This window comes from Stenotrophomonas sp. ZAC14D2_NAIMI4_6 (assembly GCF_003086875.1).
Lineage (GTDB): Bacteria > Pseudomonadota > Gammaproteobacteria > Xanthomonadales > Xanthomonadaceae > Stenotrophomonas.
Genome location: NZ_CP025996.1, coordinates 4,168,984 through 4,224,568 on the forward strand (window position 1 = coordinate 4,168,984; position 55,585 = coordinate 4,224,568).

Consider the following 55,585-nt stretch of genomic DNA (forward strand, 5'->3'; position numbering starts at 1 on the left):
ACTGCAGTCGAGCAACCTCGACTCTACCGGGCACCGCTTTGCTTGGTAGCGGTCGACCTTGGTCGACCATCGCGCGCCGCGCGGGCTTGCCGCGAACTGCAGTCGAGCAAGCTCGACTCTACCGGGCACCGCTTTGCTTGGTAGCGGTCGACCTTGGTCGACCATCGCGCGCCGCGCGGGCTTGCCGCGAACTGCAGTCGAGCAAGCTCGACTCTACCGGGATCCGCTTTGCCTGGTAGCGGTCGACCTTGGTCGACCCTCCAACAGCCGTCGAGCAAGCTCGACGCTACGTCAGCTTGCGCAGCTTCAATGCCACCACGATCTGCAACACCCCATACACCAGGCTGCCAATGCCGATCCACAGTGTGGTGACCGCCAGGCCTGTCACCGGATTGGCGGCCAGCAGCACGCCCAGCACCACGGCCAGCACGCCACTGAGTATCAGCAGCCACTCGCCCTGGATCTGCTTGCGCACACGAATGGCGAACACGATGCGGTACAGCCCGGCCACCAGCAGCCACACGGCCAGCAGCAGCACCAGCACGCTGGCCGTGGCCAGCGGATTGATGATTGCCAGTACGCCAAAACCAAGCGACGCCAGCGCGTAAAGCAGCAGCCAGCCGCGCGGTGCGCCACTGCCGCCAGTGATCAGCGCCAGTAGACTGATCACCCCTTCGGCAATGGCCATCACGCCCAGCACCCAGGCCAGCGCAGTGGCCGCCGACAGCGGCCAGCCCACCGCAGTGATGCCGAACCCCAGCGCAACCACGCCGTACAGCAACAGGATCGGCCAGCTGCGGCCAATGGCCGACACCAGCGACGGGCGGGACGAGTCCGGAGACAGCATGACCACTCCTTCGATCAGGATCCAGCCTGCATCCTAGCGCCAGAACCGATGACGACACCGTCATGGCATCCGCGCACAGACCTGCTGGGTAGAGTCGACCGTTGGTCGACTTCCCGAAAAACCCCGCGCTGCGCGCGATAGTCGACTGACAGTCGACTCTACCGGCATCCATCACTGTGGGCACGCTCACGGCACCCGCGCGCAGACCCACGCGCGCACTTCGCCCACGCCCACCAGCTTCAGCGTTTCGGCAATCTCAAGCATCGTGCTGCCGGTGGTCATCACGTCATCCACCAGCGTCACCCGCGCCGGCACCGGCCCGCGCACGTCGAACGCATCGAACAGGTTGTCCCTGCGCTGTTCGGCACTGCGCTCTGACTGCGGCGCGGTATGGCGGCGGCGGTACAGCCCGCGCCACACTGGCTGCTGCAGAAACCTGCACAGCTCCCCGGCCTGGTTGTAGCCGCGCTGGCGCAGGCGGCGGCGATGCAGCGGCACCGGTGCCAGCGGCGGACAGGTCCACGCCGGTGGATGGCGCAGCATAAGCTGGGCCAGCAGTCGCCCGGCCGCCAGGTCGTGGTGGAACTTGAAGCGCAGCAGCAACTGATCCACCGGCGGCAGGTACAACAGGCTGGCGTGCGTGGCCGTCTGCGGCGGCGGTTCGTCGCGGCAGGTACCGCACACCGGCAGCGCGGTATCGGGCAGCGGCAGCGCGCAGCGGTGGCAGGCGCGGCCTGACCAGGGGATATCGTCAAGGCAGGCGGCGCACAGATCCAAGCCATCGTGGCCGGGCTCGCTGCAGACCAGGCAACGCAGCGGAAGCAGCAGCTGCAGTGTCTGTCGTGCAACGCGGGTAAGGACGTTGTGGAATCGTCGTAGGTGCATGCGCTTGAACATGCTCGCAGCGCCGTCAGGCCGCTATCAGTCGCTGCTGCACCGTTCGGTAAGGATTGACCGCTGCGCCGCACGCAAGCCGACACGTGCACTGCACATACGACGGATTAGCGTGATGGCCATCGCGCAGCCTATGCAATGACATGTCAGCACCAACACAGATGCCGGGCACACCCCCCCATTGGCTTCCTTCCCATTGGAACGTGCTGCCGCGCGATTTCTATCGGCGCCATCCCACCCTGGTTGCGCCGCAGTTGTTGAACAAGCTGCTCGTGCGTGATGACGGGCGCGCCGCGCGCATCGTGGAAGTCGAAGCCTATGCCGGCAGCGAAGACCCGGCCGCACACTCGTATCGAGGGCAGACCGCGCGCAACGCCACGATGTTCGGCGAGGCCGGTCATCTCTATGTGTACTTCACCTATGGCATGCACTGGGGCAGCAACGCGGTGTGTGGGGAAGTCGGCGAAGGCGTCGGCGTACTGCTGAGGGCGGCCGAACCCGTGGCCGGTGTGGCGGCCATGCACGCGGCGCGGCCTGCGGCCAGGCGCGAGCGCGATCTGGCCAGCGGCCCCGGCAAGCTTTCCCAGGCATTCGGCATTACCCGCGATCTGGATGGTGCGGACCTGGTCGGCGCCGACCGCGGCATCGTCATCGCCTCCGACGGCACGCCACCGCCGGCATCGCCCGTGGTGGGACCGCGCATCGGCATCAGCCGCGCCGTGGACTTCCCGTGGCGCTGGCATGTTCCCGACCACCCCCACGTGTCCGTGCGGCCGCGACGCAGCTGACGCTGCGCTGCCGGTATGGCGGGTCGCTAGACCCCCAGCAACGGCGGCATCACCTCCACCAGCCAATCGATGAACACCCGCAGCCGCGGACTGACATGGCGGTTATCGGGGTACACCACATGGAAGGGGTAGGCCGCCGGCCGCCACGGCTGCAGCACCTCCACCAGCGCCTTGCTCTGCAGCGCGGAAGCTGCGGCATAACCGAAGGTCTGCACCAGGCCCAGCCCCGCCACCGCGGCGGCCAGATGGCCATTGCTTTCGTTGATGCCCAGGCGGTGCTCGGCCTTGATCTCGAAGGCACCGTCGGGGCCACGGAACCGGAACGGCACGGCGCGCCCGTTCGACGGCAGCAGATAGCTGATCAAGCGGTGGCCATTGCGCAGTTCTTCCGGATACGCCGGCACCCCATGCGCCTTCAGATAGGCCGGGCTGGCGCAGGTGATCAGGCGCGCGTCGCCCAGATGGCGTGCGACCAGCGATGAGTCATCCAGCGCACCGCCGCGGATCACACAATCCACGTTCTCGCCGATCAGGTTCACCGTGCGGTCGGACACGCCCAGCTCGATGCGGATGTCCGGGTAGCGCGCCATGAACGCCGGCAGCAGCGGAATCAGCACGTCACGCGCGGTGGAACCGCCGATGTCCACGCGCAACATGCCGCGCGGCGTCCCGCGTGCCGCACTGAACGAAGCATCGACATCCTGCAGGTCGCGCAGCAGGCGGCCGGCCTTCTCGTAGTACGTCTGGCCTTCGGCGGTCACCGCCACCCGGCGCGTGGTCCGCTGCAGCAGCCGCACGCCCAGGTGCGCCTCCAGTTCGCGCACCAGTTTGCTCAGCGAGGTGGTGGGCATGTCCAGTGAATCGGCGGCGCGGGTGAAGCTGCCGGTCTCGACCACGCGGGCGAAGGCATGGATGGCGTTGAGCTGGTTCATGCGGCTGATTATGCACGCACATGCACAGTCATTGTCATTGCGCATTATTTATCGCACAACGGGGGCCACCCATCATTCTCCCACCCGCTGCCACATCCCTCCCCGGCGGCCCTTACAGGAGAACACCATGAACACTGATTTCAACGGCAAGATCGCCCTGGTCACCGGCGGCACCACCGGCATCGGCCTGGCCACCGCCCAGCACTTGGCCCGCCTGGGCGCAACGGTCTACATCACCGGCCGCCGCCAGCCGGAACTGGATGCGGCCGTGGCCAGCATCGGTGCGCAGTCCACTGGCATCCGTGCCGACGCCTCGCAGCCGAGTGACCTGGACGCGGTCTACGCGCAGATTGCCCGCCAGGCCGGCCGCCTGGACATCCTGTTCGCCAATGCCGGCGGCGGTGACATGCTGCCGCTGGGGGCAATCACCGAAGAACACTTCGACCGCATCTTCGCCACCAACGTGCGCGGCGTGCTGTTCACCGTGCAGAAGGCGCTGCCACTGCTGGTCGATGGCGCCTCGATCGTACTGACCGGTTCGACCGTGTCGATCCAGGGCACCGCCAACTTCAGCGTGTACAGCGCCAGCAAGGCAGCGGTACGCAACTTTGCCCGCTCGTGGTCGCTGGACCTGAAGGACCGCAGGATCCGCGTGAACGTGGTCAGCCCGGGCCCGATCCGCACCCCTGGCCTGGGTGACCTGGTGCCCGATGAAGCCCGCCAGGGTCTGTTCGACCACCTGGCCGCGCAGGTGCCGCTGGCACGCCTGGGCGAGCCGCAGGAGGTGGCCAATGCCGTGGCCTTCCTGTCTTCGGACGCGGCCAGCTTCATCAACGGTGTCGAGCTGTTCGTCGACGGTGGCATGGCCCAGGTGTAAGCGGGCAATCTGCTGCACGCGCCATACCTAGGTATGGCGCCGCTGCCCGCATGGATGCACGCCACCATGCCAACAGGTGGCTGCCCTGCGCGCAGCGGCAACCGATAGTGGTCACACCCCCCACCACTGCGGAGCCCGCACATGTCCGACATCATCATCAGCGACAAGCAGCTGTCTTCCTCGGCCTACAGCGCCATCATCAACCTGCCGATCGAACAGGTGGACATCGCCGAGTGGCTGTTCAACCTGCCCGAAGCCGAGTACCAGCGCTGCTGCCCGCCCGACCATATTTCCGCCGGCAGCACCACCACCGACGATGGCACGCGCATGTCCATCAACGTGGAAATGATCGGCAAGACCCTGATGGTGCAGCACTACGTGGCCGAAGTGGCCACGCCCAGCCTGTGCCGCATGGTGTCCACGTCCGATGCCTTCACCCCGAACGGGCGCACCCGCGTGCAGGTGATCTGGACGCTGAGCGTGAAGAAGATCGACGAAAACACCTGCGAGTACACCAACAGCGTGGTCGCCCACCCCACCCAGGAATTCCTGGATTTCATCGCCGAGCACGGCACCCCGTTCGAAGAAGCGGCCGAAGCACGCCAGCGCGACGGCGGCAATCACAATGGCCGCGAAACCCCGCTGTTCGCCGCCAGTATCGAGCGCCGCGCACGCGCCCGCCAGCAGGCAAAGGCGGCCTGACGCCACTGCGCTGCACGCCGGGGCTGTAGTGGCTTACAGCCCCAGGCGATTGGGCTGCCCTTCGCACATGTCGGGCTCAGTCCTTGTCCGGCGATTCGGCCATCGCCCTGGCCGCCGTGCGCAGGTTCTCGTTGCTGGCCTGAAACACCTGCACCAAGCGGTCGCAGTCATCCTCGGCAGCGCCGCAGCGCACCTGCATGTCGACACGGACTTCGCCCTGCTGCTCGCGCAGTTGCCGGCGGACGATCGACGGATGCCAGCCATTGCCCGGCAGGGTGACCGACCAGAACACCTGGCCCTGCAGGTCGTGCAGCACCACCCAGTCGTTATCCTGGCGCTCGCGCACCTGCGGCAGCGAACGCAGGGCAATCAAGGCCGCGTCGGGCGTGGCGTAGGGAATGTCGGTGGTCGCCGCTTGCTGCGCCCCACCCTGCAGCGGAAGCAGGCAGGCCAGCGCGCTTGCCACCGCAATGGCACATCTGGAAACACGAGCGTATCGACGTGCCTGCATGTAGGCGTGGCTCCTGTCAGTCGCAGTCCTGGTAGCCGCCCAGTTCGCCGCAGTGCCGGCAGCGGAACAGGTAGGCCGTGGGTGATCCGTCTTTGTCCAGCGCCGCCAGGAAGTGCTGCCACTGCGGGCCATCGTCCAATCCGGTGCTGTCCTGGATCGCGGCCAGCGCGGCCGGGCCCTGCGCTTCCATCTCGGCGCGACCGGCGCGGCCGATGAACTGGGCGGCATCGCCGCAGTGTGTCCACCATTGCTCCTGCTGCCAGCCGTTGAAGCCAGGCGTTCGCTGCGCCACTTCATCGATGATCGTCTCGTCCACCTCGTCCCATTCACCGCCACCGCCCACGCCTTCTTCATCGGTGAAGGTAGCGCCAAGCTGCGCATGCGCCGACCCATCGGCAATGCACCAGGGGCAGATCGCCTGTTCGTATTCGTCTTCGGCGTAGACCGGCCCGGCATAGACGTAACCGCGTACCTGCCCACAGCACACGCAGGGGGTATCGGCGGCGATCACGCTGCCGGTGGCAAGGGGATCGGGATGGTAGGCGAAGTGCGGCAGTTCCATGGCAGGTCCGTTGCTGGGCGGCCCAGTGTAGCGGCGCGGTCGTGCCTGCGGCCGCTACGGGCCGGCAAGCGGCGCATCGCGTTCGGCAGCACTTTCCTCGGCAGGCAGGCAACCGTTGATGGCCAGCAGGCGAACCAGCACGTAATGGCCGAATGCCTGCAGTTCCTCGTTCGACAGCGCCGACGGATCGAGCTGCCCCGCCGGGTAGTCCTTGAAGGTCACCAGCACGTGGTGCTTCCAGTGCCCAGGCGGATCGGTCTGGCGCAGATCATCCAAGACCACGCGCAGGCCGCCGTCCGGCAGTTCGGCCAGGCTGCACAGCACCGCATCGCGGCGGATCGGGTAGGTCTGGGAACTGTCCATGGCAGATGCTCGCGACTCCCTATGCAGCCCTGAACTTACACCGCGGCGGCGGCGTGCTGCACCCTCGACTGTAAACCGCGATACAAAACCTTAAGTTGACAGCCTTCACCGACCCACCCACACTGCCGCCCTCGTTCCACCCCTTCCAAGGTCCCGCCATGGCCTACGCCATCCGCCACGACTGGCAGCACGACGAACTGCAGGCGCTGTTCGACCTGCCCCTGCCGGAACTGCTGTTCCGCGCCGCCTGCGTGCATCGCGCGCATTTCGATCCAGCGCAGGTGCAGGTGTCCACCCTGCTGTCGGTAAAGACCGGCGGCTGCCCGGAAGACTGCGCGTACTGCCCGCAGGCGCAGCGCTACAACACCGGCGTGAACGCGCAGAAGCTGATGGACACCGAAGCGGTGCTGGCCAAGGCGTGCCAGGCCAGGGCCGCCGGTGCATCGCGCTTCTGCATGGGCGCCGCATGGCGTTCGCCGAAGGACCGCGACATTCCGAAGGTGGCCGCGATGATTGCCGGGGTGAAGGCGCTCGGCCTGGAAACCTGCGCCACCCTGGGCATGCTCAGCGGCGAACAGGCACGTGCCCTGAAAGCGGCCGGCCTGGACTACTACAACCACAATCTGGACACCGCGCCGGATTACTACGATTCGATCATCCATACCCGCCAGTACCAGGACCGCCTGGATACCCTGGGCCACGTGCGCGATGCGGGACTGAAAACCTGCTGTGGCGGCATCGTCGGCATGGGCGAAACGCGCGCGCAGCGCATCGGCTTGCTGTTGGCGCTGGCCACGTTGCCGGCCCACCCCGATTCGGTACCCATCAATCAGCTGGTGCAGGTGCCCGGTACACCGCTGCATGGCAGCGCCGAACTGGACCCGTTCGAGTTCGTGCGCATGATTGCCGTAGCCCGCATCGTCATGCCGCGTTCGATGGTGCGGCTGTCGGCCGGCCGCGAAGCCATGAGCGATGAACTGCAGGCGCTGTGTTTCCTGGCCGGCGCCAACTCGATCTTCTACGGGGAAAAACTGCTGACCACCGGCAACCCGGAAAGCGAACGCGACCTGGTCCTGTTCGCGCGCCTGGGCCTGCAGCCGATGCCGGTGCAGGTGGACGCCGCGGGCCACGACCACGGCGGCACCGTGCACGCCGATATCGCCGCCTGTGCCCCTGCCGGCGCCGCGTGATGCGGGGCACAAGCGGCCGCCGCGGCAACGCGCTACCCTAGCCGCCCCGTCGTCGCCCGTAGCCACCATGGCCCGCCCCGACCTGTCCGCCCGCCTTCAAGCCCAGCGCGCGTTGCGCGATGCCCAAGGCCGTCGCCGCCCCCGGCGCACGGTGTCGCGCCGCGATGGCGTGCGCCTGGAAGTTGACGGGCGCTGGCTGACCGGCTTCTGCAGCAACGATTACCTTGGCCTGGCCCAGCAGTTCAGCGTGGTCAACGCCCTGCAGGACGCCGCCGCGCGCGAAGGCGCCGGTGCCGGTGCCTCGCACCTGGTCTGTGGCCACCACGCGCTGCACGACGCACTGGAACGCGAAGTGGCCGACTGGCTGGGTTACCCGCGCGCCCTGCTGTTCGGCAGTGGCTTCGCCGCCAACCTGGCCGTGCAGCAGGCGCTGCTGAGCGAAGAGAACGATGTCTGCGTGCAGGACAAGTTGAACCACGCCAGCCTGCTCGATGCCACCCGGCTGGCCGGCGCACGCCTGCGCCGCTACCCGCACCTGGACCCGGAAGGCGCCATGCGCCAGCTCAAGCACGCGCCCGATGGCGCGGCCATGCTGGCCACCGATGGTGTCTTCAGCATGGATGGCGATATCGCGCCGCTGCGTGCGCTGTCCCTGGTGGCGCGCCTGCAGCAGGCGCTGTTCTACGTGGACGATGCGCACGGCGTGGGCGTGCTGGGCGACGGCCGTGGTGCCGTGGCCAGCGCCGGGCTGGGCGTGGACGATGTGCCGTTGCAGCTGGTCACGTTGGGCAAGGCGCTGGGCGGTGCCGGCGCGCTGGTGCTGGGCCGCGACGACCTGATTGAACACCTGGCCGAAACCGCACGCCCCTACATCTACACCACGGCGCTGCCGCCGGCCCTGGCCGCCGCCGCGCTGGAAGCGGTGCGCCTGGCCCGCCGCGACCACTGGCGGCGTGAGCGCCTGACCGATCTGATTGCCCTGTTCCGCGGCGAAGCACGCCGCCACGGGCTGGACGTGATGGCCTCGGAAACGCCGATCCAGCCGCTGCTGTGCGGCGACGATCACACCGCCGTAGCGATGTCGCAGGCGCTGGAACTGGCCGGCTGGCTGGTCGGCGCCATCCGCCCGCCCACCGTGCCTGAAGGCAAGGCGCGGCTGCGCGTCACCCTGTCGGCGCTGCACACGCCCGAACAGGTGCGCGGTCTGGTGGACGCCATTGCCAGCGCGCGCGACCAGGTCGGCCGCGCCGCCCGCGCCCCCGATCCGCTGCCGCCGTCGCTGCCGTTCGACCGCGCCATCGCCTGAAACACGCAGGGCCCCGCATGCATATCGATGTCACCGGCCGCGGGCCGGACCTGGTGCTGATCCATGGCTGGGCCCTGCAGGGCGGCGTGTTCGCGCCGCTGCTGGAACGCCTGGCCGACCACTTCACCCTGCACGTGGTGGACCTGCCCGGCCACGGCCACAGCCGCGACGACGCCACGCCGCTGCGCCTGCCCTACGTGGTGAACGCGATTGCCGCGGCTACCCCGCCGGCGGTGTGGTGCGGCTGGTCACTGGGCGGGCTGTTCGCCCTGCATGCCGCGGCGACGCTGCCCAAGGTGCGCGGGCTGGCGATGATCGCGGCCACTCCGCGTTTCGTACGCGGCGATCACTGGCCGCATGCCGTGGAACCGGCGGTGTTCGAGCAGTTCGGGCGCGACCTGGCGACCGATTTCGCCGGCACCCTGGAGCGCTTCCTGGCCCTGGACGTGATGGGCTCGGCGCACGCCCGCGAGGAACTGCGCACCCTGCGCCAGCGCCTGGTGGAACGTGGCGCGCCGACCGCGCGCGCCCTGCTGGAAGGCCTGCGCCTGCTGGAAAGCACCGACCTGCGCGGCGCCCTGCCGGCGCTGGGCAGACCCAGCCTCTGGATCGCCGGCCAGCGCGACCGCCTGGTGTCACCGGCCGCCATGCAGGCCGCCGCGGCACTCGCGCCGGGTGCGCAGGCACTGACCATCGCCCACGGCGGCCATGCGCCGTTCCTGGGCCACGCCGATCAGGTGGCCGCTGCCCTGCAACACTTCGTTGCCGGCCTGTCACCGGCCGATGGCGGACAATGAGCGCCTTCCGAACGATGCAGGGCTGACGTATGGATCTGGGTATTTCCGGCCGCTGGGCACTGGTATGTGGCGCAAGCAAGGGGCTGGGCCTGGGCTGCGCCCGTGCGCTGGTGGCCGAGGGCGTGAACGTGGTGATCGTGGCCCGTGGCGAAGCCGCCCTGCAGACCGCCGCCCACGAACTGCGCGCCCTGCCCGGTGCGGGTGAAGTGCGCGCGGTGGCTGCCGATGTGACCACCGACGCCGGCCGTGCCCAGGCGCTGGCCGCCTGCCCACAGGTGGACATTCTGGTGACCAACGCCGGTGGCCCGCCGCCCGGCGATTTCCGCACGTTTGAACGCAACGACTGGATCGCCGCGCTGGACGCCAACATGCTGGCGCCGATCGCGCTGATCCGCGCCACGGTGGACGCGATGATCGCGCGCGGCTTCGGCCGCATCGTCAACATCACCTCTTCATCGGTGAAGGCACCGATCGACACGCTGGCGTTGTCCAACGGCGCGCGCAGTGGCCTGACCGGCTTCGTCGCCGGCCTGGCCCGGCGCACGGTCGGCCACAACGTCACCCTCAACAACCTGCTGCCCGGCCAGTTCGACACCGACCGCCTGCGCGCCAACTTCGCCCATGCAGCGGGCCAGGATGGCGACGCCCAGGCGGTGGCCGAGCGCCGCCGCCAGCAGATCCCCGCCGGCCGCTTCGGCACGCCGGACGAATTCGGCGCGGCCTGCGCCTTCCTGTGCAGCGCACAGGCCGGTTACCTCACCGGGCAGAACCTGCTGATCGACGGCGGCGCCTACCCCGGTACGTTCTAAGAGACTTCCGCAATGCCGTCCCACTTCGATGCCCGCCACGTCCGCCGCGCCTTCGGCCGCGCCGCCAGCAGTTACGACGCCGCCGCTGCCCTGCAGCGCGAAGTGCAGTCGCGGCTGATCGAATCGCTGGATTACCTGGAAGCACGCACGCCGGCGGTGGTGCTGGACATTGGTTCGGGCACCGGCCACGCCAGCGCGCTGATGAAGAAGCGCTGGCCGAAGGCGCAGGTGATCGCTTTGGACGTGGCCCTGCCAATGCTGGGCCAGGCCAAGCGCCAGGCCGGCTGGTGGAAACCGTTCCAGCGCCTGTGCGGTGATGCCGCCGCGCTGCCGCTGGCCGACAACAGCGTCGATGTGATCTTCAGCAACCTTTGCCTGCAGTGGCTGGACGACCTGCCGGCGGTGTTTGCCGGTTTCCGCCGCGTGCTCAAGCCGGGTGGTCTGCTGCTGTGTTCCACCTTCGGCCCGGAAACGCTGATCGAGCTCAACGAAGCGTTCGCCGCCGCCGATGACCGCCCGCACGTGAGTCGCTTCGCGCAGATCGCCCAGTTCGGCGATGCACTGATGATGGCCGGCTTCCGCGACCCGGTGCTGGACCGCGATCTGTTCACCCTGACCTACGACGACCTGCCCGCGCTGATGCGCGAGCTGCGCGCAATGGGCGCCACCAACGCCCGCGTGGACCGTCGCCATACCCTGACCGGGCGCGGCCGCTTCGCCGCCGCTGCGGCGGCCTACGAACCCCTGCGCCGCGACGATGGCAAGCTACCCAGCAGCTGGGAAGTGATCTACGCCCACGCCTGGGCACCGGACCCCGGCGCACCGATCCGCGAAGGCGGCCACGACATCGCCTCGGTACCGGTGTCGGCCATCCCCATCCGCCGCAAGCAGCCCTGATGCCCGCCCGCAGCCTGCTCTGGTAGGTGCCAACCTTGGTTGGCACAACCCATCAGATCGCGCTGCGGCCAACATCGTGCCGACCAAGGTCGGCACCTACCAAATGCAGATAGCGGCCGGCGCGCGCCGCGGCAACCTGCCGCCCGCTCTGGTAGGTGCCAACCTTGGTTGGCACAACCGGTCAGATCGCAGTGCGGCCAACATCGTGCCGACCAAGGTCGGCACCTACCAAATGCAGATATCGGCCGGCGCGCGCCGCGGCAACCCGTAGCCCGCTCTGGTAGGTGCCAACCTTGGTTGGCACAACCCATCAGATCGCGCTGCGGCCAACATCGTGCCGACCAAGGTCGGCACCTACCAGAAGCGGGCGGCAACCGCTCAGGTATTACCCGGCGAACTCAACGGCGGGCGCACCAGGTCGCGGTGGAAGAAGTAGATTTCCTGCAGCAGGAAACGCCAGCTGGTATGGAAGCTGCGGAAGCGCGTACTGGGCGTGGACGAGGCCAGCGCTTCAATCCCCATCGCCTGGCTCAGGCGCAGCGCGCGGGCCATGTGCAGCGGGTCGCTGACAATGATGACCCGCTGCAGGTGCCGCTGCTCCATCAGGCGCTTGGCTTCCACCAGGTTCTGCACGGTATTGCGCGAGGCGGTTTCAATCAGGATCGCGTCATCGGGCACGCCATGCTTCAGTGCATAACGGCGCGCCACCTGTGATTCGGAAAAGCGCGCGCCGCTGCCACCATAGCCACCGGTGAAGATCAGCAACGGCGCATAGCCGGCCTGGTACAGATCCAGGCCATGGCGGATGCGCTCTTCGAACACCGGCGACGGCTTGGCGTCGTACGCCGCAGCACCCAGCACGATGATCGCGTCGGCCTTGGCCGCCTGGTCGCGCTCGCCCACCCAGACGATCCACGCCGTCACGCCCAGCAACCACACCACCACCAGCACGAACAGCCGCCACAGCCAGCCCAGCAGGCCGGTGCGGGCACGGTGCCGACCGCGGCTCACGCCGCCTCCCAGCGCAGTGCCGGCAGATCCACGTTGCCACCGGACAGCACCAGGCCCACGCGCAGGCCGGCAAACCGCTGCGGCTGCGCCAACACCGCGGCCAGCACCGTGGCCGAAGACGGTTCGACCACCTGCTTCAGCACCTCCCACAGCAGGCGCATGGCGGCCAGCGTGGCGGCATCATCCACCACGATCACCTCGGCGCCGGCGGCCTGCAGCAGGGCGAAGTTGGGCACCCCGACCAGGGTGCGCAGGCCGTCGCAGAACGTGTCCGGGGTGAAGGGGCCCTGGCGGGTACCGGCGGCCAGCGAGCGCGCGGTGTCGTCGGCCCCGGCCGGTTCGGCCAGCACCAGGCGGGTGTGCGGGCTGGCGTGCTGCAGGGCCAGCGCGGTGCCGCAGGCCAGGCCACCGCCGCCCACCGGCACCACCAGCACATCGAACGGGCCATCGCTGTGCAGCAGTTCCAGCGTCGCTGTGCCCTGCCCGGCCATCACGGCTGGGTCGGCATACGGGTGCACCAGGGTCGCGCCGGTGTCGGCCTGCACCTGCGCGCAGGTGGCCTCGCGGTCGGCAATGGTGGGCGGGCAGCGCCACAACGTGGCGCCGTGGCGGGCGATGTTGGCCAGCTTGGCCGCCACCGCGCCCTCGGGCACCACCACGTGGCAGGGAATGCCGCGGGTGCGCGCCGCCAGCGCCAGCGCGGCGCCGTGGTTGCCCGACGAATGGGTCACCACCCCCGCCGCCGCCCGGTCTTCCGGCAGCGACCACACCGCATTGCATGCCCCACGGAACTTGAAGGCACCGCCGCGCTGCAGGTGCTCGGCCTTGAACGCCAACGACGCCCCGGCCAGCGCATCCAGCGCGTGCGAACGCAGCACCGGTGTCACATGGGCATGCGGCGCAATGCGCGCTGCGGCGGCCAGTACATCTGCGGGGGTCGGCAACAGTGAATCGCTCATGACGCAAGGTTAACGTAAGCCCCCGCGCTGGCGGCAATGCCGGCTGCCGTGCCAGCATGCAGCCCTTCACCGCCATTCATTCTGGCCGGCGGGATTAAGGGGCGATTCAACGCGCGCGCCCGAAGCTGGCACTACACCCGTCCTTGGGGGGACTCCACATGAAACTGCGCCTGTTGCTTGCCGGTGGCCTGATGTTGGCCCTGACCGGCTGCGCTACCTACGATTACGTTGGCGGTGGCCGCGGTGGCGGCTACTACCACGGTGCGCCCTCGACGGAGTACCGCTACCCCTACGGCTATCCCTACGATTCGGGCTACCCGTACTACGGCGGCTATGGCGGCTATGGCTATTACGGCTATGGCAACCCGTACTACTCGCGGCCGATCTACCGCCCGCCGCACAACCATCGCCCGCCGCCGCGCCCGGGCAATGGCGGTGAGAACCGTCCGCCGCGGCCGCCCCGCGAGAACAACGGCGGCTCGCCCTGGCGCAACCTGGATTCGATGCAGCGCCCGCCGCAGGCGGTCCAGCGTCCGGCACCAGCAGCCCGCCCGGCGCGTCCGGCCGGCCCGCCGCCGCGTCCGGCCGCACCCAGGATGAACGGTTCCCCTTGGCGCAATCTCGATCGTGGGACGCAGCGCACAGTTGAGCCCTGAACCATCTTGCATTTCCCCCGGTTCAAGCCTCACTCTACGCAGGTGGTGACGGCCCGCGTCACAATGTGACAAAAACGTTAGGGCCGTGACCAAACGCTCTACGTCGATATCCGACAGGAACATCTGGATCCCCCCTGTTCCGGCCCTGTCGGATGTCGGCACCTCTGCAAGACAAACGGCCCCGCACTGCGGGGCCGTTCGTTTTTGATGCTGCCGGTAGATCCACGCCTTGCGTGGCTAGCGCCACCCTCGGCCGAAAAAAAACGGGGCCGGCAGTCCCCCGACCACCGGCCCCCTGCTTCCCCATCGTGCGCCTGTACCGGCCCCTGTTCCAATCCGGTCACCAACGCCATGAGCGCCAGCCACGATGGGTGCTATCGGGTTATCTGCAACTTTCCTGCCAACTTTAGGGCTGATTTCACCCAAGCGTGCGGGCGCCCCCCGTCGCCCCCCGCCGAATGGCGCTAAAATCGCCACCCTGGCCGCCTTCGGCGCGCCCGCTCCCTTTGCTGACCTGCCCCCTATGAACCCGTCCTTCCATCGTTACGACGTCATCGTCATTGGCGGCGGCCACGCCGGCACCGAGGCCGCGCTGGCCGCGGCCCGTACCGGCGTGCGCACCCTGCTGCTGACCCACAACATCGAAACGGTGGGCGCGATGAGCTGCAACCCGGCCATCGGCGGCATCGGCAAGGGCCACCTGGTAAAGGAGATCGACGCGCTGGGCGGGGCCATGGCCCACGCCGCCGACCGTGCCGGCATCCAGTGGCGCACCCTGAACGCCTCCAAGGGCCCGGCCGTGCGCGCCACCCGCTGCCAGGCCGACCGCAACCTGTACCGCATGGCGATCCGCGCCATCGTGGAAGGCCAGGCGAACCTGACCGTGTTCCAGGCCGCCGTGGATGACCTGGTCATCGAAGGCGATGCCGTGCGCGGGGTGATCACCCAGACCGGCCTGCGCTTCGACGCCGAGGCCGTGGTGCTGACCGCCGGCACCTTCCTGGCCGGCAAGATCCACGTCGGCCCCACGCAGTACGCCGCCGGCCGCATGGGCGACCCGCCGGCCACCACGCTGGCCGCGCGCCTGCGCGAACGCCCGTTCCAGGTGGACCGCCTGAAGACCGGCACGCCGCCGCGCATCGATGGCCGTTCGCTCGATTACAGCGTGATGGACGAACAGCCCGGCGACACGCCGCGGCCGGTCATGTCCTTCCTCGGCTCGGTGGATGAGCACCCGCAGCAGGTCAGCTGCTGGATCACCCACACCACCGAGCAGACCCACCAGATCATCCGCGACGCGCTGCACCGCTCGCCGCTGTACAGCGGCCAGATCGAAGGCATCGGCCCGCGCTACTGCCCGTCCATCGAAGACAAGGTGGTGCGATTCGCCGAAAAGGCCAGCCACCAGATCTTCGTGGAACCCGAAGGCCTGGGCATCGTCGAGATCTACCCCAACGGCATTTCCACCTCGCTGCCGTTCGACGTGCAGCTGGAGATGGTGCGCAGCATCGTCGGCTTCCAGAACGCGCACATCACCCGCCCCGGCTACGCCATCGAATACGACTTCTTCGACCCGCGCGGCTTGAAGGCCTCGCTGGAAACCAAGCTGGTGAACGGCCTGTTCTTCGCCGGCCAGATCAACGGCACCACCGGTTATGAAGAAGCCGCCGCGCAGGGTCTGCTGGCCGGCCTGAACGCCGCGCGCCAGGTGCGCGGGCTGGAGGGCTGGTGCCCGCGCCGCGACGAGGCCTACCTGGGCGTGCTGGTGGATGACCTGATCACCCACGGCACCAACGAGCCGTACCGCATGTTCACCAGCCGCGCCGAATACCGCCTGCAGCTGCGCGAAGACAACGCCGACCAGCGACTTACCCCGGTCGGCCGCGAGATGGGCCTGGTCGACGACCGCCGCTGGAGCGCGTTTGAAACCAAGCAGGCCGCCGTCACCGCCGAGCGCGCGCGACTGGGCGCGCTGTGGGCCACCCCGGCCAATGCGCTGGGCCGCGAGGTGCAGGAAACGCTGGGCGTGGCGGTCAGCCGCGAAACCAACGTGCTGGACCTGATCAAGCGCCCGGAGCTGGATTACGCGCAGTTGATGCAGGTGCCGTCGCTGGGCCCGGCCGTGGCCGATGGCAAGGTGGCCGAACAGGTGGAGATCGGCGTGAAGTACGCCGGCTACCTGGACCGGCAGCGCGAGGAGATCGAGCGCCAGCAGCGGCATGAAGCCACGCCGATCGCCCAGGATTTCGACTATGCGATCGTGCGCGGCCTGTCGGCCGAAGCACTGCAGAAGCTCGAACGCGTGCGTCCGCAGACCATCGGCCAGGCCCAGCGTATTCCGGGCATGACCCCGGCAGCGATCTCGCTGCTGCTGGTGCACCTGGAACGCGCCCGCCGCGGCCGCGTGGCGTAATCCCCCCTGCCTGCGTGTCGACCAAGGTCGACACCTACCGGAACCGGTTGGTAGGTGTCGACCTTGGTCGACACGCATGCGTGCGCCACGCGTGCGTTACAGTCGAGCAAGCTCGACTCTACGAATCTGCTCTGCATGGACGACATCCACCCCATCGCGCCGGACAAGCGCGTCGCCATCCTTTCCACCCTGGCCGACATCGAACGCACGCATGGCGTGCGCGTGCTGCTGGCCTGCGAATCGGGTAGCCGCGGCTGGGGCTTCTCGTCGCCGGACAGCGACTACGATGCGCGCTTCATCTACGTGCACCGCCAGCCGTGGTACCTCAGCGTCAATGAAGCCACTGGCCCCGGCCAGGCGCAGCGCGATGTGATCGAGCTGCCCATCGACGACGAGCTGGACGTGAGCGGCTGGGACCTGCGCAAGGCATTGCGGCTGGTGTCCAAGTCCAACCCGACCCTGATCGAATGGCTGCGCTCGCCGATCATCTACCAGCAGGACGACGCTGCCGTGGCCCAGCTGTGGCAGGCCGCCGAACGCTTCTACTCGCCGCTGGGCACCTGGTGGCACTACTTCAACATGGCCCGTTCCAACCATCGCGGCTACCTGCGTGGCGACACGGTGCGCACCAAGAAGTACCTGTACGTACTGCGCCCGCTGCTGGCCTGCCAATGGATCGAACACGAGCAGACGCCGCCGCCGATGGCCTTCGAGGACCTGCTGGACCGGCTGCTGCCGCACGGCCCGGTGCGTGAGGCCATCGATGCGCTGCTGGTAGTGAAGCGTGCCAGTGCCGAAGTCGCCGCCGGGCCGCGCATTGCCGCCATCAGTGATTACATCGATACGGAACTGGCTGCGCGCGCCGAAGGCCCACGACTGCCCGCAGGGCATGGGGATGCGGCGTGGCTGGATGATCTGTTCCGGCAGATGCTGGCCTCACACGCGCCGGCATAGGCGGTAGCGCGCGTATCATCGTCGCGAATGCCCCCGAATGCTGGAGACACCGATGAACCCGCTGCGCCCTTTCCGCGACAAGATGCCCGTACTCGGCGAACGCGTGTACATCGACCCGGCATGCACCGTCATCGGTGATGTGGAACTGGCCGACGACGTGTCGATCTGGCCGGGCACGGTGATCCGTGGTGACGTGAACTACGTGCGCATCGGCGCACGCACCAATGTGCAGGACGGCACCATCATCCACGTCAGCCACCACAGCCCCTACAACAAGGCCGGCTACCCCACCCTGGTCGGCGAAGGCGTGACCGTCGGCCACGGCTGCATCATCCACGCCTGCAGCATTGGCGATTACAGCCTGATCGGCATGGGTGCCTGCATCCTGGACGGCGCGCAGATCGCCCGCCACGCCTTCGTCGGCGCCGGCGCGGTGGTCGGCCCGGGCAAGGTGGTGGGCGAAGGCGAACTGTGGGTGGGCAACCCGGCGCGGCCGGCACGCACGCTCAGCGACAAGGAAATCGAATCGCTGCACTACTCGGCCGACCACTACGTACGCCTGAAAAACGAATACTTGGGCTGAGCCTCTCGCCGGCCACCACGCTCTGCTAAAGTCGGGGCCCGACCAGGAACCGTCGAGACCCCGCCCATGCCCGTGGCAGCACGCCGGAGAGGACTCCAGCGCCCACACCCGCGACCGTCGCCCTGATGGCCGCGTCCATGCTCGATACCTACCGCGAGGTGGTCACGCCCGAAGGCGTGCTGCTGCAGTTGCCGGCCGCCGGGCCGATGCCGCGTGCGCTGGCCTGGCTGATCGACCTGGGCATCCGCGTGGGCACCGGCTTCGTGCTGGCCATTCCGCTGGCGCTGCTGGAAGAGTTCGGCCGCGGCATCTATCTGGCCATCATGTTCCTGCTGATGTGGGCCTACCCCATCGTCTGCGAAGCGCTGTGGGGCCGCACCCCCGGCAAGCGTGCGCTGGGCCTGCGCGTGGTGATGCGCGATGGCGCGCCGCTGGGCTGGGCCGGCGCGGTCACCCGCAACCTGCTGCGCACCGTGGACATGCTGCCCTTCGCCTACGCGCTGGGCCTGGTCAGCTGCCTGTTCGATCCGCATGGGCGGCGCTTGGGTGATCTGGTGGCCGGCACCGTGGTGGTGCACGCGCCGCCGTTCTACCTGCCGCCGCCGGTCACCATCGACAGCGTGCTGGCCCCGGCGCAGCCGCTGCGGCCGGAAGAACAGACCGCCGTGATGGCCTTCGCCGAACGCGCGCCGCGGCTGTCGCCGGCACGCCAGCAGGAACTGGCCGGGTTGGCCCAGCCGCTTACCGGCGCCAACGGCCAGGTGGGTGTGCTGCGCCTGTACGCCATGGCCAACTGGCTGCTGGGCCGGCGATGAAGCAGGAACAGTTCGTCGCCCGCCACCAGCAGGAATGGCATGCGCTGGAACAGTGGCTGCAGCAGCGCGCGGGTCTGCTGCGCCGGCGCCGCGCTGCCGTGGGCAGTGCAGACCCCGGCGATACCGCCTTTGCCCAGCGCTACCGGCGGCTGTGCCAGCAACTGGCCCTGGCCCGCGAGCGCGGCTACAGCCCGCAGCTGGTGCAGCGCCTGCAAGGCCTGATGCAACAGGGCCACGACGTGCTGTACCGCACGCCGCCCACGCGCTGGCGGCGTGCGCTGGAATTCCTGGTGGCCGATTTCCCGCTGCTGGTGCGCAGCCAGGCGCGCAGCATGTGGGCGGCGCTGGCCATGTTCGCGGTGCCGGCCATCGCCTGCTTCGTGCTGGTGCAGTGGCACCCGGACAGCGTGTACCTGCTGATGGACAACGCGCAGATTGCCAGCATGGAACGCATGTACGACCCCTCGGCCGACCGCCTGGGCCGCGACAGCGGTACCGACTGGATGATGTTCGGCTACTACATCCTGAACAACATCGGCATTGCCTTGCGCACCTTCGCCAGCGGCCTGCTGGCCGGGCTGGGTACGCTGCTGGTGCTGCTGTTCAACGGGGTCACCATCGGTGCGGTGGCCGGCCACCTGCAGCAGATCGGCCACGGCGATCCGTTCTGGCGCTTCGTGGTCGGGCATGCCGCCTTCGAACTGACTGCCATCGTGATTGCCGGCGGTGCGGGCCTGCAGTTGGGCATGCGCCTGCTCGCACCGGGCCGGCAGCGCCGCGTGGACGCGCTGGTGGAAGGCGGTCGCATCGGCGCACGCCTGTGCCTGGGCGTGGCCTTCATGCTGCTGCTGGCCGCCTTCGTGGAAGCCTTCTGGTCGTCCATTGCCGATATTCCGGCCTGGCTGAAGTTCAGCGTGGCCGGCGTGTTGTGGGCCGGCGTGCTGCTGTGGCTGTGGCGCGGTGGGCGTGGGGGCAGTCGTGCGGATTGAACATCTGAACGTCGCGCTGCGCGCCCGCAGCAGTTGGGAGGCGATGGAGCTGGGCATGGCCTTGGCCCGCCGCCACGCACGCAGCGTGTGGGGCAGCTGGCTGCTGGCCAGCGCACCGCTGTTCGTGCTGTTCAATGCGCTGGCCTGGTGGCTGGATGCGTTCGGCTGGGCCTGGCTGCTGATGTGGTGGTGCAAGCCGCTGTTCGAGCGCGCGCCGCTGTATGTGCTCTCGCGCGGCATCTTCGGCGAACAGGTGGCGCCACGTGCGGCGCTGCGTGCGCAGCGGCAGTGGGGCAACAGCGGCTTCTGGGGTTACCTGGGCTGGCGCCGCTTCAGTGGGCTGCGCAGCCTGTGCCTGCCGGTGAACCTGCTGGAAGGCAATGCACCGGAGCAGCGCGGGCCACGGCGGCGCGCGGTGGTGTCCGGCGCGGGCGGCGCGGCCCTGATCCTGTGCTGCCTGTGCCTGGGCTTCGAACTGGTGCTGGTGCTGGGCGCGATCGCCTCGGCGTTCCTGTTCATTCCGCTGGATCTGCTGCCCGACTCGTGGCGTGCGGCGTGGGACATGCTGCGCGTGGCGCCACCGCCGTGGGCGCTGTTGGTGTTCAACCTGCTGTGCTGGCTGGCGTCGGCGCTGATCGGCCCGCTGTACGTCGGCGCTGGCTTCGGGCTGTATCTGAACCGGCGCACGGAAATGGAAGCCTGGGACGTGGAAATGGCCTTGCGCCGGCTGCGTGAGCGGCTGCTGCCGGCCGCGTCGTCGCTGGTGCTGCTGCTGTGCCTGGCGTTGCCGCTGGCACCGGCGCACGCGCAGGACGGCGATGCCCGCCCGGCCACGGCCGCGACGGAGCAGAGCGACAAGCCCACCCGCAAGCGCCCCAGCGCCGCGCAGGATCCGGCCAACACCCCGGAGGTGATCTTCGGCGATGCGCCGGTGGACACCGCCGGCTTCCGCCAGGCGGTGAACCGTGCCTACGAAGATCCGCTGCAGCGGCCGCTGCGCGAGGTCAGCCAGTGGCAACCGATCGACCGCGACGACGCGGAAAAGAAGGAAAAGAAGGAACTGCAGCCGGACACCGACGCTGAGCGCGCGCGCAAGGCCCGCCAGGATGCACGCCGCTGGGTGGCACGCGTGGCCGAGTGGGGCCTGTGGGGTGGCCTGGGATTGCTGGTGCTGGTGCTGCTGCTGACCGCGCGGCTGTGGCTGCCGTGGCTGCGCGGCAGCGGTCGGCGCAAGGGTGGAACGGCACCGGCCATCCGCGAAGACAGCATCGTGCTGCCTGACATCCTGCCGCCGGACGTGGCCACCCAGGCCGCACGGCTGTGGGACGACGGCCGCCCGCGCCAGGCGCTGGCCCTGCTGTATCGCGCCAGCGTGGGCACCGTGGTGGACCGCAGCGGCGTGGTGCTGCCGCCTGGCGCCACCGAAGCGCAGTGCCTGCGCGCCTCGCGGCGCATGCCCGAAGCCAGTGACCGCGAGCTGTTCGCGCGCATCGTGCGCATGTGGCAGTTCGCCGCCTACGGCGGTCGCCTGCCCGCCCGCAGTGATTTCGACGCACTGTCGGCTGCGCTGCAGCAGCAGTTCCGGTGGCAGGCATGAAGCCGCGCCTGTTCTGGTCGCTGCTGCTCGGCGCGCTGATCGTGCTCGGCGTGCCGCTGACGATCCTGTTCCTGCGCACCCACGAAAAGGTCAGCCAGACCCTGGTGCTGCCGCCGCAGGGCGAGGCCAGCTTCAACCCGCTGTACGTGCTGGGCCAGGCGCTGCGTGCCGACGGCCTGCAGGTGCAGACACGGCAGCAGCTGCAGTTGCGCGACATGGCGCTGGCCCCGCGCGATACCCTGGTGCTGCTGCAGGACACCCGCGATCTGGCGCCGCATACCGCGCAGGCCCTGCTGGACTGGGTGGGCGAAGGTGGTCATCTGCTGCTGCGCACGCCACCACCGGCCACCGCCCGGCGCAAGGACACCACCAGCACCACGCAAGGTCCGCTGCTGGACCGCATCGGCGTGGACAGCCTGTTCCACGACAGCCGATGCCAGCGCTTCCACGTGGCCGATGATCCCGACCACGTGGAGTTCTGCAAAGGCCGCCGTTTCTCGCTGGGCTTCCGCGCCGCCGCCACTGCCGAACGGCGCTGGGGCAACGACGGCGACCTGGTGTTCGCGCGACTGCGCCACGGCAAAGGCCGCATCGATGTGCTGGCCGACATGGAATTCATGCGCGGCACCGGCGCAGGTACCAACACGGAACGTCGCGTGTTGAATGCCGGCGAACGCCTGCGCGATGGCCTGCATGACCTGTCCCATCGCGACCTGACCCGCTACCTGCTGGACCCGAACTATGGCCGTGGCACGGTCTGGCTGGTCTACGGCAAGCGCCCGCCCACGCTGTTCGCGCGTATCGTGCTGCAGGGCTGGCCGGTGTGGCTGCCGCTGCTGCTGGCGATCCTGGGCTGGCTGTGGGCGCGCTCGCAGCGCCTGGGCAGTGCGCAACCTTCGCCGGTGGTGGCACGCCGCTCGCTGCTGGAACACGTGCGCGCCAGCGGCGAACTGCTGCTGCGCTTCGGCCAGGGGCCACATCTGTACCGCGCGGTGCAGGCGCTGTTCCTGCACCGGCTGCGCCTGCGCGCGCCGGTGGCCGCCGCGCTGGACGGCAGCGCGCGCGACCATGCCATTGCCGAACTGCTGCGCTGGCCGGTTACACGCGTGGCCAGCGCGATGACCGTGCCTGCCGCCAACGATTCCTCCGCCCTGCGCGAGCGCATCCGCTTGCTGCTCCAGATGAGATCCCTGCTATGACCGATGCCCCTGAGCTTCCGTCCGCCGCTGCCGCCCGCCTGATTGAACGCGTCGATGCCATCCGCGAAGCGGTAGGCCGTGCCTTCATCGGCCAGAGCGATGTGTTGGACCAGATCCTGGTGGCCCTGCTGGCCGGCGGCCATGTGCTGATCGAAGGCGTGCCCGGGCTGGGCAAGACCCTGCTGGTGCGCGCCTTGGCACAGGCGCTGGAACTGGATTACGGGCGCGTGCAGTTCACCCCGGACCTGATGCCCAGCGATGTGAGCGGCCACGCGGTGTACGACCCGAAGAGCGAAAGCTTCCGGATCCGTCGCGGCCCGGTGTTCACCAACCTGCTGCTGGCCGACGAAATCAATCGTGCGCCGGCCAAGACCCAGTCGGCCCTGCTGGAGGTGATGCAGGAAGGCCAGGTGACCATCGAAGGCAAGGCGTTCACCCTGGCGCCGCCGTTCATGGCGCTGGCCACGCAGAACCCGCTGGAACAGGAAGGCACCTACCCGCTGCCGGAAGCGCAGCTGGACCGTTTCCTGCTGAAGGTGCTGATCGACTACCCGCAGCTGGACGATGAGAAGCGCATGGTGGCGGCGATCACCCACGGCCGTGCCGCCAGCGATTTCGACCTGAGCCAGGTGCCGCGCGTGCTCGGCGCCGGCGAACTGCTGGCGCTGCAGCAGGCCACGGCGGCGATCACCGTGGACGATGAAGTGATTGATTACGCCGTGCGCATCGTCGCCGCCAGCCGGTCCTGGCCGGGTATCGCGGTTGGCGCCGGCCCGCGCGGCAGCATTGCCCTGGTACGTGCCGCACGCGCGCAGGCGGTGCTGGCCGGGCGCGATTTCGTCACCCCCGACGATGTGCGCGACATCGCACGCCCTGCCCTGCGCCATCGCATTGCGCTGGCTCCGGAACTGCAGATTGAAGGCCAGGGCCCGGACGACGTGCTGGGCGCCCTGCTGGCCAAGGTGGAAGCACCGCGCCGATGAGGCCTGCGCCGCTGCTGCTGGCTGTGCTGCTGGCCTGGGCTGCGCTGGGCGGCACGGTGCTGGGCGGCCTGCTGCCGCGCTGGAGCTGGGCGGCGATGGGGCTGGCGGTGTTGCTGCTGGCCCTGCTGGATGCCTGGCGGGTGGCCCGGCAGCCGTCGCCGCAGGTGCAACGGCAGGTGCCCGAAGCGCTGGCCCTGGGCGTGCGCCGCCAGGTGGGCCTGCGCCTGCAGGCCGCGCGCGCGCAGTACGTGCAGGTGTTCGACCTGGCGCCTGGCGGCTGGCCGGTGGAAGACCTGCCGCAGCGGCTGCAGCTTCGCGCTGGGCATGCCAGCACCCTGCACTACCACGTGCAGCCGCCGCAGCGCGGGCGCTACCGCTTCGATGGCGTGCACCTGCGCCTGCGTTCGCCGTGGCGGCTGTGGTGGCAGCAGCGCACGCTGCCGCCGGCGCTGGAGGTGCGGGTCTACCCGAACTTCGTGCCGCTCACCCGCTTCGCCCTGTTCAGTGCCGACCAGGCATCGCGCCTGGTGGGCGCACACGTGAAACGCCGCCGTGGCGAAGGCACCGACTTCCACCAGATGCGCGAGTACCGCACCGGCGACAGCCTGCGCCAGCTGGACTGGAAGGCCACCGCACGCGCGCGCAAGCTGATCTCGCGCGAGTACCAGGACGAGAAGAACCAGCAGCTGCTGCTGATGCTGGACAGTGGCCGGCGCATGCTGGCCAGCGAGGGCGGGCTTTCGCACTTCGACCATGCCTTGAATGCATCGCTGGTGGTGGCCTACCTGGCCCTGCGCCAGGGCGATGCGGTGGGCCTGTTCGCCGCTGGCGGCGAGCGCCGCTGGGTGGCCCCGCAGCGTGGCATGGGCACGGTGCAGCACCTGCTGCGCGCCAGCTACGACCTGCAGCCGCAGCCGGTGGCCACCGACTACCTGGCCGCCGCCACCGAGGTATCGCTGCGCCAGCAGCGGCGCGCACTGGTGATGCTGGTCAGCAACGTGCGCGATGAAGATATCGAAGACCTGCTGGCCGCCGTGCGCCTGCTGCAGCGCCGCCACCTGGTGTGCGTGGCCAGCCTGCGCGAACGCGAGCTGGAAGCGGTGCTGGACGGCGAAGTGAACACGCTGGAAGAAGCCGCCCAGGCCGGCGCCACCGCGCTGTACCTGCAACAGCGCGCGCAGGCCCACGACGCCCTGCGTGCCGAAAAAGTGATGGTGCTGGACGTCACCGCCGACGCCCTGCCCGCCGCCCTGGTGGAACGCTACCTGTCGGTGAAGCGCGAAGGCCTGCTGTGACCGCCACACCGCTCTGGTAGGTGCCAACCTTGGTTGGCACACAACCCACAGCGCCGACCAAGCTTGGCATCACCCCTGCAGCAATCGCCGTTGCAACCGCTTCACCGCACGCTGCAGCAGCACGCGGTTACGGGCCAGCTTCATCCACTGCGGAAGGCGTGAAAACATCGAGGCATTGGCCACGCCCGCGCGCTCGCGCAGCGGCGCCACGGCAAATGCATGCAAGGCCTGCAGGTGGGCTTCGTTGTACGCCCACAGCACCCCGGCAGCCGTCTTTTCCACCAGCCGCAGCGGCAGCCCCAGATGCGGGTCGATAGCCTCGTGCGCACGCACCCGCGACAAGGTCACCGGCACTTCACTGCTGCGCCCACACTGGCCGCAATCCCCCATCAAGGTGCGCACCGGCGCCGCAGCACGGGCGCGATACAACGCGGCGCTCACCCACTTGTGCCCACAGTGGCCGCAGGCGCGATGCCCGCTGTAGCGAACCGGCCCAACCCAATCGCCCGCGCTGCAACGACCACAGGTGCAGGCACCGGCGTTGCCGCTGCCACCGTCCAGCGCCAGGCTGCAGCCCAGACAGCGGAAACGCGCTGCTGCAGACCGCCCCACCACCCAGCCCGGGGTATCGCAACGATGGCAGCGCACGGCCACGCGGTCTGCATACCGCCACAGGCCATGGCCATCGTCCAGGTGGCGACCGGGCAGCGGCGCCGGCCGCAGATCGCGGTTGCGCCGCACCGCCATCAGACGTAGATCCGCGTCGGCGCCTCGTCCACGATCGCGTGCGGCACGAAGCGCGCACTGTCGCGGGTAATCGCGCTGTCATCCTCGCGGATGCCGATGCCGCAGGCGTGGTCGCCGATCACCCAGCTGCCGATCAGCGGGTAACCGCCGTCGAAACGGGTAAGCGGATGCGCGCGCTGGATGATCGCCGGCCCTTCGTACGGACCGTCGCTGCGCTGGGTGCTGCCATCGGCCAGGTGCATTTCGATGTTGGCGCCTTCGCGCGAGAACAGCGGCTTGCGTACCCAGCCCGAGGCCAGCGCGCTGCCGTCGTCGAAATGCGCTTCCAGCAGGTTCGGGTGGCCCACGTTGCGCTGCCACAGCAGCGGCAGGATGCCCTTGTTGCTCAGCACCGCCTTCCACGCCGGTTCCAGCAGCTGGATGCCCGAACCGGGCAGCGCGCGACCGAATTCCTCGGCCATCAGGTCTTCCAGCGGGTACAGCTTGAACAGCGTGCCGATCACCGTGTCATCCAGCGCGGTGAAGCGACCGTCCTCGGACAGGCCGATATCCTCGATGGCGATGGCCTGGCCATGCAGGCCGGCCTGCGACGCGCAATCGCGCAGGTAATCGACCGTGCCGCGGTCTTCTTCGGAACTGCCCACCGCGCTGAAGAACAACGGCGGCGGCAACTGCCCGGCCAGTTCGCCGAAGCGCTCGACCAGTGCCTCGTGCATGCCATTGAATTGGTCGGCGTGCTGCGGCAGGCGGCCGGCATTGCGCTGGTCTTCCAGCCACTGCCACTGGAAGAAGCTGGCCTCGAACAGCGAGGTGGGTGTGTCGTAGTTCAGTTCGTACAGCTTGGCCGGGCCGGTGCCGTCGTAGGCCAGGTCCAGGCGCCCGTACAGGTGCGGCTGGCGCTGGCGCCAGCTCTCGGCAATCCAGTCGCGGTAGTGCGCCGGAATGGCCAACTGGTCCATCAGGCGCTCGCTGGCGATCACATCGCCCACGAGGTCCAGCGCCATCTGGTGCAGCTCGGCGCTGGGGTCTTCGATGTCCTGTTCGATCTGGCGCAGGGTGAAGGCGTAGTACGCGCGCTCGTCCCAGTACGGCTGGCCGTCGATGGTGTGGAAGCGGAAACCGGCTTCCTCCGCGCGCGCCCGCCAATGGGCGCGCTCGGCAATCTGGATACGCTGCATGGATCGATCAGCCGCCGAAGCTGCTGCCGCTGCGGCGCGCGCTGGTGCTGCCAAAGCCACTGCGGCTGGCGGTCACGGCGCGGTTCGGTTCGCTGGTCACCGGGGCCAGGCCGGCCTTGCCGGCGCCGATGCCGCTGGCGGTGTTCATGCCACCGGTGCCGCCCGGTGCCGGGCGCGCCCAGCCCGCGTTCTTGTCCTGGTAGGCCGGTGCCGACGCCGGCGCCTGCGGGGCCAGGCCGCCGCGGTTGCTCAGCATCTGCGACATGAAGAAGCCCATCATCATCGGGCCGATGAACGACGTACCGGCCGAGGTGTGCTGCTGCACGCACTGTTCCGGCTTGTAGTCCTGCTCGCAGGCTTCCTTGCTGGCGTACTTGGGCGCCGCATCGGCCGCCTTCTGCTGCGCTTCGGCAAAGGCGTTGCGGCACGACGACGGGTCACCGGTGGCCTCGGTGCAGGCCTCCACCGAGGTGTACAGGCCTTCCTGCACCTGCACCTGTTCATCCTTCTGGCAAGCGGTGAACAGCAGGGGTGCAGCGCTCATCAACAGCAGCGCGGTGGTGCGGGAACGCTTCATGGCGTCATGCCTCGGAATCGGATCAATGCCCCAATGATGCCAAATTCACACCAACAACCGGAATCGGCAAAGTGCGAAAGATGAACGGGTTTTCATTTTCGCCTTTCCGTCTGACCTCCATTCACGCATGGCGTGGATCTACTGGCCCCCGGCCAACTGTCGAAGGCGGGGTGGGTCCGGTGGCGGGGGTGTCCGCGGCATGGATGCCGCGGCCAAGCCTACAGGGACGTACTTGCGGCGTCCCCCGCCACCGGACCCACCCCGCCCTCCCACGGAATGCACGCTTTTGACGTTGACGTGGACGTTGCCTCTGCGGGTGCCGGGCGCAGCCCGGCCGGACCACCTTCGGTGGTTGCAGCAGCAACCGAAAAACTCCGCCATGATCGGGCAACCCCCACGTTGTACGGCCCGCCCGTTCCGCCAGCCATGCCTGAATACCGCTCCCGCACCTCCACCGCCGGTCGCAACATGGCCGGCGCCCGCGCCCTGTGGCGCGCCACCGGCATGAAGGACGGCGACTTCCACAAGCCGATCATCGCCATCGCCAACTCCTTCACCCAGTTCGTGCCCGGCCACGTGCACCTGAAGGACCTCGGACAGCTGGTCGCGCGCGAGATCGAAAAGGTCGGCGGCGTCGCCAAGGAATTCAACACCATCGCCGTGGACGACGGCATCGCCATGGGCCACGACGGCATGCTGTACTCGCTGCCCAGCCGCGAGATCATCGCCGACTCGGTCGAATACATGGTCAACGCGCACTGCGCCGACGCGCTGGTGTGCATTTCCAACTGCGACAAGATCACCCCCGGCATGCTGATGGCCGCGCTGCGCCTCAACATCCCGGTGGTGTTCGTGTCCGGCGGGCCGATGGAAGCCGGCAAGACCAGGCTGTCCGAGCACAAGCTGGACCTGGTCGATGCGATGGTCATTGCCGCCGACGAAAGCGCCAGCGATGAAAAGGTCGCCGAGTTCGAGCGCAGCGCCTGCCCCACCTGCGGTTCCTGTTCGGGCATGTTCACCGCCAATTCGATGAACTGCCTGACCGAAGCGCTGGGCCTGTCGCTGCCCGGCAACGGCTCCACCCTGGCCACCCACGCCGACCGCGAGCAGCTGTTCCTGCGCGCCGGCCGCCTGATCGTCGAACTGTGCCATCGCTGGTACGGCGGCGAGGAAGCAAGCGCGCTGCCGCGGGGCATCGCCACCCAGGCCGCATTCGCCAATGCAATGACCCTCGATATCGCCATGGGCGGTTCCACCAACACCATCCTGCACCTGCTGGCGGCCGCGCAGGAAGCCGAGGTGGACTTCGACCTGACCCACATCGATGCGCTGTCGCGGCGCGTGCCGCAGCTGTGCAAGGTGGCGCCGAACACGCCCAAGTACCACATGGAAGACGTACACCGCGCCGGCGGCGTGTACGGCATCCTGGGCGAACTGGCGCGCGGCGGCCTGCTCGACACCACGGTGCCGACCGTGCACAGCCGCACCCTGGCCGACGCCATCGAACGCTGGGACGTGGCGGTCAGCGGCGAATCAACCGTGCACGACTTCTTCCGCGCGGGCCCGGCCGGCATTCCCACCCAGGTGGCTTTCAGCCAGGCCACGCGCTGGCCCACGCTGGACGTGGACCGCGCCGAAGGCTGCATCCGCAGCGTCGAGCACGCCTACTCGGCCGAAGGCGGCCTGGCCGTGCTGCGCGGCAATCTGGCCATTGATGGCTGCGTGGTGAAGACCGCCGGCGTGGATGAGTCAATCCACGTGTTCGAAGGTACGGCGCGCGTGTTCGAGAGCCAGGACGCGGCCGTGGCCGGCATCCTGGCCGATGAAGTGAAGCCGGGCGACGTGGTGGTGATCCGCTACGAAGGCCCGAAGGGCGGCCCCGGCATGCAGGAAATGCTGTACCCGACCAGCTATCTGAAATCGAAGGGGCTGGGCAAGCAGTGCGCGCTGCTGACCGATGGCCGTTTCTCCGGCGGTACCTCGGGCCTGTCGATCGGCCACGTTTCACCGGAAGCGGCCAGCGGCGGCACGATTGGTCTGGTGGAAGACGGCGACCGCATCCGCATCGACATTCCGGCCCGCCGCATCGACCTGCTGCTGGACGAGGCCACCCTGGCCCAGCGCCGCAGCGAGGCCAACGCGCGTGGCTGGAAGCCGCGCGAAGCACGCCCGCGCAAGGTCACCAGCGCCTTGAAGGCCTATGCCCTGCTGGCCACCAGCGCCGACAAGGGCGCCGTGCGCAACACCGCCCTGCTGGGCGATTGAGAGGCCCCGGGGTCAGAGCCCTTCCTGCGGAAGGGATCTGACCGCGGATCGCGGCAGGGGGGTCGGATCCCTTTCGCAGAAAGGGCTCTGACCCCGGCTCAGGCCTTAGAACGCGAACGGCGCGCCATCCAGGCGAACCGCGCCCGCCGTAATGTGGATGGCGCCACCGGACTGCAGTTCGAACGCAAAGCGCGCGACGCCTTCGGCGCGATCTTCATGCGCCATCACCTCGTTGATCGACGCACTCGGACCCCACGGTTCGCTTCTATCCAGCATCACGTGCTCCACCGCTTCGAACTGCAAGCGGCGCTCTGCCTGGTCCGCATCGCGGAGGACGAGGTCGAACGTGGCGGCGATCCAGTCACAGTGGATCGCGATGATTGTCCAGTCGTGCATGTGACCTCACTCGCTTGTGGATGTAGGGGGTGCGTGTAGCGAGCTCATGCCTGCCAGCACATCTACTGCGGGAAATCGGAGGAACCGTGCATGTGCGTCGCCGCGCGATCCGCAGCACAGATCCCGGCCGCTCCACGACGCCGGCTCACCCTTCAACACTACTCCATCGCGGTGCAGAAACCGTGCGCGTAGCAGCGCATCGAATGCCTTCGTGCCCCGGCTCAGGCAGGCGCGCAACTGCCGTTCCTCCTCATCATCAATCGAGGTCACCCAGTAGGCGCGGTCCTGCCCGACATCCGGGAAATCGGCGTGGATGCAGAAAGCGTAGAACAGGTGGCCGTCGTCAGACAGCACGCCCTGGATCAAACCGTCGTAGTACTCGGCAATCAGCTCGACCTTCATGTGTCTGCTTCGTCCCTGTCCGATAGGGTCAGAGCCCTTCCTGCGGAAGGGATCTGACCCCGATTCCAGCCAACAGCGGTAAGGTAGGACAAAACATCCACACGGAGGTTGTGATGACCTTGCTTTCCATTGCTCTTGCCGCTGCGCTGGGCGCGGCACCGGAACCGCCGAAGGCGCCGGACTGCAGCTACGACCGCGATGCCATGCTGGCGATGGAGCCGGATGCGTTCGACCAGGACCTGGAAGGTGGCTGGCGCCCGCTGGCCGACCGCGGCTGCCAGCGCGAGGCCGCCGACCTGCTGGCGGCGTATGCGGCGCAGCCCAAGGCCGCAGGCAGAACCACCATTACCTGGCACGAAGGCCAGATGCGTGCGGAGCTGGGCCAGATCGAACAGGCGATTGCGCTGATGGAGCGCAGCCGCAAGCCTGCTGGCCAGGGTGACCCCGGCTACTGGAATGCCTACGTGGATGGGATGGTCGCGTTCCTGCGCCAGGACCGTCGCGGTCTGGAAGAAGCGCGTGCGCGGTTGGTCGCACTGCCGTCGCCGCCGGAAATGGCGCAGAACATCAAGGACGGTCGTTTCCACTTCACCACCGCCGGCGGGCAGAAGGTCGATGTCGCCTGGCCACCGAACCTCGATGTGCTTGACGGCTTGCTGCGCTGCTTCGGCAAGCCCTATCTGGAAGCGTATGGAACCGTGTGCCGGAAGCCGGAAGGCGGTTGAGGGTGGGCGTGCTTGCGGGGGTCAGAGCCCTTCCTGCGGAAGGGATCTGACCCCGGATCGCGGCAGGGGTCGGATCCCTTTCGCAGAAAGGGCTCTGACCCCAGATCGCCCGCCGACGTGCCTCAGCCGATCACGCGCTTGAACGGCGGCAATGCGTCGATGATGCGCTTGCCGTAGCGGCGGGTCAGCAGGCGCGAGTCGAGAATGATCACCCGGCCGGTGTCGGTGGAGGTGCGGATCAGGCGGCCGGCAAACTGGGTGAGCGTGCGCAGCGCGTGCGGGATGGCGATCAGGTTGAAGGCGTTCATGCCCCGCGCTTCCACCCATTCGCTCAGGGTGGCGGTCTGCGGGTCGGTGGGCACGGCGAACGGCACCTGGGTGATGACCACCGTGGTGCAGGCTTCGCCGGGCAGGTCCAGGCCTTCGCCGAACGAGTTCAGACCGAACAGCACCGAGCCTTCGCCGGCGGCCACGCGGCGCAGGTGTTCGTCAATCAGCCGGGTCTTGGACATTTCGCCCTGCACCAGCACCTGCTTGCGGCGCGCGGCCGACATCAGGCCGGCCACTTTTTCCATCTTCCAGCGCGAAGTGAACAGCACCATCGAGCCCTTGGCCCAGTCCAGTTCGGTATCCAGGTAACGCGCCACTTCGCGCGGGTGGCCGTCGCGGTCGTCGGGGGTGACCGGGAACTTCGGCACGATCAACTCGGCCTGGTTGGGCAGGTCGAACGGCGAGGCCAGCGAGACCATTTCCGCTTCCGGCGGAATGCCGTTGTCGATGGCCAGCGACTGGAAATCACCGCCGCCGGTCAAGGTGGCCGAGGTCATCACCACCGAATCCACTTCATCCCACAGCAACTTGCGCAGCACGTGCGCGGCCGACACCGGCGAGCCGTGCAGCACCAGGTCGCCATCGCGGGTGGCGGTGACCCAGCGCGCGGTGGGCGGCGCGCCATCCTTGTCCTCGCGGCGCCAGGCCTGCCACAGGTTGTACTGCTGCTCGATCATTTCCAGGGCCATGCCCAGGTTGCGCTGCAGGCGCTCGCGCGCAGCGTCGTCCGGCTTGCCCTTGGCCACCTGTGCGGTGGCGGCGTGGGCCCAGTTGTAGAGGCTGCGGGTGTCGTCGGCCAGCGCTTCGATGGGTTCGCGCCAGGCCTCGGGCAGGCGCCCGTTGGCCGCGCGCCACATCGGCTCTTCGTCGGCCGGCGCCGGCATCCACACCGCTTCCACGTGGTCACGGAAGGCGCGCAGCTGCTTGGCCACGTTACTGGCCACGTCAATGGCCTCGTTCGGCAGCAGGTTGCCCAGGCGGTCCTTGTCGACCGCGCGGTACGCACCGGCAATCAGGATCTGCAGGCGACCGACGCGCTTGGCCATGTCGTCCAGGGCCAGGCTGGCCGCGCCCTGGTCGATGGCCACGTTGCCGATGTGGTGGCCTTCGTCCAGCACCAGCAGCATGTCCGACGGCGCGGCGATCATCGGCTGGCCGTTGTCGCTGTCACCAATGGACAGAGCCGACAGCAGCAGCGCGTGGTTGGTCACCACGATCTGCGCATCGCGCACGGTGTTGCGTGAGCGCAGCACCGCGCACTGCGCCGAGTACGCACAGCGACGACCGGCACAGGCCGAGGCCGGGGTGGTGATGCGGCTGCGCAGGCCGGGGCTGATGGTTTCCGGCGCGTTGTCGATGTCGCCGTCCCAGCTGCCGCTGGTGAAGGCATCGGACAGGCGCTTGGCGATATCCATTTCGATGGGCGCCAGCGGCCGGTCGTACAGCGGCGCCTCGTCTTCGAACATGCCGCCCTGGGCGCCCTCGCCCTGCGCTTCGGCGGCGTTGCGCGTGCACAGGTAGCGGGTGCGGCCCTTGGCCAGCGCCACGGTCGCTTCCAGGCCGGTGGCCTTGAGGAAATTGGGAATGTCGCGCTCGACCAGCTGCGACTGCAGCGCCACGGTACCGGTGCTGATGACCAGCTTCTTCTTGCTGGCCAGCGCGATCGGCACGCCTGCGGTCAGGTAGCCCAGACTCTTGCCGACGCCGGTGGGCGCTTCGACCACGCCCACGCCGCCGCTGGTGGACAGCGCGCGCGACACCACGCCGATCATCTGGCTCTGCGAGCGGCGGGTGGAGAAGCCGGGGGTGTTGGCCTGCAGCGTCGTATAGGCCTTGCGGATCGCGTCCTTCAAGGCGTCATCGAGTTTGCGGGGGGCGGCGACAGTTTCGGTCACGCCGGAAGTTACCGTGGCTGGATCAGGCCGGTCATTGTCGCATGGCCGGCCGACGGGACCGGCGCGGCGGCGCTGAACGGAGTCAGCGGCGACGGCCGTTGGCGGCCATGGGCCGGGCGCAGCGCCGTAGCCAAGGCAGATGGCGCCACCCGCACACCGCCTGGTAGGTGCCAACCTTGGTTGGCACACCCCCACCGCGCCGACCAAGGTCGGCGGCTACCAACAGCAGGCGCCGCCCGGCGCTACCGGCACACCGCTCTGGTAGGTGCCAACCTTGGTTGGCACACCCCAACAGCGCCGACCAAGGTCGGCCACTACCAACAGCAGGCGTGGCCCCGCGTTACGGCGCCGACGCCGCCGGGCGGGCGCGCAGCAGCCGCACCAGCGCCCAGACCAGCAGCACGATGCCGAAGGCATCCAGCAGGGCCAGCACGAAGTGCACCCCGCCCAGCACCGCGCTCATCGCCGAAACGGCGCTGAAATCGCCGCTGCTGACCAGCCACAGCGGCACCACGCTGGCACCCAGGCTGCCCAGGTTGGCGGCCAGCAACAGCAGCAGGCCGGCCAGCGCGCCGCTGCGGGCCGCATCACGCGGCGCGCCCAGCACCCACACCAGGCCCACGCACAGTGCGATCAGCACCGGCAGGCGCACGCCCAGCAGGCTGAGCACGCTCATCAGCATGGCCGATGCATCCATGGTTCAGTCCTGCCCGGCGAAGGTGCCGGCACCGGCGCGCAGCTGCTGGTAGACCTCGTCGGTCTGCGGGCGCACGCCATGCCACTGCAGGAAGCTTTCGGCCGCCTGTTCGACCAGCATGCCCAGGCCATCGACGGTGTTGCGGCAGTTGGCCGAACGCGCCCAGGCCAGGAAGGCGATGGCGGCCTCGCCGTAGTTCAGGTCCACCGCGGTGGTCATCGAATTGACCAGCGACAGCGGCAGCTTGAACTCGACATCGCGGTCGCGACCGGCCGAGGTGGCGTTGAGGATCAGTTCGAAATCGCCCAGCTCGCGCAGGTCTTCCCAGTAGCGGCTGATGGCGCGGCCGGGTTCACCCATCGCGTCGATCAGTTCGTCGGCACGTTCCGGCGTGCGGTTCACCACCACCAGTTCGGTGATACCGGCATCCAGCAGTGCCGGTGCCACGCTGCGCGCCGAACCACCGGCGCCGATCAGCAGCACGCGGCGGCCGCGCAGGTCCAGGCTGTGGCGGTCGGTCAGGTCACGCACCAGGCCGATGCCATCGGTGGTGTCGCCGTGCCAGCGGTCGCCCTTGCGCAGCAGCGTGTTGACCGAGCCGGCGCGGCGCGCACGTGCGGTCAGGGTGGTGCACACGGAAAACGCGGCTTCCTTGTGCGGCGAGGTGACATTGGCACCCACGCCGCCTTCGGCAGCGAAGGCTTCCAGCCCGGCCAGGAAAGCGTCCGGGGCCAGGTCGATGGCGCGGTAGTCCACGCTGATGCCTTCCTGGCGACCAAACGTCGCGTGGATCTGCGGCGACTTCGAGTGGGCGACGGGGTGTCCGAAGACGGCGTAACGGTCGGTCATGGAATCCTCAAGCTGGCTAGACTGATGCTCTTTCGTGCACGGACCTGGATGATGCGCATCACCCCGACCCTGCTGGTGCTCGCCGCCAGTCTACTCTCTGCCCCCGTGGCGATGGCGTTGAACGAGTACGGCATTGAAGGCATGGGGGTGGTATCGACCCGGGCCGATGAAGGGCGCGCGACGATCAGTGCCGATGGCCAGCGCATCGTCTTCGCCCGCCGCGGCGAAGCGGGCTGGGGGCTGTGGCAGGCACGGGTGGTGGACGGGCGCTGGCAGCAGGCGCAAGCCCTGCCGGTGGAGGTGCCCGGCGAGGTGGTCGATCCGTACTTCAGCCGCGATGGGCGCTGGCTGCTGTTTGCCGCCGGCCGCGAGGACGCGCTGGCGCTGTACCGCGCGCCGCTGGCGGCCGATGGCAGCCTGGGCCCTGCGCAGGCGCTGGCCGGCATTGGCAAGAGCCGCCCCGAGCGTGGCCCGGCGCTGAGCGCCGATGGCCGCCGGCTGCTGTTCGCGCGCCACCAGGGCCGGGGGACGGGCTGGGATCTGTTCGTGGCACCGCTGGATGCGCAGGGCGTGCGTGGCGCGGCGGTGGCACTGGACGCGCTGAACAGCGCGGGCGACGAGACCGATGGTGACTGGCTGGGCCAGGACGGCGCGGTGGTGTTCAGCCGCGTGGGCGCCACCGCGGCGCAGGTGATGACCAGCGGCTGCGCGTGGACCGGGGCGGCGCTGCAGCCTTTGGGGCTGTCGTTCAACCAGAACGGCGGCTGGACCGCGGCACCGGTGATCGACAACGCCAAGCCCGGCGAAATGCTGGTGGCCAGCAGTGCCGCACGCGCGCCGCGCGCCGGTGGCGTGGATGTTTACCGGTTGGCAGTGCCGAAGATCGCGGCCGTGGCCGGGTGCGTACAGTAGATCCACGCCATGCGTGGATTAACGTCACGGTAGGTGCCAACCTTGGTTGGCACACCCGCGAAGGGGTCAGAGCCCTTTCCTGCGGAAAGGGATCCGACCCCGGGTCGCGAAGTTCAGCGCGCCAACACCTTGGCCCGCTGCTGTTCGTACTCGGCTTCGCTGATCTGGCCGCTGTCCTTGCGCTGGTTCAACGCGGCCAGCTCGGCTTCCACCGCATCCGGCAGGGCCTGGCTGCGGGCCACATGGCGCGCGGCGGACGGCTGTTCCGGCGCGCGCCGGGCGGCACGGCGGGCGGCCAGGAACACGAACACGATGATGGCGCCGAAGATCGTGGTGCCCACGATCCAGATCAACCACTGCATCCATCCCAGTTCCGGTGCCATCGCCTGTGTCTCCCTAGTTCGTGAACGCGTTCGTGGGCGCTATTGTCAGCGCTCGCACAGCCAGCGCGCTACCTGCGGGGCGAAATAGGTCAGCACGCCATCGGCGCCGGCGCGCTTGAAGCCCAGCAGCGATTCCAGCACGCAGGCGCGTTCGTCCAGCCAGCCGTTGGCGAAGGCGGCCTTCATCATCGCGTACTCGCCGCTGACCTGGTAAGCAAAGGTCGGCACGCCGAACTTCTCCTTCACCCGGCGCACCAGGTCCAGGTAGGGCATGCCCGGCTTGACCATCACCATGTCGGCGCCTTCTTCCAGATCCAGCGCGATCTCGCGCAGCGCCTCGTCACCGTTGGCCGGGTCCATCTGGTAGGTCTTCTTGTCGGCCTTGCCAAGGTTGCCGGCGCTGCCCACCGCATCACGGAACGGGCCGTAGAAGGCCGAGGCGTACTTGGCCGAGTAGGCCATGATGCGCACGTTGACGTGGTGGTCGGCATCCAGCGCACGGCGGATGGCGCCGATGCGGCCGTCCATCATGTCCGACGGCGAGATGATGTCGGCGCCGGCCTCGGCGTGCGACAGCGACTGCTTCACCAGCGCTTCCACGGTGATGTCGTTGAGCACGTAGCCCTTGTCGTCGATGATCCCGTCCTGGCCGTGGGTGGTGTACGGGTCCAGCGCCACGTCGGTCATCACCCCCAGCTCCGGGAAGCGGGTCTTCAGCGCACGGATCGCCCGCTGTGCCAGGCCGTCCTCGGCCCAGGCCGCCGAAGCGTCCAGCGTCTTCTGCGAGGCATCGATGACCGGGAACAGGTCGATGACCGGAATGCCCAGCTCCAGCGCTTCTTCGGCCACCTTCAGCAGTTCTTCGATCGACAGCCGCTCCACGCCCGGCATCGACGGCACGGCCACGCGACCGGCCGGCTCGTGCACGAACACCGGGTAGATCAGGTCGTCGGTGGTCAGCGTGTTCTCGCGCATCAGGCGGCGCGAGAATTCGTCATGGCGCATGCGACGCGGGCGGTAATGGGGGTGAGGCATGGCAGTCTCCGAGGAGTGGCTATTGCAACAGGTAGCCCTGCGGCAGCAGGGGTTCGGGCAGGGGGCGTTCGCCCAGCGCATCCAACTGGTCGATCTCGATGGTGCGCACCAGGGCATCCAGCGGCAGATCGTTCGGCTCCAGGCCGAACGGGTCTTCCATCTCTTCGCCCAACTGGTCCAAGCCGAAGAACGCATAGGCCAGCACCGCCGACAGCACCGGCGTAGCCCAGCCCAGCGAGCTGGCCAGGCCGAACGGCAGCAGCACGCAGAACATCCAGGCGCAGCGGTGCAGCAGCAGGGTGTAGGCGAACGGCAGCGGCGTGGTGAGAATGCGCTCGCAGCCGGCCTGGATGGACGACATGGCGTGCAGGCGCTCTTCCAGCTGCGTGTACAGGATCGAATCGAGGGTGCCGGCGCGCAGGGCCTGGGCCAGTTCGGCGGCGATCATCGCCAGCAGCGCATCGGGCACGTTCTCGCGCTGGGCCAGCTGCGCGCGCTGGTCATCGTCCAGCCACGGCACGGCCGCCAGGGCCACCTCACGGCGGCGCAGGCGCGCGGCCAGGGCGGCGGCGAAGGCAATGGTGAGGTAGCTGACGCGCTGCCGGCGCGGCGCATCGTCGGCCAGCAGCAGGTGCAGCTGGCGCGCCAGCGAGCGCGATTCGTAGACCAGTTGGCCCCACAGCTTGCGGCCTTCCCACCAGCGGTCGTAGCAGGCGCTGTTGCGGAAGCTGAGGAAGATCGACAGCACCAGGCCCAGCAGGGTGAACGGTGCGGCCGAAATGCGCTCGATGCCGGGCGGCTGGGCCAGTTCCACCACCGCGGCAACGGCGATGGCCAGCACCAGGATGGCCAGCACCTTGGGCGCCACCGCCGGAACGATGGAACCGCGCAGGATGTACAGCAATTGCCAGCCGTGCGGCCGGGGGCGAATGATCATCGGGGCTACCGCGGCGGACGCGGTCCTGCAGGCACGCGGGGGGCTCGCGCAGCCGCCCATTCTACGCCCCTGCCCGCGCCGCGACCGCGCACCTGCGACGCCCGGTCGCACCCGCCGGGGGTGTTCAGATCACCCCGCCGCCCAGGCCCAGGCGGAAGATGCCCACCACCACCACGATGCCGTTCAGCACCAGGCCGGCCCAGGCGCGGCCGCGCTTGCTGGGGTGGGTGAACAGGATGCCGATGGCGGCGATGATCGCGCCGACGGCCGCAAAGGGAATGAGGAACCAGTTGCCCCACCCCAGAAGGGGGATCAGCGCCAGGATCATCCACAGCAGCGCCACCACACCCCACAACAGACTGATAACGCCCATGCCACGCTCCGTGCTTGGTTGCCGCCACCATAGCCGTTCCCGGGGCGGCCGCCTACCGGTGTTGGCGACAGCATCACCGCCGCCGTGCCAGCATGCGGCCAGGGCCAGCATGCCGGTGTTGGCGCTTATTCAGAGTGCCGGTCCGATGATCCGAGGCAATCCACAGGGGTATACGCCATGAACATCCGTTGGGTCGCATTGGCGGCCATGCTGCTGGCCGCTGCCGGGTGCGCCAGCACCTCCAAAGTCATGCTGGGCCGGGCGCGGGCGCCGATCGACCCCGCTCTGGTGCAGATCTATTCCACCCCGCCGGCCGGTTCGCTGGAAATCGCCCAGCTGGAATCCTCTTCGGCGGTGGGCTTCGGGACTCAGGGCCAGACCGATGCGGCCGTGGCGCGGCTGAAGCGCGAAGCCGCCGCGCTGGGCGCCAACGGCGTGATCCTGATGGGCGTGGGCAGCAGCGGTTCGCCGGTGGGCATGTCGGTGGGCGCCGGCAGCTACGGCTCGCACGTGGGCGGCGGCGTGGGCATTGGCATTCCCACCACGCAGAAGCGCGCGGCCGGCGTGGCGATCTGGGTGCCCAACCCCGAACCGCCGGCACGCCTGCCGACGCAGACCATTACGCCGGAACCGCAGCGCTGATACCACGGTAGCGCCGGGCCATGCCCGGCGGCGTTGCTCCTGCGCTCGCCGGGCATGGCCCGGCGCTACCGGTCGGGTGGCTGGTAGATCCACGCCACGCGTGGATGGGCTTTGCCGATAACCGCTGGGGTCAGAGCCCTTTCCTGCGGAAAGGGATCCGACCCCGGGTCTGGCGTTACCGGTACTTCGGCACGAACTGCTGCTGCACGGCTTCGGCCAGCTGGTCCGGCGGCAGCAGGCCCTGGTCGAGCAGGAAGTTGTTGAACGCCAGGCGGTCAAACTTCGCGCCCAGCGCCAGTTCGGTCTGCATGCGCAGTTCCAGGATGCGGGTGTAACCGTAGAAGTAGCTGCCGGCCTGGCCGGGCATGCGCACCATGTAACGGTCCAGCTCCTGCGTGGCCATGGCCTTGGACAGACCCACCTGATCGATCAGTACGCGCTCGCCGGTGGCACGGTCGGTCAGGCCCAGGTTGAGCATCGGGTCGAGCATCGCGCGCGCCGCGCGCAGCAGGCGGAACTGCAGGGCGATCATCTGCCCGTCCAGCGGCTCGTACGGCACCATCTCGGCCTCGGCGTACAGCGCCCAGCCTTCCACGTTCACCGAATTGAACGCGAACATGGTGCGTGCCAGCGACACACCGCGCTCGACCATGGCGGTGAACTGCAGCTCGTGGCCGGGGCGGCCTTCATGCGCGCTCAGGGTCCATGCGGCCGAGCCGAAGTTGAAATCATCGTACTGCGCGCCTTCACCCGCGGCCGGGTTGCCCAGCGGCAGCACGAAGGTGCCCTGCTGCCCGGTGTTGTTCACCAGCGGCGCCGGCAGGAAGTGCGGGGCCGGGCTGGCCGCGCTTTCCGCCGCCGAGCCCAGTCGCATCTGCATGGCGCGCTTGGGCACATCGACAATGGCGTGCTCGCGGATGAGCGGATCGATGGCGTCGATCACCTTGCGGTAGTGGCCTTCCAACTGGTCATTGGCAATCTTGTTGGCCTTCAGTGCGCGGATGACCGCCACCGGGTCGCTCGGGTCGGCCACCTTCAGGCCCTTTTCCTTGGCCACCAGCGGCGCGAGCTGCTGCATCGCCGAGCGGGTTTCCATGAATTCCAACTGGGCGCGCTGCATCAGCAGCTTCGGGTCGATATCAATGCCCACCTGCTTGAGCTGGTAGGCATACAGCGGCGCCGGCAGGCGCGCGTCGGTGCGGGCCTTGGGCAGCACTTCCTTGCGGGTCCATTCGGCGTAGTCCTTCATCTGCCCGGCCAGCGCCTGCATGGCTTCATCGGCACCGGCAATCTGGTACTTCTTCAGCAGCGACTCGATGCCGGTGATGTAGGTCTGCACGTTGTCCAGCGACTGCTGCACTTCAATCGTGGTTGGCTGCAGCAGGCTGCTGTCCTTCAGCCGCTCTTCGTAGCGCTGGCGGGCCAGGGTGGTGAAGGCGGTGCTGCCCGGCTGCAGGCCGGCATAGGCCTTCAGGCGATCCAGCGCCTTGCCGCGGCGCTCGGCCGGCACCTGGTCGGACAGCAGCAGGTTCAGGCCACTGAACACCGTCTGCGGCGCATCGCGCCAGGGCAGCAGGTACTTGTCGTTCAGTTCGCTGCCTTCGATGTTCTGGTTGGCCGCGGCGATCATGATCTCCAGGTCCTGGCGGACGTTGGGGTCCTTTTCGCTGGCCAGCTTGGCCTTCAGTTCGTCGCGGGCCTTGGCCATGGCGGCGCGGTAGCGCTGGCCGTTGTCCGGGCCCAGGTCGGCCACTTTGTCGTCATAGCCGGGCACGCCGAAGAAGCCGGTTTCCTCGGGCTGGAACGGGCCCTGCGCGTCCAGCAGGATCTGCGCCAGCGCGTTGCTGCGCGCCACCCAGGCCGGGCTGGCCGGGGTTGCCGCCTTGGCGGCGGGTGCGGCCAGGGCCGACGGTGCGGACAGCAACGGGGCGGCACTCAGGGCCAGGGCAACGGCCAACGCGATGGGCTTCATGGGACACTCCAGCAAAGGGTTGCCCGCAACTTACGCGGTTGGGGCGATGGCGACAATCGGCTGGAGGTCACGGCCCGCTCTGGTAGACGCTCACCTTGGTGGGCGGCTCCAAGGGGCCAACCAAGGCTGGCCTCTACCAAGGCAAGGGCTATCGATCAGCTGCAGCGCTCGGCGGCCTTGGCAATGACGGCCGCGCTGGCATTCCTTTCCTTCAACCGTTGAAGCAACCCGTCGCACGCCACACGGTCACCAGGCTTTTCGGCGTAGATCAGAAGCTCGCCGGCCCGGTCCACGCCATCCAGATAGAGCACCCGGCAATCACCGGCACTGGTATGGATTTTCATGACGCGAATATCTGCGATCTGCTCGTCGGCGGTGGCCGAGCCCTCGCACATTCCCCCGTAGTAAGCCCTGCTCATGAGTGCGGAAATGGGCTTGGTCTGCAGCTCGCCCAGTCGATCACCACCGTTGCAGGCCGCCAGGGTTGACGCTGTACCAAACATCATGAAAAGTCTGCGTCTCATGAAGATCCCGGATACATGGCAGTGTGCGGGCCACTCACGCGTTCGGCCTGCGCGCGTAGCTGTAGTTGGGATCCCGCACGGCACGGACGATCGGGCTTCGTGCGTGCCTGATCGCTCCGGGAAACCAACACAGCACCATTGCCACCAGCCAGATTGCGCCCAGCCATGCCCATGCGTTGAGGACATACGCCACGACCAGCGCCAATGACGCCAGCAGGGTGATGACCTCGGCGTACAGCAGGTACAGCAGGTGCGTGCCCCGTGGAGGGTTCGAGCACACAACGATGCCACAGTCCCGGCAGGGGACCTGCGCCCGACTCTTCCAAGCCGTACGCATGGGGAAGCGTTGCCGGTGCGCGCCACAGAGTGGGCAGGTGAAGGTCACCAGGCGCATCAGGGTGGATCCTCTCCACGATTGGCATCGTCTGCCGGGCACTTCGCCGAGCCTAGCATGGGGCTGATACGGCAATGCCACATGCAACAACGCACGGCAGGGCCGCCGCTTGTTCGCAAGCATCCGGGACGATGCCAAGCATTGGTCGCGCCACGCGCGCAGCCACAATGCCGTCTGGCTTGATCGGACCAAGCTCGCGATGAGGGGCCACTAGCGTCTACTGGCGGGGCATCGAGATGTCGCATCTGCGCTGCCCTTGGCGCCTCAGGCACCGCTGCAATTGCCAACGCGCCTGAGCTGCCGATACCGGTGAACGCCTTGCATGCCAAGGCGCTTGGCACACGGCGAAACTTACAACGATTCTGAGAACGTTGCATGTAGTGACGACGTCGGCCCTACTCCCTTGGCATCGCGCATGACCGGTCGTTTTCCTCTCGATGCCACCGTGCATCGGCGACCGAGATTCGAAACCCCGTTTGTGTGGATGCTGTTTCCGCTTGCCAGTCGGCACCACTTTCGCGTGGTGTCGGCTGGCAATCCGTCGGCCGGCTATGGCGGGCGGTGCGTGGAGGCCTTGTGCCTGCCGGTTTCGCGAACACCGGGTTTCGAACCACGCATCGTCCGCCACCTTTATCGGTGGCGGCTACTGCCTTCACGCAAGGAGCCCGCCATGACCGCACCCTACTCCCCTGCGCCGCAGCTTGTTCGATAGCAACCTGGACGATGCCAAGCACTGGTCGCGCCACGCGCGCAGCCACACTTCCCTCCGGCTTGAACAGATCAGGGTCGCGATGCAGGGCCACTGATGTCTGCTGAGGGGCATCGGGATGTCGCATCTGCCCTTCCCTTGGCGCCCCAGGCACCTTTGCAATTGCAAACGCGCCTGAGCTGCCGATACCGGTGAAAGCCTTGCATACCAAGGCCTCGACCACACGGAGAAATTTGCAACGATTCTGAAAATGTTGAATGCAGTGACGGCATCGGCCCTACTGCCTTGGCATCGCGTATGACCGGGCGTATTCCTTCCGATGCCACCGTGCATCGGTGGCCGGGATTCGAAACCCCGTTTGTGTGGATGTTGTTTGCGCTTGCCAGTCGGCACCACCATCGCGTGGTGTCGGCTGGCAATCCGTCTGCCGGCTACGGCGGGCGGTGCGTGGAGGCCTAGCGCCTGCCCGTATATCCACACACGGGGTTTCGAACCACGCATCGTCCGCCACCTTTATCGGTGGCGGCTTCTGCCTGCACGCAAGGAGCCCGCCATGACCGCACCCTACTCCCCTGCCCCGCATTCCATCCAGGAACCGCCGGCAGGCGATCCCGCGCCAGACCCCAACACGCTCACCCACCTGCTGCGCAGTATCGGCGCCGGCGCCGCCGCCGACGGCCAGCCCTGGCCGGAACGCCATCCACTTCGCAGTCGGCAGATTGCCTTGGCTGATGCCGATTGCGCCCTGGCTGGCCAGCGCGTGGTGCAGGAGCTGCTGCTGGCCGCCGAGCGCGCGCGCCAGAATGGAGACCCTGACCAGAACGTCGGCGACCGCGTGATGGAAGGCTTGGCAATGGCCTGCCTCGCACTCAATGTCTTCATCCAGGAACGCGTGCGGCCGCTCGGCGCGGGGGCGTGAGTGAGGTCGTTCCTGGCATCTGGCCTGATGGTCATCGGTGCGCTGGCCGCTATTGCCTTGTTGCCATGGCCGCAAAGCGCAGCCGAAGAGACGTGGGTCTACCCGAAGACAGGATTCGCGGAATTCGAGAAGCTCTATGGCAGTGCGCACGGCTTTGTTTCCACGCGCCGAGCAACCGGCTTCACGATCTACCCGGCGGATGCCGTTGCGCCCTCTTTCCAGGTCCGCTGCAAGGGCTTTCCCGTGCTGAGGGTGGAGCGCACAAAAGCGACGGTCGTGCTTCGACTGCCGGCGGACGCCCTGCAGCGTGCGCCGGAATCTGAGGCGCTGTATCTGGATCTGCAACAGTTGATGGCGTTCAACCAGATTGAGGGTGTCAGCATTCCCGATGGGCGGGCCCGACCGTGGTGGCGGGCTGGGCCTGCGGTGCCGAAGGATGAGCGGTGTGCGTTGCCATCTGGCGGCCGGTTGATGGACTGGTACCGGGCCGTCCGTTCGGTGTTGTGGGCGTTGGTGGAGCGAGATCGGTAGTGGTGATGAGGTATCGGGGTTCAGTTGAACAAGCTCGACTCCGCGGCGCGCCAGAGGGCCATGACCGTAGATAGGAACGCCTTCATGGCCTATCTCCCAGCATGGCGACCTTCTTTTCATAGCCCAGCAGACCGCCTAACAATTCCCTCGGAGCATCGCCATCTCTGCTCGTCAGTAGATGCTAGCCATAATGCGGATGTAATCATCCAGAGAGGCGACCCTCTTATCGATCGCGACGCCACGCTTTCTTGCCAATGACTGAACTTCGACAATCAATACGCCGTACCCCGCGTCCCACGCATGCAGTTGTCCGGGCGATAGCTCCTTCGAGAAGCGATCTGTTGACCGAAGTTTCCCTGCAGGGAGTCGAAGCTCGTCTGCAACGTGCCTGAGCAACTCGATCACGGTCTCCTGCTCGAACCCGCTGTCTAGATAGTACTGTGCATAGAAATCAGGTGCAGATAGTTCGTCTCTCTCTTCCGGTTCGCTCATCACTTAAGGCCCCTATTCGCCGACTGCGCGACAGCCACAATAGACCATGGATCCGATATCCCAGAACCTCTCCGAAACAACCGCTACCGCAGCCTTACGCCCTAAGAGTCGTCCCGCCGTACTCCAAGACGCTTGAATAGGGCCGAATCGTCGACCATTGGCTGCTCGCTGCATGATGGCCACGTGCTTCGCCGTCCACCGCGGTCAAGCGATGGCTGCTAGCGGGATAGGTGCAATCGGCCACACCGGCCGCACTGGTCAATGCAGTGCGGTTGCCAATGGCAACGTACGCATACGTCTCAATCGGCGTGTCCGTCGTACCACTCCCGGTCTGGGTCAGGCGGCCCAGCTTTCGTAGGCACAGGTGGCCAACACAATTGAGCCTCCGACTTCTTCAGTTCGTTGATCGCGCAATTGGAATCCTAGGCACCCCATCACAAGCGACGCCCCTCTTTAGGATCACCTGCTTCTTCCTGATTTCAGAATCCATACCAGAGGCCCGCCCAGAACGTAAAAGACGGCCTTCAGCATTTGAGCCATCTTTTGGCGCCTGCTCGATGCGACGCTCGCTGAGTACTTCTCCCGAATAGCACGCCTCTTGCGTGCGAGGTCCGCCCTGGCATCGACTCGTAAATCCGGATTTTTTCTCTTTGATTTCTGTGCCATCAACCTTGTCCATTCTTCGGGAAACAGCCAAGTTCATGGCTTCTCCAGGAACGATCATCTACCGAAAACCTTCATCGAATATTGATGGCACAGGTTGACTCCGACCCAACATCGGCAATGCATCCGATTGATGCGCATCGGACAACACCAGCTCCCGTGAACTGCAATCAACCAGGACCGCGCCCCTTATTTCCTCGACGAAGCGGGTTTTCCCTCCTTCCGATCAACATCGAGGCAACAACAAGCATGGATCCGCCAATGACCCACAGCCCCCCCCAATCAATCTGTTGTAGTGCGCCTGCCCAACCAATCGGATGATCGACATGTACAGATCACAGTTGACTCTACATGGCCCTGCCCCAATCAATGCCCCGGAAATTACGGCCACTCCAAAGGCGATCGTAACGATCCCCACCAGAGTTCCAAATGCTCGGAGCATCATCAAATCACCTCCGCGACCGCCAGTTCATTAGTGCAACCAGAAGAAGTTCAATCAGATCAAGAAGACCTGCCTCGGGATGAGACAGCAACGGGCGCGAAGTATTCGAATAATGCGTATGGGTATTGATCGCGGCGACCACGCATCGAACCCAGCCTCCGCATCATATCCTCATGCGCAGACAAGCAAGCTCTCGACCATTATCAACTGGCGCTAAGAAATCAGCGCCTGGGGCTCACGCGAGCCTCGACAACCGCTACAAGCCGCTCAAACCCGGGATTCTCTCTCATGAAATCCAAGGCTGAGCGTCCATCTTCGGATTTTATGAATGGGTCGGCACCACAGGAAAGAAGATACTCAACTGCATCTACATTTCCATGCAAGGCCGCAGCCGCCAATGGCGTCAGGCCAATATCGCCAATGACATCAATGTTGGTTACGTAGGGCATTAAATCCCTGAGAAGTTCCACTTCATTACCAGCTGCCGCTGAGTGAAGGGGGGTGTCATCGCAGACACCATGAGTTTCTGGACTGACGAGATCGTATCCTTCAAATGTGTACTCTTCCGCAAACTTGGCCAAAATCCCCTTGAGCTTTTCATCATTCGCATTCATTTGGACACTCCTTACGGAACTGCTCTTCAAGAATTTTGAGCCGAGCCCAATCCTGAAAATTTTGCGCAAGATGCCTTCCACCGGGACACTTTGGCGCCATCCATTTCATGCCCCAGGCATGTCGGCGCAACGAAACATCTTTGAGGAATTCGATTCTATTCCGCAAATTTTTACAGGGATCGTCGTCCCGTTGATACCCCTTCTGCTGAATTTCTTTGTACTTTTTATACTCAGCACTTCTGCGCGCGTCGTCAGTAAGCCAAGCTGCATTCATGACCGCGGAAAGCGTGGCCGCGTTGCCGCTGGTCGGGTCCAACCATGCGCCCGGATCCATGAACTGGAACGTTAAACCCGCAGCACCAATCGGGCCTGCCATACCATCACCGGATTGCCCGGGATAGCCATCGCCTTGATTCTGAAGCACTCGCTGAAGCTCCCGCAGCCCGGAAGGGTCACTCGACCCAATGGGTGCTCCGCTGACGTAGGAGTAGCTCGATATCCCACCCGCCAACCCAATCGGGTCACTCTGCGAGTACCGCCCCACCGCCGGGTCATACTCCCGCTGGTAGTTGTAGAACATCCCACTCGCATCCGTCGCCTGCTGGCCCGGGAAGCGCAGCGCCAGTTCGAACGCCACACCATCACCGTCCGGGTCGGCACTCGGGATCTGGTTGCCGAACACTTCGCTCTTGTTGCTCCACTCCCAGATCGCCACATCCCGCACGGGGTCGATCACCACGCGCGGGGTACCCAGGTGATCGGGCTGGATGTAGGCCAGCTCCGGCACGCCCGCAGCGGGCACATTGATCAGCGCGACCGGGTAATTGTCCAGCCAGATGGCCTGCTGCTGCGCGTCACCACTGGCGCTGTAATTGCCCAGCCATTGCCCTGCCTCGTCATACAAGGTGATTTGCACGCAGACTATTCGATGTTCCAACGCAAAGCCCCAGGGCTGAGCTTAAGGTCAATCACAATAACCCAGGCGATCAGCCTCGTCACTCAGCTTCCGGGCAATATGTTTCAACCGAAACACCAAGCCTGAGACCGATAATCTCCCTCAAAGCCTCATAATCAAGCTCAAAGTTCCCCATCCCCTCCGACATGAAGATACTCACATAGAACTCCGCCTTTCCGCCACCCTCAACAATTTCGGAAAGAAATGAAGCCTTACAACTCAAAATACTGCACAACCTTAGTAACTCCTCATCCAACTCAACATCAGCTCCACGTACGAGAGGCATGGAAACATAGGTTTTTTCGTAGACGCCTCCGTCCGAGGACGGCGGGCGCACATCCCCCGCAGTCCAAGAGAACCTCGGCACCAAACCAAGTTCCAATGCAATCTTGCTCGCTGGCATGGACGGATGCCAGACCCGCAGAGATATATTTGTGCGCTGAATAGTCATAGTTTTTCGCTAGTACTCATAGTCGCTGATATTGCCCTCTTTCCTGCCCTTTCCATCCCGTGTACCTACCCATATATCGCCATTGGGAGCAACGCCTGTCCAGGTAGGCGCATCAGCGCCCACGCCGTCCTTCAGGGCTTCAACTGTTTCGTGATCCAGCCCGAATCGCTTCTTTGCCTCGCTGATGGGTAGCGTCCCACTTGGACAATCACTCGGCTTTGTTCGAGAACCGTCTTTTTTACTCCCATGCCGCTGATTCGTCACAATGTTGATTGAGGCGGGCAGGATGGGGAACATCGTCTCAAGCGCAAGGTACCCGGGCGCTATGAAGTCACTGGGGTATAGCATCGGCCCTTGATCCGTAGGTACGTATCCAAGATCAGGGTGGTAGTAGCCTCCACTCGAGGATGGGAAACCCGTCGAATGAGCGCGCTGTATTGCTGCTTGGCGGGCCGCTGCAGATTGGAGGCCTAGCGTATCGAGATCGCTAATCGGTCGTGACAGGGCGTATGAGAAGGTGCTTATTCCACCCACCAAACCAATCGGGTCACTCTGCGAGTACCGCCCCACCGCCGGGTCATACTCCCGCTGGTAGTTGTAGAACATCCCACTCGCATCCGTCGCCTGCTGGCCCGGGAAGCGCAGCGCCAGTTCGAACGCCACACCATCACCGTCCGGGTCGGCACTCGGGATCTGGTTCCCAAACACTTCGCTCTTGTTGCTCCACTCCCAGATCGCCACATCCCGCACTGGGTCGATCACCACGCGCGGGGTACCCAGGTGATCGGGCTGGATGTAGGCCAGCTCCGGCACGCCCGCAGCGGGCACATTGATCAGCGCGACCGGGTAATTGTCCAGCCAGATGGCCTGCTGCTGCGCCTCACCACTGGCGCTGTAGTTGCCCAGCCATTGCCCTGCCTCGTCGTACAAGGTGATCTGCGCAGTGCCGCCCGTCGGGGTGCGCAGCACGCGTTCACCACGATGGTTGTAGGCATAGCTTTCCAGCACTGCGCTGCCCTGCTTCACCGCATTCATGCGGTTGGCGTCGTTGTAGGTGAACGCCTTGCTGCCAATGCTGGTGGTATTGCCCGCCGCATCATGGCCGCGGGCTTCGCCGTCCACCGCGGTCAAGCGATGGCTGCTGGCGGGATAGGTGTAGCCGGCCACACCGGCCGCGGTGGTCAATGCGGTGCGGTTGCCGGTGGCATCGTACGCATACGTCTCAATCGGCGTGCCCGTCGTACCGTCCTGGGTCTGGGTCAGGCGACCCAGCGTGTCGTAGGCATACGTGGCCAACACGGTTGAGCCCGCACCATTCTTCAATTCGGTGATTGAGCCCACCGGGTCATAGCCGTAGCTCAGCGACAGGCCGCCGGCGGCCGGGTCGTGTACCGCCTGCGGGCGGTAATCCAGATCCAGCGGACGCTGCAGTTGGCGCCCATTGCCATAGCTCCATCCCGTCGCGGGGCCGAAGGCGGCGTAGGTCACGTTGTCGACCACCACCTGCCGCGCTTGCCCCGGGCGGGTCAAGCCAACCTGGCTGATGCGCCCCAGGGGATCGCGCACATAGTCAGCCACACTGCCATCGGGATAGGTCAGCGCGGTCAGGCGGCCCGCCTTGCTGTAGGCATAGCGCAAGGTGCTGGCCACACCGTTGATCGTCTGCACCTTGCGGGTGATCTGGCCGAAGCGGTCGTGGCAGTACTGTGTGCTGCCATCGGCATGCAGTACCTGGCCCAGGCGCCCCTTGGCGAAGCGCTCATCGGCGGCACAGGCGGCCGGCGCCACATCGTAGCTGTAGCCGATATCCAGATTCGGATCTGGGTACGCAACACCGATCAGGCGGTTGAGCGCGTCATAGCTGTAGGTGGCCGTAACACCGCGTGCATCGGTGCGGGTCTTGCGATTACCCGCCGCATCCACGGTGAAGCTGCTGGTGCCGCTGTCGGGACTGACCTGGCCGGTCAGGTCGCCGAATCCATTGTAGGCATAGGTAGTGTGCAACCCCTTGGGATCAGTCACCTGGGTGACCTGATCCAGCGCGTTGTACTGGCTGCGGATCTCCGCCGCCACGCCGCCCACATCCTGCAGGGTCTTGGCCAGACGGTTCAGCGGATCGTGCTGCTGGCTGGTCACACGCTGAAGCGCATCGGTCACCGTCTGCGGGTTGCCGTTGGCGTCGTAAGTGAAGCCGGTGGCATGGTTGCCCGCATCTTTCAGCGCGGTCAACTGGCCAAGGATGTTGTAGGTCCGCGCCAGTGTGCGCCGCAGGGTGCCACCCGCATCAACGGTGTCCTCGTTGAGGCGGTTGCCGGCATCGTCCAGCGTGTAGTGGATGGTGTTCCCGGCACTGTCTGCGATATCGGTCAGGCGCTGGGCCGCGTCGTACACGTAGGTGACGCTGCTGCCGTCAGGCTCGGTGACCTGTTGCACCTGGCCAGTGGGCCAGTAGCTGATCTGGGTAGAGCGGTCGTCAGCCGTGGTCGCGCCGCGCACCGTGATCGATGTCGGCCAACCGCGCGGGTGGTAGCCATAATCGGTTACCACGCCATTGCCATCACGCACGGACAACGGGCGCCCGAAGGTATCGTAAGAAAGCGTCTCCGTGGTGTGGCCCAGCGCATTGCTGATGCTGCGCAGGTCGCCCTTGCGGAAACTGCAGGTGCCACCGCTTGCACAGCCCGCATCGTCCGCGGTGTACCACGCACGGGTCGTAATATCGCTCACGTCAGTACGGGGGCCATCGGTCGACCGCAGGGCACCCACTTGGGCACAGTCAGGACCTTCGGCCTCGCAGTAGGTCAGTGTGGTGACACGGGTCTCATCCGTGGCCGTATCACGCACGGTGATGACCGTGGGCTGCAGGCGTGCATTGCGGGCAATGCGGGTTTCCTGCGTACCCACGGTCTGCAGGACAACCCGGTTGCTGTCTATCGCAACGCGCGTTTCACTCACCCGCTCCTGCGGGGTTCCCGCAGCTTCCGTCGTAGTCGTGACCCGCACGGCGCCTGCCAGCGGGTCGGTCCCCTCGGCGTAGGCATATTGGGTTACCGTGCCGCGTCGATCCGTGCTGGATGCAACACGCCTGCGGAAATCCGTACTCTCGGGCAGCAGCACAGTTGTGGTGGTACCCGCGGCATCAGTTGAACCCGTGACCATGCGCGGGAGCGTGCCTGGGCCACCTGCGGTCAGTTGGTAGGTGGACGTCTTTCCCAAGGCGTCGGTCACGACGGTGTCACCGGCCGGCAGGTACGCGAGGTCAATCCCATCGATTCCTGCACCCGCCGTGCCTGGACCAGGGGAGTGACGGCTGTAGATCACGCGCCCCTTGTCGTCATACCCGAACCAGCTGAAACGGCGGTTGTCCTCGGCGGTAACACCGGTGAGGTAATTCGGGTAACGCGCATCCTCATAGTGGTAGCTGCGCACGCTTCCATCTGCGTACGTGGCGCTGAGCAGATTCTCGCTGCTGGAATAAGCGTACGAAACCAACGCCTGCCCGGCCAATGAAATGGATGAGATCCGCAACGCATTGCCCGGCACTGCGTAGTGAAGCGTCAACTGGCGCCCGCTGGAATGGGTGACCGACAGCAAGCGCCCGCGCGCGTCGTAGGCATAGGCCAGCCATGTTCCGTCTTCGAAGTCGCGGTGCTGCATGCGGCCTTCGTTATTGAAGTACAGGCGCTCCGTTGCACGCGACACCTGCCATCCCGATGTCTGCTGGACCGCGCGGTCGCCGCTGCCGTCGTTGGCCTCGTACTGGGTGCCGACTTTGACAAAGGCGATCTGGTTTCCATCAGGATCGATCAGGCCGACCGACAATGCCGGCGGGAACACGGTAGGGTCGTTGCCGGTGGCAAGGCGTATGTTGTGGGAATGGGTCCAGCCGATCCCCATCGACTCGCCAGCAGTGCTAGTCAGGGAGTGATAGTGCCGCTGGACACTGACCCAGCCCAGGTCGAAGTCAGGCTCTGGCTGGCTCTTGTCACCGGTGGCGGGATTGCAGGGGTTGCCGCGCATCGGACACTGCTTGGGTTGCGGCGGGCCCTTGTAGGTCATCATGCCGGCAGTGCGCATCTCGCACATGCCGCTGGCCGCGTTCCATTGGGTGCTGGACTTGTTGGGGCAGTCCACGCGGCGTTTGCGCTCCAGCACACCGCGCACGAAGGCGCCCAGGCACGAGCCCCCACCGAAATCAAGGTAGCGTGTTCCCGACAGCGTTGCCGTATCGCGTCGGCTGCTGCCATCGGGTCCTTTGTCAGAGCCTTCCACCCACTGGATGGGGTCCAACTGCAGGGCCGGGCACTGCGGGTCGGACGCGTTCTGCGTGCGGATCGCCTGCATGAATAGCTCTTCGCTTGCGTAGGGCTGCGAGGCGTACGTGTAGGTCCAATCCGCCTTGATCAGCGCCAGGGGCTGAAAGCGATAGTCGGTGGTTGTCTCACGAGGGCTGACCGCTTGGCTGTGCACATACCACTGGAAGGGGACATCCACCTGGTCGCCGGCGAATATCGCCTCGATGGATTGGCGCGCGGCGCGCTCAAAAGGAAATTTCTGGCCTGGCAGATACGGGAAAGCCGTCCATTCCTTGCCAACTTCCTGTGCGTATGCGCTGGCACCCACGGCGAGACCCGGAAGGGCCAACGACAGTGCCAGCAGCCATTCGGCTTTGATTCGCTTGAACATCCCTGTTCTCCACTCCTGGGCGGGGGTCGCACCGGAGGAGGAACACCCACACGCCAGCATCGCCATGGCGCGCTGTACGTCGGACCGTCCCTGTTCCGGTAACGCGGCTGGGCCGCATGGGCGAAGTTATCTCCGAAATAACCGGCACGTTCAAGGCATGAACTGTGCTGTCGGTCGAATTTCGGATTATTCCTAAACGACACGAGCCACCCGATCACCGGCCAGAGGCGAAGCCTGCGGGCCTATCGCGCTGCGGTCACAACGCCAACCCCACCCCACAGCCGCCCCGCGCACGGCACTCCCGCAGCGCACACTCCTCTGCGGCTTCCGAATCGTCCAGCGCGCTCAGGTCGAAGGTCTGTTCGTCTTCGCCCAGCACGTACATCACCGGGTAATCCCAGACGTCATCACGACGGCTGCCCTGCACGAACAGGCGCCCGCGTGCATCTGGTCCCTGCAGGCCGACGATCAGGCCAACGTTGCGCTGGCCGTCGATTGCGGTCTGCATGCTGCCCACCGGCATCGCGTCGGCCTGCAGCGGTTCGCCGAAGGCCTGCACCAGTTCAATGCTGCACCCAGCGCGGCGCATGGCCTCGCGCATGGGTGCGCTGTCGCGCGCGGCATCGCTCCAGCGCAGCAGGCTCCACCCGGTAGCGCCGCCCAGGGTGGCCAGCAGCAGCACCACGGCCAGCGGCATGGCCCAGCGCCAGTGGCGCCGCCACCAGCCGGTGGCGGGGGCGGCATGTGCGGGAACGGGCGGTGGCAGCGGCATCGGCGGGCTCCTTCCCAGTCGCGATCAGGGCTTCAGGCAGCGCTCCAGGAAGGCTTCGGCCACGCGGTAGCGGTGCAGCGCGTCGGCGCCGGACAGGCCGTGCTTGGCGCCCGGGTAGGTCATCAGTTCGAACGGCTGGCCACGCTTCTGCAGCGCGCTCATCAGGCTGGTGGAATTGGTGAACAGCACGTTGTCGTCGGCCATGCCGTGGATCAGCAGCAGCGGCGAGCGCAGGCCGTCGATATGGGTGAGCACGCGCGCTTCGCGGTAGCCGGCGTCGTTGCGCTTGGGCAAGTCCATGTAGCGTTCGGTGTAGTGGCTGTCGTACAGGCCCCAGTCGGTGACCGGTGCGCCGGCCACGCCGCAGGCATAGCTGTCCGACGCCTTGGCCAGCAGCATCAGGGTCATGTAGCCGCCGTTGGACCAGCCCTGCACGCCAATGCGCGCCGGGTCCACCCAGGGCTGCTGCTTCAGCCAGGCCACGCCGCGCAGCTGGTCGGCCACTTCCACCGTGCCCTGCTTGCCGTACAGCGCGCCGCCGAAATCACGGCCGCGACGCGGGGTACCGCGGTTGTCCAGCGAAAACACCACGTAACCCTGCTGGGCCAAGTACTGGTTGAACAGATGGTCGCCACGGCCGGGCCAGCTGTCGGTGACGGTCTGGCTGGCCGGGCCGCCATACACGTACACCGCCACCGGGTAGCGCTTGGACGGGTCGAAGCCGGTCGGCTTGATGATGCTGTAGTTCAGCGCGGTCTTGCCGTCGGCGGCGGTGAGCGTGCCGAACTCGATCGGCCGCTGCGCATCGCGGTAGCGCGCGTAGGGGTGCTTGGGGTCGGCCAGATCGTTCTGCAGCAGGGTGGCGATCTTCTCGCCATTGGCGCGGTACAGCTCGATCTGCGGCGGGGTGTTGCTGTTGGACCAGGTGTCCACGTACACGCTGGCGTTGCGGGCGAAGCTGGCGCTGTGCATGCCCGGGGCCTGCGACAGACGCTGCGGCGCGCCACCCTGCAGCGACACGGCGTAGATCTGGCTTTCGCGTGCCGAGTCGATGCCGGCGCGGAAATAGACCTTGCCCGCCGCTTCGTCCACGGCCAGCAGTTCGTCCACCGGCCAGTTGCCGTGGGTGAGTGCGGTGGTCTTGCCGTCGTTGCCAATGCGGTACAGGTGCTGGAAACCGCTGCGTTCGGACGACCACAGCAGGCTGCCGTCCTGCAGGAAGCGCAGGCTGTTGTGCAGCGGCACCCAGGTCGGGCTGGTTTCATGGGCCAGCGTGCGCGTGCCCTTGCCGGCCAGGTCCACTTCCACCAGGTCCAGCTGCTTCTGGTCGCGCGACTGGCGCTGGTAGGTCAGGCGCTGGCCATCGCGCCAATCCACGCGCGCCAGGTAGATGTCCTGTTCCTTGCCCAGGTCGATCCAGCGCGGCGCGGCAGCGGCGGCCGGCGCGATCACACCCAGTTTCACGGTCACGTTGGCATCGCCGGCGGCCGGGTAGCGCTGCTCGATCACATCGGTGCGGTCGGCGTAGACCTCGTAGCGCTTCTGCACCGGCACCGGGCTTTCATCGATGCGGGCGAAGGCGATGGCCGAATCATCCGGCGCCCACCAGTAGCCGGTATGGCGGTCCATTTCCTCGTCGGCCACGAATTCGGCCACGCCATTGCCGATGGTCGCGCTGCCATCGTGGGTGAGCTGCACGGCCTTGCCGCTGGCCAGCTCGATCACCCACAGGTTGCGGCCGCGGATGAAGCTGACGAAACCGCCCTTGGGCGACAGCTTGGCGTCGGTGGCGAAGCCTTCGCCGTGGGTGAGCTGGCGCACGGCCGCGGCACCCTGCTGCTTCAGGTCGTACAGATACAGTTCGCCGCCCAGCGGGAACAGCAGGCGCTGCGCGTCCGGTGCCCACTGGTAATCGACGATGCCGGTCATGGCGGCGATGCGCTGGCGCTCGCGGCGCGCCTTTTCTTCATCGCTCAGGGTTTCGGTGCCGGGCAGCACCACCTTCGAATCCACCAGCAGGCGGGTCTGGCCGCTGCCGATGTCGTAGCTCCACAGGTCCAGCTGGTTGCGGTCGGTGTCCTTGCCACGCAGGAAGGTGACGCGCGAGCCGTCCGGGGCCACCTTGGGCTTCATCAGCGTGGGGCCGGACAGCGGCAGCGGGCCGGTGATGGCTTCCAGGGTGAGTTTTT

At 67.0% G+C, this 55,585-nt stretch carries 55 protein-coding genes and 1 pseudogene (1 of these 56 cut by a window edge); 25 read left to right on the top strand and 31 right to left on the bottom strand.

The features are described 5' to 3' along the window. Positions 1-286 precede the first annotated feature (286 nt). Both C1933_RS18870 and C1933_RS18875 read right to left on the bottom strand, forming a co-directional pair. Positions 287-847: a DUF308 domain-containing protein gene (locus C1933_RS18870; RefSeq protein WP_108754489.1), complete on the bottom strand. Its 561-nt coding sequence runs from the start codon at positions 845-847 to the stop codon at positions 287-289. Positions 848-1,033: 186 nt separating this feature from the next. Continuing rightward, complete coding sequence (locus C1933_RS18875; RefSeq protein WP_108754895.1) at positions 1,034-1,732, bottom strand: ComF family protein; 699 nt, start codon at positions 1,730-1,732, stop codon at positions 1,034-1,036. 170 nt (positions 1,733-1,902) lie between these two features. Between C1933_RS18875 and C1933_RS18880 the strand changes: the two genes are divergently transcribed. Further along, complete coding sequence (locus tag C1933_RS18880) at positions 1,903-2,529, top strand: DNA-3-methyladenine glycosylase (protein WP_108754490.1); 627 nt, start codon at positions 1,903-1,905, stop codon at positions 2,527-2,529. 26 nt (positions 2,530-2,555) lie between these two features. Here C1933_RS18880 and C1933_RS18885 read toward each other — a convergent pair whose 3' ends face one another. After that, entirely contained in the window at positions 2,556-3,461 is a 906-nt protein-coding gene (locus tag C1933_RS18885) for a LysR family transcriptional regulator (RefSeq protein WP_108754491.1), read from the bottom strand. 127 nt (positions 3,462-3,588) lie between these two features. On the opposite strand from C1933_RS18885, the gene C1933_RS18890 reads away from it, so the two are divergent. Both C1933_RS18890 and C1933_RS18895 read left to right on the top strand, forming a co-directional pair. Beyond that, positions 3,589-4,338, top strand: coding sequence for an SDR family oxidoreductase (locus C1933_RS18890; RefSeq protein ID WP_108754492.1), 750 nt, complete (start codon positions 3,589-3,591; stop codon positions 4,336-4,338). A gap of 141 nt (positions 4,339-4,479) precedes the next feature. Next, positions 4,480-5,040, top strand: a complete 561-nt coding sequence (locus C1933_RS18895) for a hypothetical protein (RefSeq protein ID WP_108754493.1) — start codon at positions 4,480-4,482, stop codon at positions 5,038-5,040. 76 nt (positions 5,041-5,116) lie between these two features. Here the strand turns inward: C1933_RS18895 and C1933_RS18900 are convergent, their stop codons facing one another. The 3 genes from C1933_RS18900 to C1933_RS18910 form a co-directional block, all read right to left on the bottom strand. Beyond that, positions 5,117-5,506 (bottom strand): hypothetical protein, encoded by a 390-nt coding sequence (locus tag C1933_RS18900; RefSeq protein WP_108754494.1) that lies wholly within the window; start codon positions 5,504-5,506, stop codon positions 5,117-5,119. A gap of 61 nt (positions 5,507-5,567) precedes the next feature. Next, a complete protein-coding gene (locus tag C1933_RS18905; protein ID WP_108754495.1) occupies positions 5,568-6,113 on the bottom strand; it encodes a CbrC family protein in 546 nt (181 codons plus the stop codon). 54 nt (positions 6,114-6,167) lie between these two features. Next, positions 6,168-6,476 (bottom strand): hypothetical protein, encoded by a 309-nt coding sequence (locus tag C1933_RS18910; RefSeq protein WP_108754496.1) that lies wholly within the window; start codon positions 6,474-6,476, stop codon positions 6,168-6,170. Positions 6,477-6,634: 158 nt separating this feature from the next. Between C1933_RS18910 and bioB the strand changes: the two genes are divergently transcribed. The 6 genes from bioB (at position 6,635) to C1933_RS18940 (ending at position 11,746) form a co-directional block, all read left to right on the top strand. Next, a complete protein-coding gene (bioB, locus tag C1933_RS18915) occupies positions 6,635-7,666 on the top strand; it encodes a biotin synthase BioB (protein WP_108754497.1) in 1,032 nt (343 codons plus the stop codon). 67 nt (positions 7,667-7,733) lie between these two features. Further along, positions 7,734-8,972 (top strand): 8-amino-7-oxononanoate synthase, encoded by a 1,239-nt coding sequence (gene bioF, locus C1933_RS18920; protein WP_108754498.1) that lies wholly within the window; start codon positions 7,734-7,736, stop codon positions 8,970-8,972. 17 nt (positions 8,973-8,989) lie between these two features. Then, positions 8,990-9,769, top strand: a complete 780-nt coding sequence (bioH, locus tag C1933_RS18925; protein WP_108754499.1) for a pimeloyl-ACP methyl ester esterase BioH — start codon at positions 8,990-8,992, stop codon at positions 9,767-9,769. 29 nt (positions 9,770-9,798) lie between these two features. Continuing rightward, the gene (locus tag C1933_RS18930) at positions 9,799-10,578 is read left to right on the top strand and encodes an SDR family oxidoreductase (RefSeq protein ID WP_108754500.1); all 780 of its coding nucleotides are present in this window, start codon (positions 9,799-9,801) and stop codon (positions 10,576-10,578) included. 12 nt (positions 10,579-10,590) lie between these two features. After that, a complete protein-coding gene (bioC, locus tag C1933_RS18935) occupies positions 10,591-11,475 on the top strand; it encodes a malonyl-ACP O-methyltransferase BioC (protein WP_108754501.1) in 885 nt (294 codons plus the stop codon). 76 nt (positions 11,476-11,551) lie between these two features. Beyond that, complete coding sequence (locus tag C1933_RS18940; protein ID WP_108754502.1) at positions 11,552-11,746, top strand: hypothetical protein; 195 nt, start codon at positions 11,552-11,554, stop codon at positions 11,744-11,746. Positions 11,747-11,853: 107 nt separating this feature from the next. Here C1933_RS18940 and C1933_RS18945 read toward each other — a convergent pair whose 3' ends face one another. After that, a complete protein-coding gene (locus C1933_RS18945) occupies positions 11,854-12,498 on the bottom strand; it encodes a YdcF family protein (RefSeq protein WP_164275080.1) in 645 nt (214 codons plus the stop codon). Next, entirely contained in the window at positions 12,483-13,445 is a 963-nt protein-coding gene (locus C1933_RS18950) for a pyridoxal-phosphate dependent enzyme (protein WP_108754503.1), read from the bottom strand. The genes C1933_RS18945 and C1933_RS18950 overlap by 16 nt, the downstream gene beginning before the upstream one ends. A gap of 158 nt (positions 13,446-13,603) precedes the next feature. On the opposite strand from C1933_RS18950, the gene C1933_RS18955 reads away from it, so the two are divergent. The 10 genes from C1933_RS18955 (at position 13,604) to C1933_RS19005 (ending at position 24,929) form a co-directional block, all read left to right on the top strand. Beyond that, positions 13,604-14,101 carry a hypothetical protein gene (locus C1933_RS18955; protein ID WP_108754504.1) on the top strand — a complete coding sequence of 166 codons (498 nt, stop codon included), beginning with the start codon at positions 13,604-13,606 and terminating at the stop codon, positions 14,099-14,101. Positions 14,102-14,624: 523 nt separating this feature from the next. After that, positions 14,625-16,514: a tRNA uridine-5-carboxymethylaminomethyl(34) synthesis enzyme MnmG gene (gene mnmG, locus C1933_RS18965; RefSeq protein WP_108754505.1), complete on the top strand. Its 1,890-nt coding sequence runs from the start codon at positions 14,625-14,627 to the stop codon at positions 16,512-16,514. 135 nt (positions 16,515-16,649) lie between these two features. Beyond that, on the top strand, positions 16,650-17,468 hold the full coding sequence (locus tag C1933_RS18970; RefSeq protein WP_108754506.1) for a nucleotidyltransferase domain-containing protein: 819 nt from the start codon (positions 16,650-16,652) through the stop codon (positions 17,466-17,468). 52 nt (positions 17,469-17,520) lie between these two features. Beyond that, entirely contained in the window at positions 17,521-18,051 is a 531-nt protein-coding gene (locus C1933_RS18975) for a gamma carbonic anhydrase family protein (protein WP_108754507.1), read from the top strand. 125 nt (positions 18,052-18,176) lie between these two features. After that, positions 18,177-18,866: an RDD family protein gene (locus tag C1933_RS18980; RefSeq protein ID WP_108754508.1), complete on the top strand. Its 690-nt coding sequence runs from the start codon at positions 18,177-18,179 to the stop codon at positions 18,864-18,866. Then, entirely contained in the window at positions 18,863-19,855 is a 993-nt protein-coding gene (locus C1933_RS18985; protein WP_108751243.1) for a stage II sporulation protein M, read from the top strand. The genes C1933_RS18980 and C1933_RS18985 overlap by 4 nt, the downstream gene beginning before the upstream one ends. Next, positions 19,845-21,452: a DUF4129 domain-containing protein gene (locus C1933_RS18990; RefSeq protein WP_108754896.1), complete on the top strand. Its 1,608-nt coding sequence runs from the start codon at positions 19,845-19,847 to the stop codon at positions 21,450-21,452. Before C1933_RS18985 ends, C1933_RS18990 begins: the two co-directional genes overlap by 11 nt. Continuing rightward, positions 21,449-22,651, top strand: coding sequence for a DUF4350 domain-containing protein (locus C1933_RS18995; RefSeq protein WP_108754509.1), 1,203 nt, complete (start codon positions 21,449-21,451; stop codon positions 22,649-22,651). Before C1933_RS18990 ends, C1933_RS18995 begins: the two co-directional genes overlap by 4 nt. Further along, positions 22,648-23,634: a MoxR family ATPase gene (locus C1933_RS19000; RefSeq protein WP_108751245.1), complete on the top strand. Its 987-nt coding sequence runs from the start codon at positions 22,648-22,650 to the stop codon at positions 23,632-23,634. Before C1933_RS18995 ends, C1933_RS19000 begins: the two co-directional genes overlap by 4 nt. Beyond that, positions 23,631-24,929 (top strand): DUF58 domain-containing protein, encoded by a 1,299-nt coding sequence (locus tag C1933_RS19005; protein WP_108754510.1) that lies wholly within the window; start codon positions 23,631-23,633, stop codon positions 24,927-24,929. Before C1933_RS19000 ends, C1933_RS19005 begins: the two co-directional genes overlap by 4 nt. A 69-nt stretch (positions 24,930-24,998) precedes the next feature. Here the strand turns inward: C1933_RS19005 and C1933_RS19010 are convergent, their stop codons facing one another. The 3 genes from C1933_RS19010 to C1933_RS19020 are packed head-to-tail and all read right to left on the bottom strand — an operon-like array spanning position 24,999 to position 27,431. Then, entirely contained in the window at positions 24,999-25,676 is a 678-nt protein-coding gene (locus C1933_RS19010; protein ID WP_108754511.1) for a hypothetical protein, read from the bottom strand. Next, positions 25,676-26,854 carry a glutathionylspermidine synthase family protein gene (locus C1933_RS19015; protein ID WP_108754512.1) on the bottom strand — a complete coding sequence of 393 codons (1,179 nt, stop codon included), beginning with the start codon at positions 26,852-26,854 and terminating at the stop codon, positions 25,676-25,678. The genes C1933_RS19010 and C1933_RS19015 overlap by 1 nt, the downstream gene beginning before the upstream one ends. A 7-nt stretch (positions 26,855-26,861) precedes the next feature. Then, complete coding sequence (locus C1933_RS19020) at positions 26,862-27,431, bottom strand: DUF1190 domain-containing protein (protein WP_108751249.1); 570 nt, start codon at positions 27,429-27,431, stop codon at positions 26,862-26,864. A 426-nt stretch (positions 27,432-27,857) separates the two neighbouring features. On the opposite strand from C1933_RS19020, the gene ilvD reads away from it, so the two are divergent. After that, positions 27,858-29,696 (top strand): dihydroxy-acid dehydratase, encoded by a 1,839-nt coding sequence (gene ilvD, locus C1933_RS19030; RefSeq protein WP_108754514.1) that lies wholly within the window; start codon positions 27,858-27,860, stop codon positions 29,694-29,696. A 105-nt stretch (positions 29,697-29,801) separates the two neighbouring features. Here ilvD and C1933_RS19035 read toward each other — a convergent pair whose 3' ends face one another. Then, the gene (locus tag C1933_RS19035) at positions 29,802-30,092 is read right to left on the bottom strand and encodes a hypothetical protein (RefSeq protein WP_108754515.1); all 291 of its coding nucleotides are present in this window, start codon (positions 30,090-30,092) and stop codon (positions 29,802-29,804) included. Between the two features lie 6 nt (positions 30,093-30,098). Beyond that, positions 30,099-30,494, bottom strand: coding sequence for a hypothetical protein (locus C1933_RS19040; protein ID WP_108754516.1), 396 nt, complete (start codon positions 30,492-30,494; stop codon positions 30,099-30,101). Positions 30,495-30,607: 113 nt separating this feature from the next. Between C1933_RS19040 and C1933_RS19045 the strand changes: the two genes are divergently transcribed. Further along, entirely contained in the window at positions 30,608-31,219 is a 612-nt protein-coding gene (locus tag C1933_RS19045; RefSeq protein WP_108754517.1) for a hypothetical protein, read from the top strand. Between the two features lie 122 nt (positions 31,220-31,341). On the opposite strand, the gene dinG is transcribed toward C1933_RS19045, so the two are convergent. The 3 genes from dinG to aroE form a co-directional block, all read right to left on the bottom strand. After that, positions 31,342-33,444 carry an ATP-dependent DNA helicase DinG gene (gene dinG / locus C1933_RS19050; protein ID WP_108754518.1) on the bottom strand — a complete coding sequence of 701 codons (2,103 nt, stop codon included), beginning with the start codon at positions 33,442-33,444 and terminating at the stop codon, positions 31,342-31,344. 340 nt (positions 33,445-33,784) lie between these two features. Next, positions 33,785-34,141 (bottom strand): hypothetical protein, encoded by a 357-nt coding sequence (locus tag C1933_RS19055; protein WP_108751257.1) that lies wholly within the window; start codon positions 34,139-34,141, stop codon positions 33,785-33,787. A gap of 3 nt (positions 34,142-34,144) precedes the next feature. After that, entirely contained in the window at positions 34,145-34,990 is an 846-nt protein-coding gene (gene aroE / locus C1933_RS19060) for a shikimate dehydrogenase (RefSeq protein WP_108751258.1), read from the bottom strand. A gap of 48 nt (positions 34,991-35,038) precedes the next feature. Between aroE and C1933_RS19065 the strand changes: the two genes are divergently transcribed. Next, positions 35,039-35,902, top strand: coding sequence for a PD40 domain-containing protein (locus tag C1933_RS19065; protein ID WP_108754519.1), 864 nt, complete (start codon positions 35,039-35,041; stop codon positions 35,900-35,902). A gap of 113 nt (positions 35,903-36,015) precedes the next feature. Here C1933_RS19065 and C1933_RS19070 read toward each other — a convergent pair whose 3' ends face one another. The 4 genes from C1933_RS19070 to C1933_RS19085 form a co-directional block, all read right to left on the bottom strand. After that, entirely contained in the window at positions 36,016-36,285 is a 270-nt protein-coding gene (locus tag C1933_RS19070; protein WP_108751260.1) for an SHOCT domain-containing protein, read from the bottom strand. Positions 36,286-36,330: 45 nt separating this feature from the next. Continuing rightward, positions 36,331-37,320, bottom strand: coding sequence for a porphobilinogen synthase (gene hemB, locus C1933_RS19075; protein WP_108754520.1), 990 nt, complete (start codon positions 37,318-37,320; stop codon positions 36,331-36,333). 19 nt (positions 37,321-37,339) lie between these two features. Next, positions 37,340-38,257, bottom strand: coding sequence for a bestrophin family ion channel (locus C1933_RS19080; protein ID WP_108754521.1), 918 nt, complete (start codon positions 38,255-38,257; stop codon positions 37,340-37,342). A 124-nt stretch (positions 38,258-38,381) separates the two neighbouring features. After that, a complete protein-coding gene (locus C1933_RS19085; protein ID WP_108754522.1) occupies positions 38,382-38,630 on the bottom strand; it encodes a hypothetical protein in 249 nt (82 codons plus the stop codon). 177 nt (positions 38,631-38,807) lie between these two features. On the opposite strand from C1933_RS19085, the gene C1933_RS19090 reads away from it, so the two are divergent. Continuing rightward, entirely contained in the window at positions 38,808-39,272 is a 465-nt protein-coding gene (locus C1933_RS19090) for a hypothetical protein (RefSeq protein ID WP_108754523.1), read from the top strand. Between the two features lie 175 nt (positions 39,273-39,447). On the opposite strand, the gene C1933_RS19095 is transcribed toward C1933_RS19090, so the two are convergent. The 3 genes from C1933_RS19095 to C1933_RS19105 form a co-directional block, all read right to left on the bottom strand. Beyond that, a complete protein-coding gene (locus tag C1933_RS19095) occupies positions 39,448-41,244 on the bottom strand; it encodes a DUF885 domain-containing protein (protein WP_108754524.1) in 1,797 nt (598 codons plus the stop codon). A gap of 155 nt (positions 41,245-41,399) precedes the next feature. After that, positions 41,400-41,750 (bottom strand): hypothetical protein, encoded by a 351-nt coding sequence (locus tag C1933_RS19100; RefSeq protein WP_108754525.1) that lies wholly within the window; start codon positions 41,748-41,750, stop codon positions 41,400-41,402. Between the two features lie 52 nt (positions 41,751-41,802). Continuing rightward, complete coding sequence (locus tag C1933_RS19105; protein WP_108754526.1) at positions 41,803-42,162, bottom strand: hypothetical protein; 360 nt, start codon at positions 42,160-42,162, stop codon at positions 41,803-41,805. 1,262 nt (positions 42,163-43,424) lie between these two features. Here C1933_RS19105 and C1933_RS19110 point away from each other — a divergent pair. Beyond that, a complete protein-coding gene (locus tag C1933_RS19110; protein ID WP_108754527.1) occupies positions 43,425-43,790 on the top strand; it encodes a hypothetical protein in 366 nt (121 codons plus the stop codon). Between the two features lie 27 nt (positions 43,791-43,817). After that, positions 43,818-44,321 carry a hypothetical protein gene (locus tag C1933_RS19115; protein ID WP_159094022.1) on the top strand — a complete coding sequence of 168 codons (504 nt, stop codon included), beginning with the start codon at positions 43,818-43,820 and terminating at the stop codon, positions 44,319-44,321. A 171-nt stretch (positions 44,322-44,492) separates the two neighbouring features. Here C1933_RS19115 and C1933_RS19120 read toward each other — a convergent pair whose 3' ends face one another. From C1933_RS19120 to C1933_RS19150, 8 genes and pseudogenes are all read right to left on the bottom strand, one after another. Beyond that, positions 44,493-44,813, bottom strand: a complete 321-nt coding sequence (locus tag C1933_RS19120) for a hypothetical protein (protein WP_108754529.1) — start codon at positions 44,811-44,813, stop codon at positions 44,493-44,495. Positions 44,814-45,207: 394 nt separating this feature from the next. Beyond that, a complete protein-coding gene (locus tag C1933_RS20180; RefSeq protein ID WP_159094023.1) occupies positions 45,208-45,537 on the bottom strand; it encodes a hypothetical protein in 330 nt (109 codons plus the stop codon). A gap of 602 nt (positions 45,538-46,139) precedes the next feature. Beyond that, positions 46,140-46,532, bottom strand: a complete 393-nt coding sequence (locus C1933_RS19130; RefSeq protein WP_108754530.1) for an ankyrin repeat domain-containing protein — start codon at positions 46,530-46,532, stop codon at positions 46,140-46,142. Between the two features lie 442 nt (positions 46,533-46,974). Next, a pseudogene (locus tag C1933_RS19135) lies at positions 46,975-47,445 on the bottom strand (RHS repeat-associated core domain-containing protein); the annotation flags it as partial. 82 nt (positions 47,446-47,527) lie between these two features. Next, on the bottom strand, positions 47,528-47,890 hold the full coding sequence (locus C1933_RS20185; protein WP_159094024.1) for a hypothetical protein: 363 nt from the start codon (positions 47,888-47,890) through the stop codon (positions 47,528-47,530). 57 nt (positions 47,891-47,947) lie between these two features. Further along, positions 47,948-52,624 (bottom strand): RHS repeat-associated core domain-containing protein, encoded by a 4,677-nt coding sequence (locus tag C1933_RS19140; RefSeq protein ID WP_199911391.1) that lies wholly within the window; start codon positions 52,622-52,624, stop codon positions 47,948-47,950. A gap of 256 nt (positions 52,625-52,880) precedes the next feature. Beyond that, positions 52,881-53,396 (bottom strand): cytochrome c oxidase assembly factor Coa1 family protein, encoded by a 516-nt coding sequence (locus C1933_RS19145; protein ID WP_108754532.1) that lies wholly within the window; start codon positions 53,394-53,396, stop codon positions 52,881-52,883. A gap of 24 nt (positions 53,397-53,420) precedes the next feature. Continuing rightward, on the bottom strand, positions 53,421-55,585 hold the 3' portion of the coding sequence (locus C1933_RS19150) for a S9 family peptidase (RefSeq protein WP_108754533.1). 61 nt of this gene lie beyond the right edge of the window; the window shows 2,165 of its 2,226 coding nt (coding positions 62-2,226); the start codon falls outside the window, past its right edge; the stop codon is at positions 53,421-53,423.

Coding starts and splice junctions, on each gene's coding strand:
- C1933_RS18870 (WP_108754489.1), bottom strand. CDS start 847: ATGCTGTCTCCGGACTCGTCCCGCCCGTCGCTGGTGTCGGCCATTGGC.
- C1933_RS18875 (WP_108754895.1), bottom strand. CDS start 1,732: ATGCACCTACGACGATTCCACAACGTCCTTACCCGCGTTGCACGACAG.
- C1933_RS18880 (WP_108754490.1), top strand. CDS start 1,903: ATGCCGGGCACACCCCCCCATTGGCTTCCTTCCCATTGGAACGTGCTG.
- C1933_RS18885 (WP_108754491.1), bottom strand. CDS start 3,461: ATGAACCAGCTCAACGCCATCCATGCCTTCGCCCGCGTGGTCGAGACC.
- C1933_RS18890 (WP_108754492.1), top strand. CDS start 3,589: ATGAACACTGATTTCAACGGCAAGATCGCCCTGGTCACCGGCGGCACC.
- C1933_RS18895 (WP_108754493.1), top strand. CDS start 4,480: ATGTCCGACATCATCATCAGCGACAAGCAGCTGTCTTCCTCGGCCTAC.
- C1933_RS18905 (WP_108754495.1), bottom strand. CDS start 6,113: ATGGAACTGCCGCACTTCGCCTACCATCCCGATCCCCTTGCCACCGGC.
- C1933_RS18910 (WP_108754496.1), bottom strand. CDS start 6,476: ATGGACAGTTCCCAGACCTACCCGATCCGCCGCGATGCGGTGCTGTGC.
- bioB (WP_108754497.1), top strand. CDS start 6,635: ATGGCCTACGCCATCCGCCACGACTGGCAGCACGACGAACTGCAGGCG.
- bioF (WP_108754498.1), top strand. CDS start 7,734: ATGGCCCGCCCCGACCTGTCCGCCCGCCTTCAAGCCCAGCGCGCGTTG.
- bioH (WP_108754499.1), top strand. CDS start 8,990: ATGCATATCGATGTCACCGGCCGCGGGCCGGACCTGGTGCTGATCCAT.
- C1933_RS18930 (WP_108754500.1), top strand. CDS start 9,799: ATGGATCTGGGTATTTCCGGCCGCTGGGCACTGGTATGTGGCGCAAGC.
- bioC (WP_108754501.1), top strand. CDS start 10,591: ATGCCGTCCCACTTCGATGCCCGCCACGTCCGCCGCGCCTTCGGCCGC.
- C1933_RS18950 (WP_108754503.1), bottom strand. CDS start 13,445: ATGAGCGATTCACTGTTGCCGACCCCCGCAGATGTACTGGCCGCCGCA.
- C1933_RS18955 (WP_108754504.1), top strand. CDS start 13,604: ATGAAACTGCGCCTGTTGCTTGCCGGTGGCCTGATGTTGGCCCTGACC.
- mnmG (WP_108754505.1), top strand. CDS start 14,625: ATGAACCCGTCCTTCCATCGTTACGACGTCATCGTCATTGGCGGCGGC.
- C1933_RS18970 (WP_108754506.1), top strand. CDS start 16,650: ATGGACGACATCCACCCCATCGCGCCGGACAAGCGCGTCGCCATCCTT.
- C1933_RS18975 (WP_108754507.1), top strand. CDS start 17,521: ATGAACCCGCTGCGCCCTTTCCGCGACAAGATGCCCGTACTCGGCGAA.
- C1933_RS18980 (WP_108754508.1), top strand. CDS start 18,177: ATGGCCGCGTCCATGCTCGATACCTACCGCGAGGTGGTCACGCCCGAA.
- C1933_RS18985 (WP_108751243.1), top strand. CDS start 18,863: ATGAAGCAGGAACAGTTCGTCGCCCGCCACCAGCAGGAATGGCATGCG.
- C1933_RS18995 (WP_108754509.1), top strand. CDS start 21,449: ATGAAGCCGCGCCTGTTCTGGTCGCTGCTGCTCGGCGCGCTGATCGTG.
- C1933_RS19000 (WP_108751245.1), top strand. CDS start 22,648: ATGACCGATGCCCCTGAGCTTCCGTCCGCCGCTGCCGCCCGCCTGATT.
- C1933_RS19005 (WP_108754510.1), top strand. CDS start 23,631: ATGAGGCCTGCGCCGCTGCTGCTGGCTGTGCTGCTGGCCTGGGCTGCG.
- C1933_RS19010 (WP_108754511.1), bottom strand. CDS start 25,676: ATGGCGGTGCGGCGCAACCGCGATCTGCGGCCGGCGCCGCTGCCCGGT.
- C1933_RS19015 (WP_108754512.1), bottom strand. CDS start 26,854: ATGCAGCGTATCCAGATTGCCGAGCGCGCCCATTGGCGGGCGCGCGCG.
- C1933_RS19020 (WP_108751249.1), bottom strand. CDS start 27,431: ATGAAGCGTTCCCGCACCACCGCGCTGCTGTTGATGAGCGCTGCACCC.
- ilvD (WP_108754514.1), top strand. CDS start 27,858: ATGCCTGAATACCGCTCCCGCACCTCCACCGCCGGTCGCAACATGGCC.
- C1933_RS19035 (WP_108754515.1), bottom strand. CDS start 30,092: ATGCACGACTGGACAATCATCGCGATCCACTGTGACTGGATCGCCGCC.
- C1933_RS19040 (WP_108754516.1), bottom strand. CDS start 30,494: ATGAAGGTCGAGCTGATTGCCGAGTACTACGACGGTTTGATCCAGGGC.
- C1933_RS19045 (WP_108754517.1), top strand. CDS start 30,608: ATGACCTTGCTTTCCATTGCTCTTGCCGCTGCGCTGGGCGCGGCACCG.
- C1933_RS19055 (WP_108751257.1), bottom strand. CDS start 34,141: ATGGATGCATCGGCCATGCTGATGAGCGTGCTCAGCCTGCTGGGCGTG.
- aroE (WP_108751258.1), bottom strand. CDS start 34,990: ATGACCGACCGTTACGCCGTCTTCGGACACCCCGTCGCCCACTCGAAG.
- C1933_RS19065 (WP_108754519.1), top strand. CDS start 35,039: ATGATGCGCATCACCCCGACCCTGCTGGTGCTCGCCGCCAGTCTACTC.
- C1933_RS19070 (WP_108751260.1), bottom strand. CDS start 36,285: ATGGCACCGGAACTGGGATGGATGCAGTGGTTGATCTGGATCGTGGGC.
- hemB (WP_108754520.1), bottom strand. CDS start 37,320: ATGCCTCACCCCCATTACCGCCCGCGTCGCATGCGCCATGACGAATTC.
- C1933_RS19080 (WP_108754521.1), bottom strand. CDS start 38,257: ATGATCATTCGCCCCCGGCCGCACGGCTGGCAATTGCTGTACATCCTG.
- C1933_RS19085 (WP_108754522.1), bottom strand. CDS start 38,630: ATGGGCGTTATCAGTCTGTTGTGGGGTGTGGTGGCGCTGCTGTGGATG.
- C1933_RS19090 (WP_108754523.1), top strand. CDS start 38,808: ATGAACATCCGTTGGGTCGCATTGGCGGCCATGCTGCTGGCCGCTGCC.
- C1933_RS19095 (WP_108754524.1), bottom strand. CDS start 41,244: ATGAAGCCCATCGCGTTGGCCGTTGCCCTGGCCCTGAGTGCCGCCCCG.
- C1933_RS19100 (WP_108754525.1), bottom strand. CDS start 41,750: ATGATGTTTGGTACAGCGTCAACCCTGGCGGCCTGCAACGGTGGTGAT.
- C1933_RS19105 (WP_108754526.1), bottom strand. CDS start 42,162: ATGCGCCTGGTGACCTTCACCTGCCCACTCTGTGGCGCGCACCGGCAA.
- C1933_RS19110 (WP_108754527.1), top strand. CDS start 43,425: ATGACCGCACCCTACTCCCCTGCCCCGCATTCCATCCAGGAACCGCCG.
- C1933_RS19115 (WP_159094022.1), top strand. CDS start 43,818: ATGGTCATCGGTGCGCTGGCCGCTATTGCCTTGTTGCCATGGCCGCAA.
- C1933_RS19120 (WP_108754529.1), bottom strand. CDS start 44,813: ATGAGCGAACCGGAAGAGAGAGACGAACTATCTGCACCTGATTTCTAT.
- C1933_RS20180 (WP_159094023.1), bottom strand. CDS start 45,537: ATGATCGTTCCTGGAGAAGCCATGAACTTGGCTGTTTCCCGAAGAATG.
- C1933_RS19130 (WP_108754530.1), bottom strand. CDS start 46,532: ATGAATGCGAATGATGAAAAGCTCAAGGGGATTTTGGCCAAGTTTGCG.
- C1933_RS20185 (WP_159094024.1), bottom strand. CDS start 47,890: ATGCCAGCGAGCAAGATTGCATTGGAACTTGGTTTGGTGCCGAGGTTC.
- C1933_RS19140 (WP_199911391.1), bottom strand. CDS start 52,624: ATGTTCAAGCGAATCAAAGCCGAATGGCTGCTGGCACTGTCGTTGGCC.
- C1933_RS19145 (WP_108754532.1), bottom strand. CDS start 53,396: ATGCCGCTGCCACCGCCCGTTCCCGCACATGCCGCCCCCGCCACCGGC.